Raw genomic sequence first — 54,014 nt, 5'->3', positions numbered from 1 at the left:
GCGGGCGGGAGAGGCCGCCATCAGTCGTTCGCCGCCGCGCGGTCGAGTGGGGATGCGAAGAAGTTCAGGCGGAACTTGCCGACCCGGAGCTCCGAGCCGTCGACGAGGGCGCTGCGGTCGACCCGCTCGCCGTTGACGTACGTGCCGTTGAGCGAGCGCTGATCGATGATCTCGAACGAGGAGCCGCTGCGGGTGATCTCCGCGTGCCGGCGGGACACCGTGACGTCGTCGAAGAAGATGTCGGCCTCGGGGTGACGGCCCACGGTCGTCACGTCCGTGTCGAGGAGATAGCGGGCACCGGCGAGCGCGCCGGAGCGCACCAGCAGCAGCGCCGAGCCGGACGGCAGCGCGGCGATCGCCCCCTGCTCGACATCGGTCAGCTCCACACCGAACGGCACGAAGGAAAGATCCGAATCGTGCCCGAACGTCTGCGTCACATCGTGCTTCTGTTCGCCGGAACGGTGGATCGCGTCTCCAGCCTGTCGGCTCTCGCTGTCTGTCACTGTGCCCTCCTGATCGTCCAGACTAACCGATGCGGCGGGCCGCGCGGGAGGCTCCTTCGCACTCAGCCATCACATACCGGAGATTCATAGGCTGGGTGTCGTGAATGCCGTCGCGAAAACCGCAGCCCGCCGCCTCCCGACCGTCCCGATCGCGCTCGCGGCGGCACTGCTGACGGCCTTCCTCGTCCTGTCGGGCCCGCTTGTCGCATCCGCGCACGACGCCCTGACGGCATCCTCCCCCGCGGCGGACAGCACCGTGGACACCCTCCCCGCGGAGCTCACCCTCACGTTCAGCGCCAAGCTCATCGACGGCGAGGGCTCCACGGAGGTCGTGGTGACGGATGCCGACGGCGACTCGGTCACCGACGGGCCCGCCACGGTGAACGGGGCGATCGTCACCCAGCCGCTCGTCTCCGAGGCCGAGGCCGGCGCCTACCACGTGGTCTGGAAGGTGGTCTCCAGCGACGGGCATCCCACCTCCGGCGAGTTCTCCTTCGTCGTCGCCGAGACGACGGCGGTGGCGCCCGTGGTGGAGCCGACCACCTCCGCCACGGAGGAGGCGCTGCCGTCCACCCCGCCGACGTCCGCGCCGCCGACCACCGACGCCCCCGATGCCGCCGATCCGGCCGCCGACGCCACGGGGATCTGGCTCCTCGCGGCCCTCGGCGCCCTCATCCTCGCGGCGGTCGTCGTGGTGCTTCTCTCACGTCGTGGAAACCGGAAGCCGGGCGATTCCGACGCGATAGGCTGAGACCATGCCACACTACGATGTCGTCGTCCTCGGTGCAGGTCCTGGCGGTTACGTCGCCGCAGTTCGCAGCGCGCAGCTCGGCCTGTCCACCGCCATCATCGAGGAGAAGTACTGGGGCGGTGTGTGCCTCAACGTGGGGTGCATCCCCTCCAAGGCGCTCCTGAAGAACGCGGAGATCGCGCACACCCTGAACCACAAGGCCGACTTCTTCGGCATCTCCGGTGAGTTCACGCTCGACTTCGGCAAGGCCTTCGACCGCAGCCGCGAGGTCGCGGAGGGCCGCGTCAAGGGCATCCACTTCCTGATGAAGAAGAACAAGGTGACCGAGTACAACGGCCGCGGCACCTTCACCGGCCCGAAGGCGATCTCGGTGGCCAAGGCCGACGGCACCACCGAAGAGGTCACCTTCGACAACGTCATCATCGCGACGGGCTCGACGGTCCGCCTGCTCCCCGGCGTCACCCTCAGCCAGAACGTCGTCACCTTCGAGGAGCAGATCCTCACCCGCGACCTCCCCGAGTCGATCGTCATCGTCGGCGCCGGCGCCATCGGCATGGAGTTCGCCTACGTCCTGACGAACTACGGCGTCAAGGTCACGATCATCGAGTTCCTCGACCGCGCGCTCCCCAACGAGGACGCCGACGTCTCGAAGGAGATCGCGAAGCAGTACAAGAACTACGGCGTCGACATCCTCACCTCCACCAAGGTCGAGACCGTCGTCGACAACGGCTCCTCCGTCACCGTCACGTACACCGGCAAGGACGGCCAGCAGGGCTCGATCGAGGCCTCCAAGGTCCTCATGTCGATCGGATTCGCCCCCAACGTCACCGGCTACGGCCTGGAGGCCACGGGCGTGAAGCTCACCGACCGCGGCGCCATCGAGATCGACGACCACATGCGCACCAACGTCGAGGGCATCTACGCCATCGGCGACGTGACCGCCAAGCTGCAGCTCGCCCACGTGGCGGAGGCGCAGGGCGTCGTGGCCGCCGAGACGATCGGCAACGCCGAGACGCAGACCCTGGGCGACTACCGCATGATGCCGCGCGCGACCTTCTGCTCGCCGCAGGTGGCCTCCTTCGGCCTCACCGAGCAGCAGGCGAAGGACGAGGGCCGCGAGATCAAGGTCGCCACCTTCCCGTTCATGGCGAACGGCAAGGCGCACGGCCTCGGCGAGCCCGTCGGCTTCGTCAAGCTCATCGCGGATGCCGAGCACCTCGAGCTCATCGGCGCCCACATGATCGGCCCGGACGTCTCGGAGCTCCTCCCGGAGCTGACCCTGGCGCAGAAGTGGGACCTCACGGCCCTCGAGCTGGCCCGCAACGTGCACACGCACCCGACGCTGTCGGAGGCGCTGCAGGAGGGCTTCCACGGCCTCGCCGGCCACATGATCAACTTCTGATCGAACTCGCCGAAGCCCCCGGATCCGCGGATCCGGGGGCTTCGTCGTTCACAGTCCGCGCATCGTGATCAGCCCGGTCGCCCAGCCGCGCAGCGGCGGCGAGCCCAGGGCGCGGATGAGCAGCTCCCGGGAGTGCAGCGGCACCCCGGATGCCGGCACGCCCATCGACATGTAGAACGCGCTGCGGCGCTGGGCGATGCGCGCCGCCCGGGGTGCGCCCTTCGCGTAGCGGCGGAGGTCGGGCTCCGCTCCGAGGCTCCGGCCGACGTCCTCGGCGAGGCGCATCGCGTGCGACCAGCCGAGGTTCATGCCCTGCCCGCCGATGGGGCTGATCTCGTGCGCCGCGTCGCCGAGGAGCGCGATGCGCCCGCGGCCGAAGCCCGACGCCGCATGCTGGCCGGCACGGAATCCGACCGGGGTCGCGTCGTCGGGGATGTCTGCGCGGATGCCGGTGCGCTCCTCGATCGCCCGGCGGAACCCGGCCGCCGTGCCGAGGTCGGGCTCCCCGACCGCGTCGCGCACCACCCAGCGCCGTCGCCCGCCCGGCATCGGGAACGCCTCGACGAGCCCGCGGGGTTCGCAGTGCAGTGCGGCGCGCGCGCCGGCGGCCTCGTCGCGGACGTCCAGCATCGCGTAGCGCCCGCGCCCCGGTCGCTCGCACCACGGGATCCCGAGCTGTTCGCGCAGGGCGCTGTGCACGCCGTCGGCGATCACCACGAGCTCGCAGGTCATCTCGCGCAGCCCGTGTCCGCCGTCGACGGCGACGCGTGCGAAGTCCTCCTCGTCGCGCACTCCGCGCACGACGTGCCCCGCCAGCAGCCTGCCCGCCGCCAGCCGGTCGAACCGCTCGCGGAGCAGCGCGTCCGTGCGACGCTGCGGGAGTATCAGCACCGGACGCTCCGGCGGGAAGGACAGCGCCGCGAGCACCCGGCCGCGGCTGCGCACCTCTCCTCCCTCCAGCGCGAGCGCCTCGGCGCGCACCTCCGCGCCGATCCCGGCGGCATCCAGCGCGTCGAGTCCCGGACGGTGGATCCCGATCGCGCGGCTGCGGGTGTCGGCATCCGGCCGGCGCTCGCAGACGACGACGTCCACCCGCTGCTGCGCGAGCAGGCAGGCGAGCAGGAGCCCGACCGGCCCCGCGCCGACGATGATGACCTCGTGATCGATCATCGCCCCTGCTCCCGCCGCAGCTCCAGCCGGAACGGGATCCCGCCGCGCACGCTCCACCCGCGCGCCGCGACCGCCCTCAGCTCCCCGACCGTCCAGGAGCGCCGGATGCTCGTCAGTCCGTCCGCGCGGATGAACGAGCCGGCGAGGAGGTTCCGCCGGAAGGGCAGCGTCGCGGCGGCGAACAGCATGTATGCGGCGCGGCTGCGGGCGATGTCCCGATGCACAGCCACCCCGCCGGGAGCGGTGAGGCGCACGGTGTCCTCGAGCAGGCCGGTCCGCTCGTCCTCGCTCAGATGATGCAGGAGATGGTTCGAGAAGACCACGTCGAAGGTCTCGCCGGCGCGCACCAGCTCGGCCGTCGTCCCGCAGAGGCAGCGGATGCCGGCCCCGTCATCGTGGGCCTGCGCCCACTCGATCGCGCGCTCGTCGGGGTCGAGTGCGGTGATCTCGGCTGCGAGGCCGTGCCTGCGCAGCCTCGCCGCGAGGAAGCGGCACAGGTCGCCGCCGCCGGCGCCGACGTCGAGGATGCGGATGCCCCCTCGACGAGCCCGCGGACGGACGTCTCGACGGAAGAGCAGTCCCGGGCGCGAGACGAGGCGGTTCACCACGCCGAAGCGAAGGTACGTGCGCGCCAGCGCGCCGCGGTCCGCGGACGGGTCGTCCATCAGCTCGCGCGCGCCGGTCGCGCGGACCGTGAGGTCAGGTCGCATCGCTTCCCGGCCCCTGGACCGTCATCAGGGCGCTCTCGGCGGTGAGCCCCGGCCCGAACGCCATCGCGGCGACGCGCTCCCCCGCCCGCGCGCCCTCCTCCTCGAGGATCCTCCGGAGCACGAAGAGCACCGTGGCGCTCGACATGTTCCCGTTCACGCGGAGCACCTCCCGCGCCGGGTGCAGCTGCGCGTCGCTGAGGTGCAGCCGCTCCTGCACCCGGTCGAGGATGCTGCGTCCGCCCGGGTGGATCGCCCAGTGCTCGACCCGCTCGCCGACGCTGCCCTGCTCGAAGGCGTCCGCGAGCCCCTGGTCTCCCGCGTACAGGGGCCGCAGCGCCCCGATGATCGTCTCGCCGATGATCTGCGGCACCGCGGTGGAGAGGATCATCTCGAAGCCGGTGTCGCCGATCGTCCACGCCATGTCCTTCTCGCCTTCGGGGGCGATGGCGGTGTGGAACCGGTCGAGCCGGAGGCCCTTCATCGGCGTGGGCAGCTCCCGGGCGGTGACGATCCCCGCGGCCGCTCCGTCGGCGAACAGCGAGGACGCGACGATCGTGTCGGGGTCCTCCGAGGAGCGCAGGTGCAGGGTGCACAGCTCGACGCTGACGACGAGCACCACCGCATCGGGGTCGGCGGCGCAGAACTGGCTTGCCGCTCTCAGCGCCGGCATCGAGGCGTAGCAACCCATGAAGCCGAGGTGATACCGCTGCACGCGGTCGCTCAGACCCAGCGCGCGGACGATCTCGTACTCGGGTCCGGGGGCGTGGAAGCCCGTGCAGGAGACCGTGACGACGTGCGTGATGTCGGACGCCTCGACGTCGGGATCGGCGTCGAGCGAGCGCCGGGCCGCCTCGACGAAGAGCCGGGTCGCCTCCCGCACGTACAGCTCGTTGCGCTCCTTCGTGCCGGGGGCGAGCAGCCGTCCCGTCGCGGCGTCGAAGAACCGCGGCTCCGCGGGGTGCGCCGACAGAGAGAGCTCGTCGATCACCGTGTGCCTGGTGTCGATGCCGGAGCCGTTGAACGAGGCGCCGACGATGCGCTGCGCCAGCCGCCCGATGTCGGGTTGGGCGGCGAACACGTCTCTCACCTCGTCCTGCACGAGGACGGTGTCGGGGACGATCGTCTGGAGGGATCGAAGCACGGCCGTGGGGCGCATGCTGTCACTCAAGCATGCGCCGCCTTCCCGCGGAAGGGGGTTGCGCCGAGGACGCCCCGCTAGAAGCCGAGAGCGCGGGCGAGCTTCGACCCGGAGGACGCGTGCCGTCCGCCGGCGGAGAAGACGGCCTCCTCCACGGCGGCGAACAGCGCCTCGCGCCCCTCGGCATCCGCCGGGGCCGCAGGGCCCAGCTCCAGCTCCCACTCGCGCCACTCTCGCTGCACGCCCTGGCGCAGGTCGGTGGCCCGCACCCGGTCGTCCACGAACTCGGCGACGACCCCGCCCGGGCCGGTGAGCAGATAGGCGGTGCGGCTGTTCTCGATCCTGGCGAGCGGGAGCAGCTCGTCCGTGGTCCAGCGCGCGAGAGTCGCCGCGACGGCATCCGGAACGCCCTCGTCGTCGCCCAGCGGCCAGCCGATCTCCAGCCGTCCGTCACCCTCGCGGGGTCCCTTGATGTGCCAGCCGGCGTCCGGCCCTCCTGTGCGCCGGCGCAGCGCGACCCCGGAACGGGACAGCACGGCGTCGGCGGTGTCGAGGTAGCGTGCGTCGAGCTCCCGGAGCTCGCCGGCGGACACCGCATCGACACCGGGGACGCCGCTCCAGTCGGGCAGCGGCGTCGTGGCGTCGACGTCGTACTTGCGCTCCACCTCGACCGTGCGAGAGGGCTCCGAGCCGGTCAGCGGCTCAGACATCGGCAGGATTGATGTCCTCGAGGGACTCGTCGTACCAGTAGTCGATCTCGGTGGGACCGTCGTTCTGCCCGGTGTTCTGCGGTTCGCCGCGGCGGTTGTACACCACCTGCGTCTCGCTGTAGGGGACGATCAGCTTGTCGTCCGCGTCGCCGAGGGGGATGATCTGCCCGTCCAGCGGGCCGCCGTGGAGTCGCGCGAGTGCCATGTGCTCACCCTAGCGCCGTCCGCGGCCGGAGGGACCTCAGCGCAGCAGGATGCCCAGGAGTGCGCCGAGGATCATCCAGGGACCGAAGGCGATGCGCGTGGTGCGGTCGGCCCTGCGCAGCGCCATCAGGACCAGCGCGTAGAGGGCGCCGAGGACGAAGGCGGATGCCGCTCCCACGGCGAGCGCCTGCCAGCCGTGCCAGCCGAGGACGAAGCCGAGGAGGGCGGCGAGCTTCACGTCTCCCCCGCCCATGCCCGCACGGCTGACGACCCGCAGCAGCGCATAGAAGCCGCCCATGACGAGCAGGCCGAGCACCGCGCCGACCAGCGGGCGGGAGTCTCCGGTGACGACAGCGTCGACGATCGCCAGCGGGATCAGCGCGGCCAGGGCGGACAGCACGATCCGGTTCGGCAGCCGGTGGGTGCGCGCGTCGATGACGAGGAGCCAGGCGCCGACGCCGAGGAGCACGAGGTGCACGAGCACGACGAGCAGGGTGCGGAGGTCCATGAGGGAAGGCTAGGAGAATCTCCGGATGCCGCGCGGCCGGCTGTGGATAACCGCCTCCGCGTCAGAGGTCGATGATGTCGAGGTCGACGGTGATCACGTCGCCCTCCTCGATCCCCTGGGCGGCGCGGACCGCCTTCTTCAGCGGCAGCACGAAGGCCGTGCCGTCGAAGAAGATCGAGGTGCTCCAGATCGTGGCGCCGATGCGCGCCTGCACCCGCAGCGATCCGAAGCCCCGCGGCGGCGAGGGGAGCTCGCGCAGCTCGACGGAGAGCTCGGCCGGCATGGTGGCGAAGAACCAGGAGTCGACGCGCTTCTCCCACCGCGTGACGGCGCTCTCGAACTCGATCTGCATGCGCCCAGCGTAGTCAGCGCCGCCGACATCGGCGCGCTCCGGCGGATGTCCGACGTTCGAACTAGCCTCATCTCCTCCAGTTGATTTGTTCGTATATATGTTCGAGGATGGATGTATGGGGATCGGGCTCGATGCGGTGACCGCGCTCTCTCCGGTCGGCGACTCCCGCGCCGGAGAGGTGCTGCGGCTGCGCCGTGAGATCAGCCGCATGCAGCGGCGGCGCAGCGAGCATCCGCTGCTCCCTCTCGATCCCGCGTTCTCCACCCTCCTCCCGGAGGAGGGACTGCAGACCGGTGCCGCCTACACCGTCTCCCCCTCGCCGAGCCTCGTCCTCGCCCTGCTCGGCGAGGCTTCGCGCAAGGGACTCTGGTGCGCGGTGGTCGGCATGCCCACGCTGGGGATCGAGGCGGCCGCGGCCTTCGGCATCGCCCTGCCGCGGCTGATCCTCGTGCCGGAGCCGGGTGAGCGCTGGCTGGCCGCGACCTCCGCCCTCGCCGAGGTCGTCCCGCTGATCGCCGTGCAGCCCGGCGGCAGGGTGCGCGACTCCGACGTGTCGCGGCTGAGCGCCCGGCTGCGCGATCGCGGCTGCACCCTGCTGGTCGCAGAAGGGCCGGTCGCCGAAGAAGGGCCGGTCGCCGATTCCTCGCGCTTCGGGGAGTGGCCGCAGAGCGAGGGCAGCATCCGCCTGCACGACCAGCACTGGCACGGCATCGGCGAGGGCTGGGGACTGATCGAGGGATCCACGGCGACGGTGACGGCGCGCACCCGGCGGAGCCCCGCACCCTCGAGCGTGCGGGTGCGCCTGCCCGGCAGCCGAGGCGCCGTCGAGGCGGTGCTCCCCGAGCTCGCCGCGCTGCCGCCGCTGCGGGAGGTCGATGCGTCCGCAGACACCCCCGGCACCGGATACTGGGCGGCGGCCGGATGAACGCCCCGCTCCGCGTCCTCGTGCTGTGGTTCCCCGATTGGCCGCTGCGGGCGGCCCTGGGCGCCGCGCCCCCGCATCCGCCCACGGCCCTGGTGCACGCGAACACGGTCGTCGCCTGCACCGCCACGGCCCGCGAGCACGGGGTGCGCACCGGCCAGCGCCGCCGCGTCGCGCAGGGGCACCTCTCCTCCCTGCGGGTGCTCCCCCACGATCCGTCTCGCGACGAGCGCGCCTTCCTCCCGGTGCTGCGGCTCATCGAGAGGCATGCCCCCGGGGTCACCCTGCTGCGTCCGGGGCTCGCCGTGCTCCGCGCCCGCGGCATCTCCCGCTACCACGGCGGGGAGGCGGAGGCCGGGCGGGTGCTGCTCGATATCCTCGCCGACGCGGGCTTCCCGGAGGCGAGGGCGGGGGTCGCCGACGGTCCGTTCACGGCCGAGCTCGCCGCACGCGGCCCCGATGCCTGCACCGTGATCCCCACGGGCGGCTCGGCGGAGTTCCTGGCCCCGCTCCCCGTCCGCGTGCTCAGGGACGATCAGCTCACCGGACTCCTCGTTCGGCTCGGCGTGCGCACCCTCGGCGAGTTCGCGGCTCTCGACGCGCTCGAGGTGCAGAGCCGCTTCGGCGAGCACGGCTCCCGCCTGCGAGCCCTCGCCGCAGGAGGCGACTCCCGCCCCCTGGTGCCGCGTCCGCCCGACCCCGAGCTGGTGCGGGCCGTGGAGTTCGAGCCGGCTCTCGCCGGCGCCGATCAGGTGGCGTTCGCGGTGCGGCAGACGGCGGATGCCGTGCTGCTTGCGCTCGGCGACGCCTCCGTCGTGTGCACCGAGGTGCGCATCGACCTCACCGATGACGACGGGAAGGTGTTCTCCCGCTCCTGGCTGCATCCGACCTGCTTCGACGCCGCCGATCTCGTCGACCGGGTGCGCTGGCAGCTGGAGGCGCTCGCGGCTGAGAACGCCGCGCGCCCGCTGGACGAGGGGCGGGCGCTGGGCGGCATCGCCGCGGTGCGGATCGTGCCGGTCGCCGTCGACGACGCGGCCCACCATCAGCCGGGGCTCTTCGGCTCGGGCACCGACGAGCGGCTGCACCACGCCGTCTCCCGCGTGCAGACGATGCTCGGGCACCAGGGCGTCGTCACCGCCGCGGTGTCGGGCGGCCGCTGGCTCGCCGACCGGCAGGTGCTCACCCCGTGGGGCGAGCGTGCGGTCGCACCGCGCGATCCGGAGCGCCCCTGGCCCGGGAGCCTGCCCGATCCGCTGCCGGCCGAGGTGTTCCAGCCGCCGCGGCCGATCGCCGTGCAGGGTGCCGACGGCGTGGCGGTCGCCGTCGACGAGCGCGGTGCGCTCTCCGCCGAGCCCGCGCTCATCGACGGTGGCGAGGTGCAGGCGTGGGCGGGCCCGTGGCCGATCCACGAGCACCGTTGGGAGCCCGGCGGCGGCAAGCGCGGACATCGGCTGCAGATCGTCGACGGCCGGGATCGCGCCTGGCTGGTCTTCTGCGCGGGCGGACGCTGGTGGGCCGAGGGCAGGTACCGCTGATGGGCTGGCACAACCCTCCGCTCACCTGGCACGAGCTGGAGCGCACCCTCAGCGGCGAGGAGCTGATCCCGCACCCGGTCGGCGCGGAGCCGCGCGGCGACCGGGCCGATCCGGGTCCGGTGTCGAGGCGGCGCAAGCGGACGCCGCTGACCGGCGTGCCGCGTCCCGCGGATGCCGTGCCCTACGCGGAGCTGCACGCGCACTCCTCGTTCTCGTTCCTCGACGGGGCCTCCTCCCCCGAGGAGCTCCTCGCCGAGGCGGAGCGGCTCGGTCTCACCGCACTGGCGCTCACCGATCACGACGGGTTCTACGGCGCCTCCCGCTTCGCCGAGGTCGCCGGGATGATGGAGGCGCAGGTGCAGACGGTGTACGGCGCCGAGCTGTCCCTCGGCCTCGACGCCCCGCAGCGCGGCACCCCAGACCCGATCGGCGACCACCTCCTCGTCCTCGCCGAGGGCCTGGAGGGCTACCACCGCCTCTCCGGTGCCATCACCACGGCGCAGCTGCGCGGCGGCGAGAAGGGGCGCCCTGTGTACGACCTCGAGGAGCTCGCGGCGAGCGCAGGCGGGCACTGGACGATCCTCACCGGATGCCGCAAGGGCGGGGTGCGCCGGGGCCTCGATGCCGGGGACGCGGCGACGCCGCTGCGGCGCCTCGTCGACCTGTTCGGGCAGGACCGGGTCGCCGTCGAGCTCTTCGACCACGGCGATCCGCTGGACACACGCCGCAACGACGCTCTCGCCGACCTCGCCCGGCGGATGCGCCTGCCCGTGGTGGCGACGAACAACGTGCACTACGCCACTCCCGACCGGGCGCCTCTGGCGGAGGCGGTGGCCGCGGTGCGGGCGGTGCGCAGCATGGACGACCTCGACGGCTGGCTGCCGGCGCACGGTGGCGCGCACCTGCGCAGCGGCGCGGAGATGACGGCGCGGTTCCGGCGGTACCCCGGCGCGATCTCGTACGGCCTGGAGCTGGCCGCGGCATCCGCCTTCCCGCTGACGCTCGCCAAGCCCGCGCTGCCGAAGCAGGAGGTGCCGGAGGGGCACACCCCGATGAGCTGGCTGCGGCATCTGGTGTGGGAGGCGGTGCCGTCGAAGTACCCGCAGCTGGACGACGACGGCCGGCGGCGGATCTCCCGGGAGCTCGACGTGATCGAGGAGAAGGACTTCCCCGGCTACTTCCTCATCGTGCACAGCATCGTGAAGGAGGCGAAGGATCGCGGCATCCTCTGCCAGGGCCGGGGCTCGGCCGCGGCGAGCGCGGTCTGCTATCTGCTGGGGATCACCGCCGTCGACCCGATCCTCTACCGGCTGCCGTTCGAGCGGTTCCTCGCGACCACGCGGACGGAAGAGCCAGACATCGACGTGGACTTCGACTCCGACCGCCGTGAGGAGATCATCCAGTGGGTGTACGAGCGGTACGGGCGCACGCGGGCCGCACAGGTGGCCAACGTCATCCAGTACCGCCCGAAGAACGCCGTGCGCGACATGGCCAGGGCGCTCGGCTACTCCCCCGGGCAGCAGGACGCCTGGTCCCGTCAGGTCGACGGCTGGGGTGCGGGCATCGAGCCCGTCGAGGGGCACGACATCCCCGCGAACGTCCTCGAATACGCCGGGGAGCTGCTGAAGGCGCCGAGGCATCTCGGCATCCACTCCGGGGGCATGGTGCTCACCGCCCGCCCGGTGGGCGAGGTCGTGCCGGTGGAGCACGCCCGGATGGAGAACCGCACCGTCATCCAGTGGGACAAGGACGACGCGGCCTCGATGGGTCTGGTCAAGTTCGACCTGCTGGGGCTGGGGATGCTCGCCGCCCTGCAGCACTGCTTCGACCTCGTACGCGACGCCACCGGGGAGCAGTGGAGGCTGGAGACGCTGCCCAAGGAGGAGCCGGCGGTCTACGACATGCTCTGCCGTGCCGACTCCATCGGCGTCTTCCAGGTGGAGTCCCGCGCGCAGATCGGGCTGCTCCCCCGGCTGCAGCCGCGGAGCTTCTACGACCTCGCCATCCAGATCGCCCTCATCCGCCCCGGGCCCATCCAGGGCGGGGCGGTGCACCCGTTCGTCCGGCGCAAGATGGCGAAGGATGCTCTCGACGAGGAGAACCGCGAGCGCGCCGCCCGGGGCGAGGAGCCGATCGCCCTCTCCATCCCGTACCCGCACGACGATCTGAAGCCGATCCTGGAGCGGACGCTGGGCATCCCGATCTTCCAGGAGCAGCTCATCCAGATGGCCACGGCGATCGGCGACTGCACCGCCGACGAGGCCGACCTGCTGCGCCGGGCGATGGGCTCCAAACGGGGACTCGAGAAGATCGAGAAGGTCCGCGACAAGCTCTACGCCGGCATGGACCGCCGGGGCATCGACAGGACGACCGCCGACCGCATCTACGCGCAGATCCAGGCCTTCTCGAACTTCGGGTTCGCCGAGTCGCACTCGCTGTCGTTCGCGCTGCTCGTCTACGCCAGCTCCTGGCTGAAGCTGCACTATCCCGCCGCGTTCCTCGCCGGGCTGCTGCGATCCCAGCCGATGGGGTTCTACTCCGCGTCCACGCTCACCGCGGACGCCCGGCGGCACGGGGTCGAGGTCCGTCGCCCCGACCTGCACGCCTCCGGCGCCACCGAGATCCTGGAGCCGCTCTCCGGGGAGCCGGTGCGGGCGCCGACCGGGCTGGAAGCCTGCCTCGCCGTCCCGCAGCCGAAGGCGCTGCGCTTCGACCGGAACGCTCCCGACGAGTCCGCGGCGCACCGCAGGGACGGCGCCTACGCCGTGCGCCTCGGTCTCAGCGGCGTGCGCGGGATCGGCCTGGCGATGGCGCAGCGGATCGTCGACGAGCGCGAGGCGCACGGTCCCTACCGGGACCTGCACGACCTGGTGCGCCGCACCGATGCGACGACCGCGCAGGTGGAGGCGCTCGCCACAGCCGGCGCCTTCGACTGCCTCGGACTCGAGCGGCGGGAGGCGATCTGGCTCGCCGGGGCGGCGGCCGAGGATCGCGCCCGGTTCCTCCCGGGGACGACGGTGGCCGTGCAGCCGCCGCTGTTCGCCGATCAGACCAGCTATGAGCGGCTCTCCGCCGACCTCTGGGCGACCGGCGTCTCCACCGACGACCATCCGATGGCGCACTTCCGCGACGGGCTGCGGGAGCGCGGGGTGCTCGCGGCCGTCGATCTGCAGGAGCACGAGGTGGGCCGGCGCATCGAGGTCGCCGGGCTCGTCACGCACCGGCAGCGACCGGCGACCGCGGCCGGGGTCACGTTCATCAATCTCGAGGACGAGAGCGGTCTCGTCAACGTCGTCTGCTCGACCGGGGTGTGGAACCGCTACCGCCGGGTCGCCAGAGACTCCCCCGCCCTGATCATCCGCGGCATCCTGGAGCGCTCGGCCGAGGGCGTCGTGAACGTCCTGGCCGACGCCTTCGAGGACCTCCGCACCGGCATCTCGCACCGCTCCAGGGACTTCCGATGAGCACCCCGGTCGCCGCAGGAGGCAGGCTCAGCCGCCGAGGATGCGCGCGATCTCCGTGAAGCCCAGCCGCTGCGCGTTGTCGAGGGCCGTGCACCCCTGTGCATCCCGGATGCTCGGATCGGCGCCCGCATCGAGGAGGATCCGCACGATCTCCTGGTGATCCGCACCGCCGTCGCCGAAGACCACGGCTTCGAGGAGCGCGGTCCAGCCGTTGAGGTTGACCCGATTCAGATCGACGCGGGTCGCGACGGCGGCGGTGTCGAGCACCTCGACCGTGACGATGCGCCGGATGTACTCCACGTGCCCCCGCTCAGCGGCGGGGTGTGCCGGCGTGCCGCCCCGGCGGTTCGGGATGCCGAGGTCCGGCTGCCCAGGGAGCAGCGCCTCGAGCATCGCGACGCTGCCGGTGACGCCCGTCATCACCCACGGCGTGTCCCGGCGGTGGTCGGGGGCATCGGGGTCGGCTCCCATCGCGACGAGCAGCTGCGCGACGGCGACGTGGTCGGCGAGCACCGCCTCCATCAGCGGTGTGCGCTGGAACTCGGGGTCGTGCACCTCGAGGTCGGCACCGGCGCGGATCGCGAGGGCCGCGGCATCCGCGTCACCGGTGCGCGCCGCCTCCAGGAGTGCGGCGCTCGGATCCGCGGGGGCTGACGCCGCGGCCGCCCGGGAGAGGATGCTCTCCAGCCCGGGGAGCCCCTGCTGCGCGGCCATCTCGATCGGGGTGAGCCCCTCGCTGCCCGAGGGCCTGTCGAACTCGACCCCGCCGGCGATCAGCGCGCGCACGGTGAGCGCGTAGGGCGCGGTGTCCTCGCCGAAGATCACGGCCTCGTGGATCGCCTGGTACCCGATGCGGTTCACGTGATCGCGGTCGATCCCGGCCTGCAGCAGCCGGCCGACGACATAGCCGTGGCCGCGTTCGGCGGCGCGGATGAGCCCGGTGCCGTTCCAGCTGTCCTTGTCGTCGACGTCCGCACCGTTCGCGAGGGTCAGACGGAGCAGGTCGAGGTATCCCTCGCTGGTCGCGATGAGATAGGCGGACTGCTGGGTCTGGTCCTTCGCGTCGACGTCAGCACCCTCGGCGACGAGTGCCGCCGCCGCGGCCAGGTCGTTCTGCCAGGCCGCGTCTCGCAGCGCCTCGTCCTTCTCGGCCTGCGCGATCTCCGCGGCGGACGGCTTCCCGGTGGGCTCACCGGTCGGATCGGCCGTCATCGGAGCGCTCGTGCACGCCGTGAGGACGACGGACGCGACGACGCCGGCGAGCAGCAGGGCGAAAGGACGACGCATGAGGGCACCTTCGTGATCGGGTTCCCTCCCAGTGTGCGCGGCGGCCGTGCCGTGGTGCGTCGGCGGAGCGGCTCGGGAATCACAGCCGATCGGATGATGCGGCCGATCACCACTCGCGTTCGGCGGGCGGCTCCGGGATCCGGTCCGCCCCGCCCCAGCGATCGGCCTCAGCCTTCGCTGCCTCGGCGGCGGCGTCGGCACCGCGCAGCGCCACCTTCGCGCCGGCACCGCCCGGTCCTTCCACCGCGACGGCGATCACCGTGTGCGGCCCGTGTCCGCCGATGGTCACAGTGCAGTCCAGAACGCGGCCGAGCCAGCGGCTCGTCTCGCCGGACGGCTCCTCGGCACGGCGGTAGCGGATGCCGGTGTCGAGGTCGACGACCGCGAGCACCACGCTCTCGCCGGAGTCGGCGTCGACGTGCTCCGTCACCTCGAGCCGATGGTCCTGCGCGATGGCGAGCTGCGCGTTCAGCACGAGCCTTCTGTCCATGGACCCACTCTACGAACTGGGACAGGCAAGGCAAGAATGTAACGGAAAGGTCACGGTTCCAGGATTCCTTGTCCCCCAAATGGTGGACAAGAGGATTAAGCGATATTCTCCCCTCAGTAGCGGGGGCTACCGGCTGAGGACTGGGGAATCAGCCGAATCGAGACAGCGAGTTTTCGCCGCCTCCCCTCCCGTCCGGGATGGACGGTGAGCCCTCTCGAGCGTTTCGTCTGGGGCGGAAGACTCGAGAGGGCAACCACCGGGCTCAGGCCGGATCGAGCGGGATCACCTCGAGCGTGTTCGACCGCACCGGCTCCTGTCCCATCTCCGGCGCATAGGGGCTCGGCGCGTACTTGTCGAGGTACGCCTGGTCGATCGCCGCGTTCGTCTCCTCGTCCGTGACAGGCGCGAACCGGACCTCCTTCGTCACCCCGCCGGCCGACACCCTGCCGCGCAGGCTGGCCAGCGCCGGACCGTACCACTTGCCCGTCAGCCCCGTGTAGGAGCGGACGAACAGCCGGCCGTCGACGGCGACGGCCCAGATGCCGACGGTCTTGGGGGCGGTGCCGTCCGGGAGCTCGGCGGACAGGTCGAACATCTCCGGAGCCGAGATGCGTGCGAGTTCATCGGTGTTCCACATCGTCATGGCTCCATCCTCGCGCGCCGTGGCGACGCCGGGGCCGATCCGCACCCCAGGCCGGGCTAGCGGTCGTCTCGGCACCCGTCAACCCCGGTCCCACCCCGCCGCAGCCGACGTAGCGTCGGGAAGACCGCGACAGACGAAGGGATTCGAGATGAGCGACATCCAGAGGGGCAACACGAAGCACGGGCCGGAACTCGACGAGCAGATGGAGCAGGAGTCGCGCGGGATGGTGCAGGGCCACGGCAGCCCGCACGCCGAGCCGTTCCGGGAGACGGAGCCGCTGCCGGACGACACCGACGACCCGGACATCGAGCGCGCGTTCCGCCATGACGGACCGGATCAGGAGAAGCCGGATCGGCACGGCTCCGAGCGAGGCGAGACGGAGGCAGGATCATGATCGGCCGCGAGGAGCTCACCGCGCTGCTGGAGCGGCCGGGCCCGTGGACCTACGCCTACGTCGACGGCCAGGGCGCGGAGCCGCAGGTGGTCGAGGAGAGCCGCCGGGAGTCGGTGCGACGCAGGCTCTCCGAGTCCGGCGCCCCGGAGGCGGATGCCGAAGCGCTCGCCGCCGCCGTCGAGACCGGCACCGGGCTGCCTGCCCCGTCGTCCCGCTATCTCCTTGCCGCTGACGGCGAGGTCGCCGTGAACGAAACCGTCCCCGGACCGCGGCGCGGCCCGGAGCTGATCGGGCACGCGCCGATCCCGCCGGTGCTGCCGCTGCTGCGCGACCGGGAAGGCGGCATCCGGTATCTGGTCGTCGAGGCCGGACGCGGCGATGCCGTCGTCACCGTCGAGCGAGCCGGCCGGAAGCCGGACGTCACGACGAGAGTCGAGGGAAGGACGGACGCGCTCCCCAAGGTGGGAGCCGGCGGACGTTCGCACTCCCAGTATCAGCGGACCTCGGAGGAGATCTGGAAGCACAACCAGGAGGATCTCGCCGCCGTGGTCGAGCGGCTGGCGCGCCGGCACTCTCCCCGCTTCGTCATCGTCGCCGGCGATGTCCGCGCGAGGCAGCTCCTGCTCGACCAGCTCGGCGATGCCGTGCGGGAGCTGGCGATCGAGGTGGACGCGCACACCCACGCTGCCGGCGCCGATCGCACCGCACTCGAGGACGCCGTCGCCGCCGCCCTGGACGAGCATCTCCGGTCCGCCGAAGACGAGATCGCGGACGATGCCGCGACCGACTCAGGACGATCGGGAGCGCGCGGGCTGCACGAGGTCATCGAGGCGCTCCGTCAGGCTCGGGTCGACCGGCTGCTGCTGGACGCACGGATGCTCGGATCGGGGCGCACCCTCGACGCGCTGGACGACTCCCCGTGGGTCGCAGCCGACGCCGAGGGCAGCCTGAACGCCGGCATCGTCGCGCGCATCCCGGAGGCCGAGGCGCTGGCTCGGGCGGCCCTGTTGACCGGCGCGGATGTGGTCGTCGCCGAGGACAGGTACGACGACGAGAGCGAGGCCAGGGACGACCATCCCGCCGAGGACCCGGTGGCGGTGCTGCGGTGGGGTAAGGAGTCGGCCCCGTGAGCTACTCCTCGCGACGATCGTCGTCGAGGGGCACCTCTTCGCGCTGATCGACCACATCCGCGGGATCGGCCTCAGCGCCGTCGAGCGCGGTCGAGGCCGTCACCGGGGATTCCGGGTCGTCAGGCTCATCGAGATCTGGCCGCTCCTGCTCCCGCAGGTCGGCCACGGGCTTCTGCTCTTCGATCGGATCAGCATCGGACATTCCGGATCCCCTTCCCTGACACGGACACCGTGTATGCGAACGGTTCCAGGCTCCGCCTCGGAGCCCGGCGAGGCAAGGGGCTTGACGTCCCGGCGGGAAGGGAGCGGACATGACCTCCTCCGGCATCGTGCGCGTCGGAGTCTCCGGCTGGCGATACCCGCGCTGGCGGGGAGATTTCTACCCGGACGGCCTCCCGCAGCGCCGCGAGCTCGAGTTCATCGGCTCCGCCTTCCCGACGGTCGAGCTCAACGGGTCGTTCTACTCGCTCCAGCATCCGGACAGCTACGCGCGCTGGCGGGCGAGCGTGCCCGACGACTTCGTGTTCGCCGTCAAGGGATCCCGCTACGTGACCCACATGCTGCGACTGCGCAACGTCGAGCAGGCGCTCGCGAACTTCTTCGCCTCCGGTCTGCTCGCGCTGGGCCCGAAGCTCGGGCCGATCCTCTGGCAGCTGCCCGAGCGACAGCGCTTCGATGCGGAGGTCCTCGACGGGTTCCTGCGTGCGCTTCCCTCGACGACCGGCGCCGCGGCCGAGCTGGCGCGCGGGCACGACGAGCGCCTCCGCGGACGAGCCTGGCTCCAGACGGATGCCGACCGCCCTCTGCGCTACGCGCTGGAGCCGCGGTCCCGGACCTTCGATGACCACCGGTGCCTGCGCATCCTCCAGCAGCACGGCGTGGCTCTGGTCGTCGCGGACACCGCGGGACGATGGCCGCGCTTCGACGCGCTCACGGCGGAGTTCGCGTACGTCAGGCTGCACGGCGCGACGAAGCTGTATCACAGCGCGTACACCGCGGAGGAGCTGCAGGAGTGGGCGGACCTCGCCCTCGCCTGGTCCGACGGCAGCGGCGCCGGCGACGGGCGCGGTCGCGACGTGTACGTCTACTTCGACAACGACGCCCGGGGTCACGCTCCGCACGACGCGAAGGCGCTCGCGGAGATCGTCGCTCGTCGCCGCTGAGCAGCACCGGCCGGCTCACGCGCCTCCGGCGATCGCGGCGAGCTCCGCGGCGGCGCGGAGGTCGGCGACGAAGTCGCGGAAGGCGGCGCGGCGGTCGGCGTCCTCGCGCAGCCGGAGCAGGCTCGAGGGATGCACGGTGACGAGCACCCGAGCATCCGCCCACTCTTCGCTCTCGACCTCGGTGCCGCGGATCTCGCCGATGGTGACAGGTCTCCCCAGCACGGCTCGCGCCGCCGTGGCTCCCATCGCCACGATCACCGCCGGCCGCACCGCCGCGACCTCCGCCTCCAGCCAGGGACGACAGGCCACGACGTGTCCCGTGGCCGGCTTCTCGTGGATCCGCCGCTTCCCGCGCAGCTCGAAGCGGAAGTGCTTCACGGCATTCGTGAGGTAGGCCGTCCCGCGCGGGATGCCGGCGGCTTCCAGCGCGTCGTCGAGCATTCGTCCGGCCGGACCGACGAACGGCTCCCCGGCGCGATCCTCGCGATCGCGGGGCTGCTCGCCGACGAGCATCAGCCGCGCTCCGGCCTGCCCCTCCGAGAACACGACCTGCGTCGCCGCCTGCCAGAGCTCGCACCCGCGGCAGGCCGCCGCGGCATGGCGGAGATCGTCGACGTCGTCCGTCACGGGCACCCACTCCTGGGCGCCGGGACGCTCCTCCGGCCTGCGTGATTCCATGCCGCGACGCTACGCGGCGGGCTCCGCATGGCACAGGGCCTTGCGGAGCCCGCGCTCCGTGCTCCGCGACGTCGGGTCAGTCGGAGTCGCCGATGTGCCCGGGGGCGGTCACCGACAGCACCCGGTCGACGAACGCGGCGTATTCGCTCATGTAGTGCGCGAGGAACTTCTCGGTGGGGTCATTCTTCACCTCGCCGTCGGCGCCGAAGACCTCCGGCTTGAAGGTGATGTACGCCTCCGGTGCGTTGAGCTGCGGGGCGTTGAGGAAGCTGAGGACGCTGCGCAGGTTGGACTGCATGACGGCCGTGCCGATGGCGCCCGGCGAGGCGCCGATGATGCCGGTGGGCTTGCGGGCGAAGGAGTTGTGCCCCCACGGCCGGGACCCCCAGTCGATGGCGTTCTTCAGGGCAGCGGGGATCGAGCGGTTGTACTCCGGGGAGATGAGCAGGATGCCGTCTGCTGCGTCCACGGCGTCCTTGAACTCCTTCACTGCGGCGACCGGGTCGTTCTCGTCGTCGCGGTTGTACAGCGGAAGGTCGCGGATCGGGATCTCGACGAGCTCGAGATCGTCGGGCGCCAATCGGACGAGGGCCTTCGACAGGACGCGGTTGATCGAGTCCTGGGAGAGGCTGCCGACGAGGTAACCGATGCGATGGGTCATGATCTGCTCCTTCTGTGGTCGAGGACTGCCTCCGGTCTACCACCGTTCGGAACCCGTAGGGCCTACGATTTCCGAAACAGGAGGCGAACATGAGGCTCATCCAGATCGCACAGCGGGCCGTCGACCTGGAACGCGCGACGGCGTTCTACACCGGCCTGCTCGGCACAGCTCCCACCGCGGCGTTCGACCCGCCCGGTCTCGTGTTCTTCGATCTGGACGGCGTGCGCCTGCTCCTCGAGAAGGGCGCGCCGAGCGCCGTCCTCTACCTCGCGGTCGAGGACATCCACGCCGTCATCGACGGGCAGCGCTCGGCGGGTACGACGATCCTCGGCGAGCCGCACGTGATCTTCACGCATCGGGACGACGCGCTCGGCCCCGCCGGCACCGAGGAGTGGCAGGCCTTCCTCACCGACAGCGAGGGCAACACCGTCGGCCTCGTGGAGCACCGCCGGATCAGCGACGAAGGCCGCCTCAGCTCCTGAAGCGGGTCCGCAGCGAATCGACGAGGAGGCGCGCACCCAGCTCGAAGGTGCGGTCCGATCGCGCGTCTCCGCGTTCCCCGTTCTCGAGGATGCGCCCGAGTGTGCGCGTCTCCTCCCCCGGCTGCCACACCTCCTCCGGCGAGGCGAGGTCCAGGCCGAATCCGATCGCGAACGCATCGAGGATGCCGATGACGGCGAGCACGTCGCCCTCGGGGAACCCGCCCTCGACGAGCACGGTGGCGAGGTCGTCGTACGCGGCGATGACGGCGGGGTGGGTGATGGTCTTGCCCACGAGGAGCGGAACCAGCTGCGGGTGATCGGCGTACATCCGCCGCTGCTCCCGGAGCAGGGCCAGCAGATACTCGTCCCAGGACTCACCCTGCGGCTCGACTCGATAGTCCTCCACGAGCCTGCCGCGCATGAGCTCGACGATCCCGTCCATGCCGTCGACGTGGTTGTAGAGCGAGGACGGACGCACACCGAGGCGCCGGGCGATCGCATTGACGCCGAAGGGCTCTCCCGCCGCCGAGAGGGCGAGCGCCGCCTCGCCGATGATCTCGGGCGACAGCAGCGGGGTGGACGGCCGCGACATGGTGCTCTCCTTCGAGGGCCGGATGCGGATGGGGGTCTTCCGTGCGGAGGCCCTCCTGTGCATAATAGTGAACACCATTCGTTTACGAACACCATTCGTTTACGTTGTGTGCAGCATCCGATGCACCCCAGCTCGACCCGACCCGCGCACATCGCCGTGCGCCCTCCCCCTGGAGTCTCATGACCGCCCCCGACCTCAGCACCAGAGTCCCCCTCCGCCTGCCCACCGCGACCGCGACGTTCGCGATCGGCATCGCCGGATACCTCGGCGTCAACCTCTCGCCGTACATGATCACCGCCGCGCAGACCGGGCTCGGCATCGACATCCTCGCCGCCAGCTGGCTCGTCACCGCGACGCTGCTCCTCACTGCCGTGACCGGCCTTGCGATCGCCCCGCTGTGCGCCGGCGCGCACCGGCGCACGGTCGCCCGGGCAGGGCTCGCGCTCGGCGCACTCGGCTTCGCCACCGCCGCGCTCGTCCCCTCGGCGATCATCCCCGGGCTGCTCGCGGGCGGCATCGGGGCCGGTGGTGCCGTCGCCGCATCCGGCGCCGCGCTCGCCGCCTTCCGCAACCCCGACCGTGTCGCCGGCTTCAACGGCCTCGCGAACCGCGGCGTCATCACCGTCGTCCTCGCGGTCATCCCGCTCATCGGACTCGCCCCGATCGACGTCTTCGGCGCCCTCGCCCTGTTCAGCGTGATCGGCCTCGTGGTCTCGGCGTGGCTGCCGGCCGCCCCGGTGCTCGACCCGCAGGCCGGCGCAGCCGTCGCCGAGGCCATGCCCATCGAGATCCCGCCGACAGGAGCGGTGCGCTTCTCCCCCGCGCGCTCGCGGAACGTCACTCTCGCCGGCTTCGGCCTCCTCGTCGTGTTCGCCCTATGGGCAGCGAGCGAGGACTCGCTCTGGGCCATGGCCGGCGTCATGGGCGCCGAGCAGGCCGCGCTCACTCCCGAGGGTCTCGGCCTCGCGCTGAGCGGGGCGACCGCAGGCGGCCTGGTCGGCTCCCTGCTGCTCATGATCGTCGGCGACCGCCTGGGCCGTGCGGTGCCGCTCGTCACACTGCTCATCGCCGGCGGCATCCTGAAGATCGTCGAGGGATTCACCACCGACGCGACCGCCTTCATCATCGTGTTCGTCGCCTGGAACACCGTGTATGCCCTCGCGTTCATGTACTTCGTCTCGACCTCGGCCGCCCTCGACGCCGACGGGCGCTGGTCGGGTCCGCTGCTGGCCGTCTACCTCGTCGGCTCCGCGCTCACCCCGGTGATCGGGGCGGCGCTGGTCGGCATCCTCGGCTACCAGGGGTTCGTCATCGCCCTCGGCATCGCGAGCTTCGTCCTCGCGATCCCCGCCGGTGCGATCGCCCTCCTGTCCTCGCGCATCGAGCGCACCGCCCGCATCGCCATCCCGGAGACCGTCGCATGAGTCGCACCCTGTACCGCAACGCCCGCTTCTTCACCGCCGAGGGCCAGGCACCCGCCGACGCGGTCGTCGTCGAGGGCGACGTGTTCGTCTTCGTGGGCGCGGAGTCCGACGCGCCGTCCGCCGACGAGGCGGTCGACCTCGGAGGGCGCGCCGTGCTCCCCGGCTTCACCGACGCGCACACGCACCTGCTCATGATGGGCGATGCCCTCGGTCAGGTCGGTCTCACGGATGCCGGCTCGCTGGAGGAGATCCAGGCCCGTCTGCGCGCCGCGCGGAGCTCGGCGTCGGGAGCGCTCCGCGGACGCGGCTGGCTCTTCGACGCCGTTCCCGGCGGGGCTCCGACCGCGGCGATGATCGATGCCGCCGTCGCGGACATCCCGGTGTATCTCGACGCGAACGACTACCACTCCTGCTGGCTGAACACGGCCGCGCTCGCGGAGCTCGGCATCACCCGCGACACCCCCGACCCCATCGGCGGGCGCATCCAGCGCGACGCCGACGGCGAGCCGACGGGGATGCTCTACGAGACGGCCGCGCAGCAGTTCGCCTGGGCGCACCACGACGCGATGACCACGGATGCGCAGCGCGATGCCGGGGTCGACCGCGTCGTCGCCGCGTACCTGGCTTCGGGCGTCACCGGCGCCGTCGACATGGCCTTCGACGACCTCGGCCTGGCGGCGCTCGGCCGCGCCGCCAGGCGGGGCGCCCTCCCCCTGCGGGTCGCCGCGCACTGGTTCGTCGCGAACACCGGTGACGATGAGCAGAACCTCGCCCAGGTCGCGCAGGCCGCCGAGCACGCCGCGGCGGAGACCGCCGGGGTGCAGGTGATCGGCATCAAGCTGGTGCTCGACGGCACGATCGACGCCTGCACCGCCGCGATGGGCGCGCCGTACGCCGACGGCTCGAACGCCGACCCGATCTGGCCCGCCGAGCGCCTGTTCCCGGTCGTGGCGGCGGCGGATGCCGCGGGGCTGCAGATCGCTCTGCACGCGATCGGCGACGGGGCGAGCACCCTGGCGCTCGACGCGATCGAGCACGCCATCGCGGTCAACGGCGACCTGCCCCGCCGTCACCGCATCGAGCACCTCGAGTACGCAGCCCCCGGCACGGCCGAGCGGATGGCGCGGCTCGGCGTGACGGCATCCATGCAGCCGGTGCATGCCGACCCGGCGATCTTCGCGAACTGGGCCGCCCAGCTCGGCGACGAGCGCGCGGACCGCGGTTTCGCCTGGCCCGAGTACGAGGATGCCGGCGCACTGCTGGCCTTCTCGACGGATGCTCCGACGGCGCCGCACGAGGCGCTCGCGAACATGTACGTCGCGTCGACGCGCGCCTCCGCTCTGGACCCGTCGGTCCCCGCCGTGCACCCGCAGTACGCGCTGCCGCTGGAGCGCGCGATCGTGCACGCGACGAAGGATGCGGCTGCGTCGATCGGCGAGGGCGACCGGCGCGGCAGCATCGCCGTCGGCCGGCTCGCCGACTTCGCGGTGCTCGATGCGGATCCGTTCACCGAGGGCCCGGAGTCGCTGTTGTCGGCGCGGGTCGTGCGCACGGTGATCGGCGGGCGGACGGTGTACGAGATCTGACCGCTCCGCCCGGGGACGCTCGTGCCCGCGTGGGTACGATGGCCGTGTGCAGACCGAATCGCGCACGATCCGAACGCTCGGCATCCTCGGCGCAGGTCGGCTCGGCACCGTGCTCACCCGGCTCGCGGTGTCCGCCGGCTATCGCGTGGTCGTCGCGGCATCCGGGGACTCCGCGCACATCGCCCCCGCGATGAAGGCGATCGGCGCGATCGCTGCTTCCGCCGCGACGGTCGCGGCGGAAGCAGATGCGGTCATCCTCGCGCTGCCGCTCGCCCGGTATCGGACGCTGGACGCCGAGGCGCTGCGCGGGATGCTCGTCATCGACGCGATGAACTACTGGTGGGGCTCAGACGGCGTCCGAGACGATCTGAGCGATCCGCGCACCTCGACCAGCGAGCTCGTGCAGCAGCATCTGACCGGGGCGCGGGTCGTCAAGGCGCTGAGCCACATGGGGTACCAGGATCTGGAAGACGAGACGCGCCCCCAGGGCGCCGCCGAGCGCAAGGCGATCGCGGTCGCCGGGGACGACCCGGCGGATGTCGCCGTCGTCTGCGCGCTCGTCGACGATCTCGGGTTCGATCCGGTCGTCGCCGGCCCCCTCTCGGCCGGGATCATGCTGGAGCCGGGAGCGGAGGCGTTCGGTGCCGATGTGGACGCGACCGAGCTTCGGGAGATGCTCGCGCGCTTCCCGACCTCGCAGCGCGGCATCGTCGTCGCGCGGGCGCGCGGCGAAGCATCCTCGTAGGGCTCGCTGGGCCGGCCGGTCGCCAGGTTCTGCTCAGTGATGCGGATAGGCGGCGAGGAAGACGTCGAGCGCACGCGCCACCTGCGTGCGGACGTCAGTGCCGGGGAGCGCTTGGTCGTCGCCGAGCAGCATCGCCCGGTTCACGGGCTCCCCCATGACGAGCCAGTTGAGCTGCGCCGCGGCGGCCTGGGGAGCCGTCACCCGGATGGCGCCAGCTTCTTCGAGCCTCCGGAGTACTTCGGCGAGCGAGTCGATCGCGCGCTGCGGCCCGTGCTCGTGGAGGGCGCGGGCGAGCTCGGGGAACTGCGGCAGCAGACCGATCACGAGCCGGCGCAGCGCGAGAAGGTTCGGTGCCAGCACGGTGGCGAGCTGCTGCTCGAGGATCGGCGCGAGCACGGAGCGGGCATCCGCTCCCGGGGGGACGACGGGAGGTTCGGCGAGCACCCGTTCGCTCGCCGCGCTCGTCTGCGAGCCGACGAGCGCCAGGAAGAGCCCTTCCTTGCTTCCGAAGTGCGTGTAGAGCGTCTGCTTGGCGACGCCGGATGCTGCCGCGATCGAGTCCATGGTCACGGCGTCGTAGCCGTGGGCGAGGAACTGCTCCTGCGCGGCCGCGAGCATCGCCTCGCGTTTGCGCATCGAGCTCGGACGCAGATCCGCATCTCCCCTTGACGACTTCATACCGGCGAGTCTAGTTTATAGAAATCAGACCGACCAGTCTTGAAAGTGGGCGATTCCTCATGGACAGCAGGACCCTCGAGTTCGATGCCGAGCTCATCCACCCCGCGGAAGCCGGATCGTGGACCGTCTTCGACGTGCCTGGTTCGATCGAGCACTTCGGCACCGGCAATCCGGTGCGCGTCACCGGGACGATCGACGAGACCCCGGTGGAGATCACGCTGATGCCGACGGGCCGCGGGCTGCACTTCGGCCCGGTGAAGGCGGCGACGCGGAAGGCACTGGGCAAGGCCGCAGGCGACCGCGTGCGCGTGCGGATCGAGGCGGCGTCATGAGCGACGTGCGCACGGTCGTCACGGCCCGCGGCGACCGGATCGTCTACGACGACCTCGGCTCCCCCGGCGCGGTCACGGCGGTGTTCCTCGCCGGTGCCGGCCCGACGCGCGCGGAGGACCCGGTCACGCTCGCCACGGGCGAGGCATTCGCAGCGCGCGGCGGTCGCGCGTTCGTCCCCGACCGGCTCGGCCGCGGGGAATCGACATCGGCGGGTCCGATCGGCCTGGAGGCGCAGTTGGACGCGATCGATGCGCTTGCAGCCGAGGCGCATGCCCCTGTGATCCTGATCGGTCACTCATCCGGATGCGCGCTGGCGATGCTCGCGGCATCCCGGGTGGCGGACCTCGCCGGCGTGGTGCTGTGGGAGGCTCCGCTCGGGCTCTTCGACGGAGGCGCCCCGGCCTGGTGGGCGGGCGTCCGCGAGGCGATCGATGACGGGGACCTCGAGGAGGCCGTGGCGCGCTACATGGTCGGGATGCCGCCGGAGTGGCTCGAGGAGCTGAAGAAGTCTCCCGCGTACCCGCAGGTCGTGCTCGGCTGGGTGCCCGACGGCGAGGCACTGACCGAGGTCGAGGAGCGCGGGTACTCGGACGTGCTCGCCTCGGCCACGGCACCTGTGGTCGCGGTCTACGGAACCGAGACATTCGCGGGCATGGCCGAGACCGCCGCGGCGATCGCGGATGCCGCCGCGGACGGGCACGCGGAGGAACTCGCCGGCGCATGGCACTCGTGGGAGCCGGAGGCGATGGCAGAGCGGCTGGAGAGGCTGGTCTGAGGAGCCGGAGGCTCTCCTCCCAGGTGGCCTCCAGCGCCGGGACCTAGCCTCGCGACATGAACAGTCGCGCAGCGGCGATCCCGCTTCTTCCGGTACTGCTGCTCGTCGCGAGCGGATGCAGCGCGCCCGCTCCACCGCGATCCGATGCTCTCGCGGTGTACCCGCAACCCGATCATGGGATGGATGCGCTGCTCGAGGGCACACTCCGGGAAGTCGACGGCTGCGTCGTAATCGAGCTGGCAGACGAATCGCTCGTCGTGCCCGTCTTCCCCGAGGGCGATGCCGCCTGGGGTGTCGAAGGCCTCACCTGGAAGGGAGACGTCTTCGACGACGGCGCGACCGTCCACCTTGGCGGTGGGTTCGCTGAGAGTGACGACGCCGACGTGCCGGACGGATGCGGTGCGCGCACGACTTTCCTTGTGTCGCCGTAGGGGTTCCGGGACTGAATCGGTCTGGCTGCGTCCCCACAGCGCCCTCCACGCGCCGCGAGTTGCAGAGGCAAGGGATGGCACGCAGGACGGCGGCGCGCGGAGCCTCCTGCGCTGCGGGGCCCCTCTTTACAGGTACGAGTAACGAGGAGAGGCTCGGTCCTCGCGGACCGAGCCTCTCCTCGTTACGTCGGGCTGACAGGATTTGAACCTGCGACCCCTTGACCCCCAGTCAAGTGCGCTACCAAGCTGCGCCACAGCCCGTTGTCCTTCGCTCTCGCGCAGGCAACTCCCCTATCTTAGCCTGACCTGGCGGCCGTCCGCGAACCGGCGGCGTTGCGTGTGTCGGATGCCCCGCGTAGCGTCGCGTGCATGGTGACGATCACGACCGAGGTGGCGACCATCGCCCGTTGGGACGACGTGCAGCACGCTCTGACGGGCGGCGGCGACGGCGCCAGCTGCCAGTGCATCTGGCCGGTGCTGAGCAACAAGGACTGGAACGCGACGACGACGCCGCAGCGCAAGGAGATGCTCCGCGAGGAGATCCAAACGGGTCCGCCACCGGGGATCATCGCCTACGTCGACGGCGAGGCCGCCGGCTGGATCCGCATCGGACCGCGCACCCGGCAGGCCCGGGTGCCGCGCACGCGCATCATCGCCGCGTCCAGCACGGAGCCGTTCGATGACGACTCGGTCTGGGCGGTGACGTGCTTCGTCGTGCGGAGAGAGCACCGCGGCACCGGGCTCAACACCGAACTGCTCCGCGCCGCCGTCGAGTACGCGAGGGAATCCGGCGCCCGCCTGATCGAGGGGTACCCCGTCGACACCCGCGGGCAGCAGAAGCGCAGCAACGACCTCTTCCACGGCACCCTCAGCACGTTCCTCGCCGCCGGCTTCGAGGAGAAGACCGAGATGAAACCCGGCCGCGCACTGGTGACGCTCGACCTTGCGGGCTGAGGCCGACGCGCGAAGCCGGGCACAAGCTAGCGTGGAGCCATGAGCGACGAGCATCCGATCATCGACGACCCTGTTCTCGGCACCCTCACCCGCGCGACGACCGAGCTGGCCGACGGCTCCGTCCTCACGCACGAGTGGTTCGCCGGCACCGTGGCCGTCGGCGACTCCGAGCTCGAGCTCATGGTCGAGGGCACGACCGTCGACGAGGCGCGCGCCCTGCTCCCCCGGCTCCGCGAGGTCGTCTCCGCTCTCGTCACGCTGCGCCGCACGGCGACGGATGCCGTGGTGACGACGTTCAGCACGGGCGAGCCCGAGCCGCACGAGCTCGAGGAGGCGGCATCCGACCTCACTCTCGAGACGCTGGAGGCCTCTGCCGACGGCACCGTCGTCCTGCATTTCATCGACGGCTGCGGGGAGCACTTCCCCGAGGGCTACTGGCCTGCGGTCCACTTCGGCGCCGACGGGACGATCACGAACGTCGCCGTCGAATCCTGAGAGGCACCGAACACCCCGATGAGCGAGTCCGCCCGTGTCGACAGCTGGCTGTGGGCGATCCGCGTCTACAAGACGCGCTCAGCCGCGACCACCGCATGCCGCGCGGGGCATGTGCGGGTGAACGGCGACAAGGCCAAGGCCGCGCAGGCCGTCAAGATCGGCGATGAGCTGCGGATCCGGATCGCCGGCTTCGACCGCATCCTCATCGTCCGGCAGATCCTCGTCAAGCGCGTCGGTGCACCGCTCGCCGCCCTCGCCTACGAAGACCGCACGCCAGCGCGCGAGCCGCAGGCGATGCTCGGAGTACGCGACCGCGGCGCCGGCAGACCTACGAAGCGCGAGCGCCGCGAGATCGACCGGCTCCGCGGCCGGGATGAGGGTTGACCCCTCCTACTCGCCCTTCCAGCCGAGGAACTCACCGGTGTACGGGCACAGGTAGGCCACGGTATCGGTCATGCGCACGGTGAAGTCGGTGCCGCCGGGCACCTCGAACTGCTCGCCCTCCCGATAGGTCTTCCACTCACCCTGGCCCGCCGGCTGCTGCACGTCCCACGAGCCGCGGACCAGGAGCATCCACTCCGTCACCGGCGCCTCGAACGTCCACTCGCCGGGCTCCATGACCCCGACGGTGAAGTTCCCCTGCTCGTTCTGGAACTCGAGGCTGCGCACCTGACCGTCGTAGTACTCGTTCTGGCCGATCATGGCTCGTCTCCTTTGTGTCCGATGTCGACGCGGATCGCGTCCGCCTCAGTCAAGAAGAAGACGACGGCCCCGACAATCGCCGCCGCGTACAATCAGTGCCACCCGATACCGCCCCCACGTCGATGCACAGATCCAGGAGAGCCATGCCCACGCTGAAGTCGCCGGCCCCCGCCCCGTCAGCGCCGGAACGCGCCCTCACGCTGCAGATGGAGCTCACGGCGATCCTCGCGCGAGGCAAGGGGGTCGACCGGCTCCTCCGCGGCTGGCACCAGCACACCGGGGAGGGCGTGGCGGTCTTCGATCGCCTCGGCACACCGCTCGGCCGGAGCGACGGATTCACCGATCCCGATCTCGACGTGGCGAAGTCCGCTCTGGGGACCCACCCGCCGAAGCTGGGCGAGTCGCTCGCGATCGACATCGAAGGCGAACCGCAAGCGATCCTCCTCACGCCTTTCGCGGGGAACGCCACGGTGCGCGGGTTCCTCGCCCGCCGCATCACCGGCGAGCCGGTCGCCGACCTGGCCGCTCCCGCTCTGCGCGCCCTGCTGGCCCTGGAGTACGAACGCCATTGGCTCATGGATGAGCCTGCGCGGCGCCACCGCGATCAGCAGTTCACCCGCCTTCTCGAACTCGACGACGATGCCGATGCCACAGCGCTGCTGCGGGCCGCGGGAGCGCCGGAGCGCACTCTGCGCGGGCTCGTGGTGGAAGCGCGCGACGAGACGCATGCCGAGGTGCTCATCGACGACCTGGCCGCGATGTTCTCCACCGCGTTCGTGCGTCACCGCGGCCGGATCGTGGAGTGCCTCGTCGCGGGCGATCCCCTGGCGACGCTCGCGGATTACGGTCTCCACGTGCCGATCGGAATGGGCACCGCGATGGCTCCGCAGCACGCCGCTCGCAGCATCCGTCAGGCCCGCCTGGCCCTCGACACGAGCCGCCGTCTCGGGACGCCGATGGAGTACCGCGACGGCGCGGCCCATGATCTCCTCCTGCAGATCGCCTCCCCCGAATACCTCGAGGCCTTCGCCGCCGCCGCTCTCGGCCCCATCGAGCGCACCAAGGGTGGTGACGCGCTGCTGGAGACGCTGCATCTGTGGTTTCTCGAGCGGCGCTCGATCGAGGCGACGGCCGACCGCATGCAGGTTCACCGCCACACGATCCGCAATCGGATCCAGCGCATCGCCCAGCTCACCGGCCATGATCTCGACAGCATCGACACGCAGACCGAGCTCTGGCTCGCGTTGAAGGCACGGGGCTTCGAACCCGTCGCCACAGCTTCGCCCTGACGTACAGGATGCAGACGGGAGATTCGCCTTGACGGCCATACCCGTACGTCGTCGCCGCTGACAGCATGTGCTTCAGCGTTCACCCGAACGCCCTACCCGAACTGATTCTCGCCGAGGAGCATCACATGACTCCCCCACCGTCCACCACCGCAGAGGACCGCACCGTCCTCCGCCGCGTCCTCGTCGCCAGCGGACTGGGCACGCTGCTCGAGTACTTCGACTACGCGAGCTACAGCTATCTCGCCACCACGATCGCCGTCGTCTTCTTCCCCTCTGAAGATCGCACCGTCGCACTCCTGAGCACGTTCGCCGTCTTCGCGCTCTCGTTCCTCGTACGACCGATCGGAGCCATCGTCTGGGGCAGCCTCGGCGATCGCGTCGGTCGGAAGACGATCCTCGCCAGCACGATCCTCATCATGTCGGGCGCGACCTTCCTCATCGGATTCCTTCCGGGGTACGCGGTCATCGGCGCTGCGGCCCCGCTCCTGCTCCTTCTCCTCCGCATGACGCAGAGCTTCTCGGCCTCCGGCGAGTACGCGGGCGCAGGGACGTTCATCGCGGAGTACGCCCCGGCGCGCCGCCGCGGGCTGCTCACGAGCGTCGTGCCGATGGCGGCCGCCGCAGGCTTCCTGCTCGCGTCCCTGATGGCCACGGTGTTCTACGCGACGATGTCTCCCGAGTTCATGCAGGAATGGGGCTGGCGCATCCCGTTCTTCGTCGCCGGCCCGCTGGGAATCCTCGGACTGTGGCTGCGCACCCGGCTGGAGGACACCCCGCAGTTCCGCCGTGTGCAGGAGCTCGAGGAGGAGCAGCGCCGCCTGGCGGCCGGCACGCACCGCGATCGCAGCCGTGCTGAGCGCTGGGGCGAGATCGCACGCAGCATCCCGTCGATGCTCAAGGTGCTCCTCGTGATGTCACTCAACGCCGGCGCCTACTACCTGCTGCTCAGCTACATCCCGACATTCCTCATCGAGGAGGCCGGCATGAGCGAGGCGGACTCCACACTGGTCGTGACGATCGCCCTTGTCGTCTACCTCGCCCTGATCCCGCTGGCGGCGCAGTTCTCCGATCGGATCGGCCGCAAGCGCACGCTCGTCATCTCGAGCATCGCCTTCATCGTGCTCTCGTACCCGATCATGTCGCTGTTCTCAGTCGGCGGGATCTTCCTCGCGACCTCGGTCCTCATCGTCTCACTCGTCTTCTTCGCCATGAACGACGCGGTGTTCCCGTCGTACTTCACCGAGATGTTCGGCACCCGCTCGCGCTACCTCGGATTCGCAGTGCCATTCAACGTCGGCGCGCTCCTGTTCGGCGGCGTCGCCCCGCTGATCGGCACCTGGCTCATCCAGCAGACCGGCAACCCCAGCTCGCCGGCATTCTTCCTCATCTTCGTCGGCGCGCTCTCACTGGTCGGACTGCTGCTGAGCGCGGAGACGACGCGGACGGACCTGGTCGACGACCAGATCGACGTCGGCACCCGGCCGGTTCCCACGGTCTGAGAACGGATGCCGTCGGGCAGGGGTGCGCTCCGCCCGACGGCATCCGCGCTGCGTGCCGCCAGTCAGCCGTCTTCCAGGAGCTCCCGCAGCCATCCCGCCGATCGCACCGCTCCCCCGGCCCGAACCACCCGCTGCTGAAGCTCCCTGTCGCTCGTCACCGCGACGACGATCTCACCCGCGGCGACCCGGCGCTCCACCTCGGCGACGAGCGCATCGTCGCCCGACGCCTCGGCACTCACGATCACCACGTCCCCGGGCACGGAACCGATCCCGCGGGCCCGTCCCTCGACGATCAGCGCGACCTCGGGATGCCAGGCCGTCCCGCCCAGATCGAAGTCCGACGCCGGCACGATCAGCCCGTCGAGGCGGTCGCGCAGACGCGATGCCGCCCCGGCGCGGTCCTTCCACCAGCCGTCCGGCACGGACCCGACGACGTTCGCGGCGTCCACCACGACGGACGCGCGCTCAGACAGCAGCCCCCGCAGCATCGGCCAGGCGGCCTCGAAGCCGGGATGCAGCGGGCGCGCATCGACCTCGTCGAGGGGAACCCACTCCAGCGCCACGCTCTCCGGGTCGCTGATGACCGGCTCGAACGGGGTGACCACATCGGCGACGACGGTCGTGTACGACCAGATGCCGAGGTCGAGCACGCTGGTGAACCGGCAGCGGACGGCGCCGTCGGGGACGCCCGCCTCCTCCTGCGCCTCACGCACGGCTCCGACGATGGCGCTCTCGCCCTCGTGCAGCGCTCCGCCGGGAAGGCCCCAGGTGCCGCCGAAATGGCTCCACGATACCCGGTGCTGCAGCAGTACGCCTCGCGCCGCGTCGAACGCGAGCAGCCCGGCGGCGCCGAAGCGCCCCCAGTACTTCTCGCCCGACGGGGCGACGACCCACGCGTCGCCGGGGTTCCGCGGTCCCTCGGGACGACGCGGCTCACCGGGGGAAGGAGGTACGACGGTCACCCCTTCAGCCTTTCACAGCATCCGGGGTTCGGCACCGACGACGACACGCGACGGAATGCGATCAGCGCTGACGCTTCTCCCGCACACGCATGTTGATGACGATCGGGGTTCCCTCGAAGTCGTACAGCTCGCGCAGGCGGCGCTGGATGAACCGGCGGTAGCCGGGGTCGAGGAAGCCGGTCGTGAACAGCACGAACGTCGGCGGGCGCGTCGACGCCTGGGTGCCGAACAGGATGCGCGGCTGCTTGCCGCCGCGCAGCGGGTGCGGGTGCTCCGCGACGAGCTCGGCGAGGAAGGCGTTGAACTTGCCGGTCGGGATGCGCCGGTCCCAGTTCTCCAGGGCGGTCTCCAGCGCGGGCACGAGCTTGTCGAGGTGACGGCCCGTCTTCGCGGAGATGTTCACGCGCGGAGCCCAGGCGACGTGCGCGAGGTCCTGCTCGATCTCGCGCTCGAGGTAGCGGCGGCGATCCTGGTTCTCCAGGTCGTCGTCGTTCAGGCGGTCCCACTTGTTGAAGGCGAGCACCAGCGCGCGTCCGGATTCGAGCACGAGATCGATGATGCGCACGTCCTGCTCGCTGATCGACTCGGAGACGTCGAGCACGACGACGGCGACCTCCGCCTTCTCCAGCGCGGCCGAGGTGCGCAGCGAGGCGTAGAAGTCCGCGCCCTGCGCCATGTGCACGCGGCGGCGGATGCCGGCGGTGTCGACGAAGCGCCACATCTTGCCGCCGAGCTCGACGATCTCATCGACGGGGTCGCGAGTGGTGCCGGCGAGGTCGTTCACGACGACCCGCTCCTCACCCGCGGCCTTGTTCAGCAGCGAGGACTTGCCGACGTTCGGGCGCCCGAGGATGGCGACGCGGCGGGGACCGCCGATCTCCTGCTTCGCCACCGCCGAGATCTCGGGGAGCTTCTTCATCACGGCGTCCAGCAGGTCGGCGACGCCGCGCCCGTGGATCGCGGAGACCGGGTGCGGCTCGCCGAGCCCCAGGTTCCAGAGCGCCGCGGCCTCCGGCTCCTGCCGGGTGTCGTCGATCTTGTTCGCGACGAGGAACACCGGCTTGCCGCTCTTGCGCAGCAGCTTCACGACGTGCTCATCGGTGGAGGTCGCGCCGACCATCGCGTCGACGACGAACAGCACGACGTCGCAGAGCTCGATGGCGACCTCGGCCTGGGCGGCGACCGAGCGGTCGATGCCGCGCGCGTCGGGCTCCCAGCCGCCGGTGTCGACGAGCGTGAAGCGACGGTCGGCCCACTCGGCCTTGTACGTGACGCGGTCGCGGGTGACGCCGGGGGTGTCCTCGACGACGGCCTCGCGGCGTCCGAGGATGCGGTTCACCAGCGCCGACTTGCCGACGTTCGGCCGTCCGACGATGGCGACGACGGGCAGGGCCGGCATGAACTGGATGCCGTCCTCGCCCATCGTGATACCGGCGAGGAGCGCGGCGTCCTCGTCATCCAGCTCGTAGTCGGCGAGGCCCGCTCGCAGGGTCTCGGCGCGCTGCTCTGCGAGTTGCTCGTCGAGCGCGTCCATCTTCTCTGCGAGGTGGTCTGGGCCGCCTTCGTAGTCGTCGTCAGCCACTGTGTGCTCCTCGGAGTCGTTCGATCACCGTGAGCACGGCATCGATGGTCTGGGGGAAATCGAGTTCCGTCGAATCGACGACCTCGACGCCTTCTGCGGCGTTGAGGAAGTCGACGACGGCGCTGTCGGAGGCGTCGCGCTTGTGCAGCGCGGCCGCGACCGCCTCGGCGTTCTCGCCGGCGAGCTCGCCGGCGCGGCGTGCGGCGCGCACCTCGGGCGCGGCCGTCAGCAGGATGCGGACGGGCGCGTCGGGCGCCACGACCGTGGTGATGTCGCGGCCCTCGACGACGACAGCCGGGTACGGCGCCTCCGCCACGAGCGTGCGGAACAGCTCGTTGACCTGCGCGCGCACTTCGGGGACGCGCGCGACGCCACTGACCGCTCCGGAGACCCGGGGCTCGCGGATCGCCTCGGTGACTTCGACGTCGCCGACGCGCACGGCTCGGTCGTCGGGGTCGAGCCCGAGGCGCACGGGGAAGTCGGATGCCGCGGCCAGCACGGCGCTGGCATCCGCAGTGTCCGCGCCGCGGTCGAGAACGTGCCAGGCGAGCGCCCGGTACGCGGAGCCGGTGTCGAGATACCCGAAGCCGAGCCGCCTCGCCACCGCCTTGGAGACGCTGGACTTGCCGGAGCCGGCCGGTCCGTCGATCGCGATGAACTTCGTGGCCTCAGTCATTGGTGTTCCCTGCAATCCGCCATCCGCGTTCGGTGAGTCCGGTGATCGCCCCGTGCAGCGCGGCCGGGTCGACGCTGATCTCGGCGAGGCCGAACTGCGCACCCGGCGAGTGCTCGAGGCGGAGGTCCTCGACGTTGACGCCGAGCTCGCCCAGTTCGCCGAACAGGCGGCCGAGCTGGCCGGCGGTGTCGTCGACCATGACGACCAGCGTCTCGAAGCGCCGGTTCTGCCCGTGCTTGCCCGGCAGGCGCTCGACGCCCTCATTTCCGTGGCGGATGCTCTCCGCGACGATGCGCCGGGCACCGGGCGCCTCCGGCGCGCGCAGGGCGTCGGAGACCTCACGGAGGTCGGCGGCCAGCGCGTCGAGGATCTCGACGACCGGAGTCGCGTTGGCGCCGAGGATCTGCACCCACAGCTCGGGGGCGGATGCCGCGATGCGCGTCGTGTCGCGAACGCCCTGGCCGGCGAGGCGCAGCGCGCCCTCCTCGGCCTCGGCGAGACGGCCGGCGAGCAGGCTCGCCACCACCTGGGGGACGTGCGAGGTGAGGGCGACCGAGCGGTCGTGCTCCTCCGGGGTCATCTCCAGGGGCATCGCGCCGACGTCCAGCGCGAGCCCCTCAACGAGGGCGAGGTCGGCGGCCCTGGTCTCCTCGTCTCGGCAGACGACCCACGGGCGCCCGATGAAGAGGTCGGCGCGGGCGGAGATCGCTCCCCCGCGTTCACGGCCGGCGAGCGGGTGCGAGCCGATGTAGCGGGTGAGGTCGACGCCGCGGTCCTTCAGAGTCCGGAACGGCTCGAGCTTGACGCTGGCGACATCGGTGACCACCGCGTCGGGGTAGCGCTCCAGCTCGGCCTGGATGACGTCCGCGGTGACGTCCGGCGGCACCGCGACGACGATCAGCGAGGGACGGTCGTCCGCGGCCTCGACCCGGCCCGCACCGTAGTCGACGGCCAGGCGCAGCTGTGCGGGTGACGCGTCTGTGAGCACGACGTCGACGCCCTTGGCCCGGAGTGCGTGCCCGACGCTCGCGCCGAGCAGGCCGGCGCCGACGATGCGGACGGTGCCGGATACCCGCGCGGCGACGGCAGCGGCCGTCCGCCCGGTGGGCGCACTGGTCGTATCGGTCACTCGTTCTCCTGCTGCTCGCCTGGCGCCTCGGCGACACCGGAATCACGGCGCGCGAGAGTCAGCAGCGCGCCCAGTTCGATTTTAGTCAGGTCGCGGGTCCTCCCCGCCGGGAGCGTTCCCAGGTGGAGCGGGCCGAACTGGCGCCGCACGAGCTCGGTGACCGGATGCCCGACGGCCGCCATCATGCGGCGCACGATGCGGTTGCGCCCGGAGTGCAGGGTCAGCTCGACCAGGCTCGAGCCGCGCGAGGTGTCCAGGAGCCGAGCCTTGTCGGCGGCGATCGGGCCGTCCTCGAGCTCGATCCCCTTGGTGAGCTTCGAGATCGTCTGCGCCGTGACGGCGCCCTCGACCTTCGCGATGTACACCTTGGTGACGCCAAACGACGGGTGTGCGAGCACGTGCGCGAGCTCGCCGTCGTTCGTGAGGATGAGCAGCCCGCTGGTCTCGGCATCCAGTCGCCCGACGTTGTAGAGGCGCTCCTCGTAGTCCTTCGTGAAGCGGCGCAGGTCCGGGCGGCCGCTCTCGTCGCGCATGCTGCTCACGACGCCCGTCGGCTTGTTGAGCATGACGTAGCGCTTGGACACGTCCAGCTGCACGGCGGTGCCGTCCACGTCGACGAGGTCCTTCTCCGGGTCGATGCGCGTGCCGAGCTCGGTGACGACCTCACCGTTCACCCGGATGCGCCCCTCGACGATGTAGTTCTCGACGACGCGGCGGGATGCCACGCCGGCGGCGGCGAGCACCTTCTGCAGGCGGACGCCCTCTGCGGATGCTCCCTCGGTGGAGAAGCTCATCGGATGGTCCCTTCGTCGAATCCGTCAGCGCCGTCGTCGAGCAGCGGGGAGATCGGGGGCAGCTCGTCGAGCGAGTTGATGCCCAGATGCTGCAGCAGCGCATCAGTGGTGCCGTAGTTGATCGCGCCGGTCTCGGAGTCGGCGAACAGCTCGGTGATGAGGCCGCGCGCGAGGAGCGTGCGCACGACCGAGTCCACGTTGACCGCGCGGATGGAGGCGACCTGACTGCGGGTCACCGGCTGCTTGTACGCGATCACCGCGAGGGTCTCGAGGGCCGCCTGCGACAGCCGCGCGGGCGCCTGTCCGCCGACGAACTCGGCGACCAGGTCGTCGTGATCCTCGCGCACGTACAGCCGCCAGCCGCCGCCGACCTCGCGGAGCTCGAACCCCCGCCGGGGTCCGTGCCCTCGGCCGTCGTAGTCGTCGACGAGCGTCTCGATCGCCTGCCGGACGGCGGGCACCGGCGAGCCCACGGCGGCGGCGAGGGCGACGAGACCGATCGGCTCGTCGATGATCAGCAGGATCGCCTCGATGCGCTCGGTGAGCGGCGTCTCCCGCACGACCTCCTCGGAGGAGCTCGCCGTGTCGGTCGCTGAGCCTGTCGAAGTGTCATCGGTCATAGTCGGCCCCCAGGGTCGCCAGCGTCTCATCCGACCAGTGGTCGGCGGCCCAGCGGAGCGTCAGCTCGCCGAGCGGTTCCAGTTGTTCGAAGGACAGTGCCGCGTGACGGTAGAGCTCTAGCACCGAGATGAACCGGGCCACGACGATCCCGGGCTCCGTCACCCCTGCGACGAGCTCGCGGAAGCTGAGCGACTCGGCTCCCCGCAGCAGGGTGACGACGATGGCGGCCTGCTCGCGGATGCTCACCAGCGGCGCATGCAGATGGTCGAGCCCGACGTGCGGGATCTCCTTGGGCGCGAAGGCGAGCAGCGCCAGCGCCGCGAAATCGGCGGCGCTCAGGGACCAGACCAGTTCGGGCGTCTTCTTCCGGTGCTTCTCGTCCAGTCTCACGGCGCGCACGTGCCGGCGGTCCTCGCGCTGCAGGCAGCGGGCGAACCAGGCGGAGACCTCCTTGAAGGCGCGGTACTGCAGCAGGCGCGCGAACAGCAGGTCGCGCGCCTCGAGGAGTGCGACGGCCTCGGCATCCACCAGCTCTCCCTGCGGCAGGAGACCGGCGACCTTCATGTCGAGAAGGGTGGCCGCGACGACGAGGAACTCCGATGCCTGCTCGAGCTCCTCGCTGTCGTCGAGCTCTCTGAGGTAGGAGATGAACTCGTTGGTGACGGCGCTGAGCGACACCTCGGTGATGTCCATCTCATGCTTCGAGATGAGGTTCAGCAGCAGGTCGAACGGCCCGTCGAAGTTCGACAGGGAGACCCGGAAACCGGACTCTGCGGGCGGGGAGGAGTCGAGCGGTCCGACGTCAGGCGACGGTCGGGCACCGGCTCCGCCGTCGCCCTCCCACGGCGCGGTGCTGTCAGCCGCCTCCGGCGGGGTGCCGCCGCTACGCGACGGCACCGCGAGCGACCAGCTCCCGCGCCAGGCGCAGGTAGGCCTGGGCGGCCGCATGCTCCGGCGCGAACTCGGTGATGGGAACCCCGGAGACCGAGGCGTCGGGGAACTTCACGGTGCGGCCGATCACGGTCTCCAGCACGTCGTCGCCGAAGGCCTCCACGACACGCTCCAGCACCTCGCGGGAGTGCAGCGTGCGCGGATCGTACATGGTCGCGAGGAGGCCGTCCATCGTGATCGAGGGGTTCAGCCGGTCCCGCACCTTGTCGATCGTCTCGATGAGGAGCGCCACACCGCGAAGGGCGAAGAACTCGCACTCGAGCGGGATGATCACGCCGTGCGCGGCGGTGAGCGCGTTGACCGTGAGCAGGCCCAGCGACGGCTGGCAGTCGATGAGGATGACGTCGTACTCCCCCGCCACCTGGCGCAGCACCCGGGCGAGGATGGTCTCCCTGGCGACCTCGTTGACGAGGTGCACCTCCGCCGCTGACAGGTCGATGTTCGCCGGCAGCACGTCGAGGTTGTCGACGCTCGAGTGGACGATGGCGTCATGCGCATCGCGCTTGGTGTCAAGGAGCAGGTCGTAGACGGTCGGCACATCGTGCGTCTGGATGCCGAGGCCCGCCGACAGCGCGCCCTGAGGGTCGAAGTCGACCGCGAGGACCTTGCGGCCGTACTCGGCGAGAGCAGCGGCGAGGTTGATCGACGTGGTCGTCTTGCCGACGCCGCCCTTCTGGTTGCACAGCGCGATGATGCGCGCGGGACCGTGCGACTTCAGCGGACCCGGAATCGGGAACCCCTGGTACGGGCGGCCGGTGGGTCCGATGGGTGTGTCGTCGGCCTTCTTCGCCTTCGCCCTGGACGTTGCCGCTTTCTCAGCCACCGGTTCTCCTGCTCCTTCGTGCTTGCTCGATTGTAGCGGCAGGCCCGTGAGCAGTCGTCCCGGCACGCGGCGCGAGCGGAAGGGTCAGGCGCCGCGGAGGGCAGCCACAGGCTCGATGCGCGCCGCCCGCCGCGCCGGGTACCACCCCGAGCCCCATCCGACGATCGCCCCGAGCACCGCGCCGGCGAGGGCCACGAGCGGATCGGTGATCGGCGTCCACCCCTGGACCACGGCCACGACGATCACCGCGATCACTCCCAGCGCCGAGCCGATGAGCCCGCCGATGAAGCCGATCACGATCGACTCGACCATGAACTGGGCGCCGATCTGGCGCCGGGTGGCACCGAGCGCCCGGCGGAGTCCGATCTCGCCGATCCGCTCCATGACGGAGAGCAGCGTGACGTTGGCGATGCCGAGACCGCCCGCCAGGAGGGCGATGACGCCCAGGATCAGGAACACCACGTTCACGTCGGCCTGCACGCTCTGGCTGAGGTCGGAGGCGCCCGAGGGCGCGCGCGCCTCCAGGGTGTCCGGCTCATCCGGCTGCAGCGCCAGCACCGACTGCTCGGCGACCTGGGGACCCGCTCCCACGACGATGCGGATCGCGAGCTCGGTGGGTGCGAGGAGCCCGAAGTCGGCCCGCGCGGAGCCGAGCGGGATGATCACGGCATCCTGCAGCTCGCTGCGCCGCTCCATGCCGTCCACGATCCCGATCACAGCGTAGGCGACGCCGCCGATGAACACCGACGGCTGGGAGTCGACGCGATTGATCCCCATCCGCTCAGCGGCGCGCTGGCCGAGCACGGCGACGCGATCCGCCCGCCCGTCGTGACCGCTGTCGAAGAAGCGCCCGGTGACGAGATCCCCCTCGGCGGTGTCGAGGAGGTCGGGGGACGCCGCGAACAGCCGCGGCGAGGCGACCGCGGGCGCGGAGGGGTCGTTCACCGGCACCGCCGTGATCGACTCCCCCTCGGTGAGCTCGAGCTCGCCGAGCAGCGACGCGCTCTCCACGCCCGCCAGCCGCTCGACCCGCTCCGGGGAGTCCCAGGGCAGCCGTCCTGCCGCGACCTTCGTGTTCTGCGCGCCCGACTGCGCCTGGGCAGCGGTCACGACGACCTGGGTCGCTGCGGCGCCGTCGAACTGCGCGGCGATCTGCGCGGCGGCCGTCTGCGCGAAGCCGATCGTCGCGACGAGCGAGGCGATGCCGAGGACGGTGCCGAGGATCGTCATCACGAGCCGCGCCGGCCGCGAGCCGATGTCGGCCGTGGCCTCGGCGACCAGATCCTGGAACGTGAACCTGTCGGCGTGACGCACCGCGGGGACGAGCCCGGCCGCCCCGGCATCCGTCCGGTCGGCGCTCTCCGCGCCCTTGCTGCGCCGCCGGAACGGCCACACCCTCACAGCTCGCTCAATCTGCCGTCGGCGATGCGGATGCTGCGCCGTGCACGCCGCGCCACCGCATCGTCGTGCGTGATCACGATGAGCGTGAGGCCGTCGTCGTTGAGTTCCTCGAACAGCGACATCACCTCACCGGATGTCCGCTGGTCGAGGTTGCCCGTGGGCTCGTCGGCGAGGAGCAGCCGCGGGCCGCTCACGACCGCGCGCGCGACCGCCACCCGCTGGCGCTCACCACCGGACAGCGAACCGGGGAAGAAGTCGACGCGATGCGAGAGCCCGACCCTGTCGAGCGCCTCCCGCGCCCGGCTCTCGCGCTCCCGCCGGGGCACCCCGCTGTACAGCATCGGCATCAGCACGTTGTCGAGCACGCTGCGCCGCGACAGCAGATGGAACGACTGGAAGACGAAGCCAATGAACCGGGCGCGCACGGCGGCGCGCTCGTCGTCGGACAGCGCGCCGGTGAGCGAGCCGGCCAGGCGGTACTCCCCCACGCTCGGCCGGTCGAGCAGACCGAGGATGTTCAGCATCGTCGACTTGCCGGAGCCGCTGGGACCGACGATCGAGATGTAGTCCCCCGGCGCCACCGTCAGCGTCGCGCCCTTCAGGGCCTGCACCTCCGGCGGACCGGGGAACGACCGCGTCACGTCGCGGAGCTCGACCAGCGGCGCTCCGGCGCCGTCGTCGGCTTCGTCGGCGAGCGGCTGCGGGACGGCGACCGTGTCGGTCACCGTCCCACCACCACCAGGTCGCCCTCTTCGAGCTCCCCGTCGACCGGCGTCACCTCCACGGCGCCCTCGGCGGCCAGCCCCGTCTCGACGACCACCATGCGCGTCTCCGCGTCCTCCCCCTCGCGCGGATCGGAGTCGACGACCTCGACACGGGACTCGCCGCCGGGTCCGGCGGTGAGCGCGGCGAGGGGCACGGACAGCACATCCCCGTCGGTGGCTCCGACGGCGATCCGCACCCGTACGTTGCTGCCCTGGAGCTGCGTGATCTGCTCCGGTGTCAGCGGGTCGGGCTCGAAGAGCACCTCCCAGCGGGCCTTGCTGTCCTTGCCCGGCTTGAGTTCGGCGATCACGGCACGGTGCTCGGTGCCGTCGGGGAGCTCGAAGGTCGCCTCGTCCCCCGCTTCGAGCAGACGCGCGTCCGCCTCGGCCGCCGCACCGGTGAGACGCACGGTCGCCCCGGAGACGGTCATCACGGCGCCCTGGATCGAGCTGCCGCGCTTCACGTTGACGGCATCCACCCGACGAGGGAGCTCGGTGAGGAAGAGCACTTCCCCGGCCGGCAGGTACGGCTGGACGCTCTGCCGGGCATCCGCCAGCGCCTCGTTCGCCGCATCCACCTGGGCGCGCGCGGCGTCGAGCGCCGCCTTCTCCGGACCCGTGTTCTTCGCCGACCACAGTTGGTCGCGCTCGAGGCGCGCGGTCTTCAGGTCCCACTCCGCCTGCTGCACGTTCGGGCAGGGCTCCGCCTCCGCGTCACCCGGCACGCAGGCCTTCGCCGCGGCGAGGGCCTGCTCCGCCTGGGCGACCTTCACGTCCGCCTGCCAGCTCTCCAGCTTCGACGGCCCTGCACCGGCAGCGGCGAGGGCCTGCTGCGCCTGCGTGACGCCGCTCTGCGCCGAGCGGAGGCTCTCCTCCGCGCCGCGCACCGCCTCATCCGCGCCCTCCTCCGGGGTCGGCAGCGGATATCCCGCCTGCGCGTAGAGTGCACCGACCGCGTTCGCCGTCGCCTGGTCGAAGAGGTTCGAGGAGACGTCGCCGGCGTCGATGCCGACGCTGACCAGCGCCTGCTTGAGCTGGAGGACGTCCGGGCCGGAGACGCCCATGCGGAGCGTGCGGTACGCCGGGAGCTCGCCGGGGAGCACGATCACCGGCCGCCCTTCCACCTCCAGCGCGATCGAGAGCGGGCTCAGCGTGGCGCCGACCTCCGGCACGGCTCCCGTCACGATGCTGCCGCCACCGGTCGTGTCGATGGTCACCTCGACGGCATCCGCGTAGCCGACGTCGGCGCGCAGCGTGACGTCGTTGCTCAGCGCGCCGAACTCGACCGGCACGGTCACGAGGCCGGGTTCCGGGGCCTCGCTCGCCGCGGCGGGGGCGATGAGGAACCGCCCCACGAGGAGTCCGGCGATCAGGCTGACGATCGCGCACAGCGCCACGATCCACAGCGTGCGATTCCCCCGGAGGATCCGCCGCCAGCCGCGCACGCGCGACATGTCCGCATCGGCGGCGCCGTCAGCGGCGGCTTCTGCGTCTTCAGCATCTTCCAGGAGGTCTGCGGGCAGCTCCGTCGTCGGAGTCGCGTCTTCCTTCACGTCAGCTGCTCTGCTCGGCTGCGGCCTTGAACGCGTCGAGGTCGGCCTTGTTCTCCGCGATGAACTTCTCCTCGAGCGCGAACTGGATCTTCATCATCTCCTGGGTGTACGACAGCTTCGTGCGGCATTCCAGGTCTGCCAGGGCGAGCTCGATCTCCCGTTCGCCGAGCGCCTTCATCTCCGGGCTCTCCATCGGGTCGACGAAGTCCGGCGACTCCGGGTCCACAGGCGTGCTGCCGTCACCGTAGGCGGCTTCCTGGATCTTCATCTGCTCGTCGTAGATGGACTGCTGCGCCTCCGACGGGGAGGCGAAGCCGGGCTCGCCGCCGTCCTCCATGCAGGCGGCCCAGTCGGCGTTGAGCTCCTTCATCTCCTCCGACTCCTGGGTGTTCATCCAGAACTCGTCCATCTTGGCGCGGAGATCGGCGAACTCGTCCGACTGCCAGGGGTCCTCGCCCTGCATCTCGTGGTCGGCCCAGCCCTGGCAGCCGGCGTCCTCCCACTTGTACTCGTAGCTGCCGTCCTCGCCGATCTCCTCGTCGGTCGGCGGGACGCCGTACGCGGTCTCCCAGTACGCCTGCTGCTCGGACTCGGAGAGCGACTCGACATACTCCTGGTTCGGGTCGACGTACTCCTCCTCCGGCATGGGCTGCGCGCCCTCCTCGTTGAACGGGTTGTTCACCGCGCCGTAGCCGTACTTCTCAACCCATTCCTTCTTGTCCGGTTCCCACGGAGTGTCGTCGCTCGACATGACGACGCCGCCGTTCTGCAGGTTCGGCTTGTACTCGAACCCCTCCTCTGCCATGCACTGGGCCATGAGCTCCTCGCGTTCGCGGTTCTGCTCGTCCATCTGCTTCTGCTGCTCTTCGGGCGACAGGTCGCCGCCGTACGCGGCGCTCAGGTACTCGTTCAGCGGCGAGTCCTCGTAGGTCAGCTCGCCTCCGCCTGCGCCGGAGCATCCGGCGAGGGTCAGGGCCAGGGCGGTCGCGGCGAGGGCCGCCAGAGGTCCGGTCGAACGCATGTCGATGCTCCTTCTTCAGCCCGCCGGGGACAACGGCGGGCGGGTTCCGGGTAAGCATAAACAGGGTTTACGAACTCGCGCGTCCGCCGTTCGGGGGACATCAGGAGATTCATAACATCCGTGGAAGAACCCGCGACGGGTCGCCGGCTCACCGAGCCCGCGGATGCGAGGTGGCGTAGATGTCGCGCAGGGCGTCGACCGACACGTGCGTGTAGATCTGCGTCGTCGCGACCGAGGCGTGCCCGAGCAGCTCCTGGACGACGCGCACGTCCGCGCCGCCCTGGAGCAGGTGCGTCGCGAAGGAGTGGCGCAGCGTGTGCGGAGACACCTCCGCGGTGATCTGCGCGCGCTCGGCCGCCGCGCGGATGACGAGCCAGGCGCTCTGCCGGGACAGCGGAGCGCCCCGTGCGCCGAGGAACAGCCTCGCGGACGCCCTGCCGTGGGCGGCGAGGCCCGGGCGCACCCGGGTCAGATAGGCGTCGACGGCGGCGCGGGCGTAGGACCCGATCGGCACGATGCGCTCCTTCGAGCCCTTGCCGCGCAGGCGCAGCACGTCCCCGTGGGCGAGGTCGTCGACATCGAGCCCGACCGCCTCGGAGACGCGCGCCCCCGTCGCATAGAGGAGCTCCAGCAGAGCCCGATCGCGGATGCCGATCGGCTCGTCGGCCGAGGGCGCAGCCAGCAGCCTCTCGACCTGATCGATCGTGAGGGCCTTGGGCAGGCGGCGCGGCGCCTTCGGCGGGCGCAGGCGGCCGCTGGGGTCGTCCTGCTCGATGCCCTCGCGTGCGAGGAACCGGTGCCATCCGCGCACGGAGGACTGCAGGCGCGCGAGACTCGTCGCCGCGGGGGCGGGCTCGGCACCCGAGCGCTCCGCGATGAAGCGGCCGACGATCGCCGGCGTCACCTCCGCCGTGTCGCCGATCCCGGCTGACCTGAGCCACTCGAGATAGCCGCCGAGGTCACGGCGGTAGGCCGCGATCGTGTGCGCGCTGAGGCCGCGCTCGATCGTGACGTGGCGCAGGTACGCGTCCAGGGCACGATCGAGCTGCACGGCTCAGCTCCGGTCGCGGAGCCTCTGCGCCGCTGCGAGGACGCCGATGCTCAGGATGCCGTTGCGCATCCGTCCCTCCATGACGGCGTCGACTGCGGCGTCCAGCGGCACCCACTCGGTGCGGATGTCGGCCTCCTCGTCTTCCCTGGCGTGCGCCGACGGCGCCACGGAGACCCCCGTGGCGAGGAAGACGTGGATGATCTCGTCATTCCCGCCCGGGGTCGTCCAGGAGGAGACCAGAGGCTCCCAGTGGGCGGCGACGAGGTCGGCCTCCTCGGCGAGCTCGCGCTTCGCCGCTTCGAGAGGCTCCTCCCCCGCGACGTCGAGCAGGCCGGCGGGGAGCTCCCAGTCACGGTGGCGGATGGGATGGCGGTACTGCTGGATCAGCAGGACGCGCCGGTCGTCGTCGAGGGCGAGGACGGCCACGGCGCCCGTGTGCGCGACGTACTGGCGGCGGATCTCGCCGTCACCGTACCGCACCCGGTCGTCGCGCACGTTCCACACCGCTCCCTCGAACGCGAGGTCGCTGTGCACGACCTCGGGCTCGAACGGCTCGTCGCGCAGCACTCCCCGATCAGGCATCGGCTTCGACGTCGAACAGCTCGCTCGCGCGGTGCCGCTCGATCGCCGCGCCCACCAGACCACGGAAGAGCGGGTGCGGGTCGGTCGGGCGCGAGCGCAGCTCCGGGTGGGCCTGCGTCGCGATGTAGTACGGGTGCACGTCGCGCGGCAGCTCCACGTACTCGACGAGGTCGAGCTCCGGGTTCAGGCCGGAGAACACCAGGCCCGCCTCCGCGAGACGAGCGCGGTAGGCGTTGTTGACCTCGTAGCGGTGACGGTGACGCTCGGAGGCGACCGGGGCGCCGTACAGCTCCCGGGCCAGCGAGCCCTCCGCGAGCGCCGCCTGGTAGAGGCCGAGGCGCATGGTCCCGCCCAGGTCTCCGCCGTCGAGGATCTCGACCTGCTCGGCCATCGTCGCGATGACCGGCTCGGTGGTCTCCGGGTCGAACTCGCTCGACGAGGCGCCGGCGATGCCGGCCACGTCCCTGGCGTACTCGATGACCATGCACTGCAGGCCCAGGCACAGACCCAGCGTGGGGATGCCCTGCTCGCGCGCGAACTTCAGAGCACCGAGCTTGCCCTCGATGCCGCGGATGCCGAAGCCGCCGGGGACGCAGATGCCGTCGAGTTCGGACAGCTGCTCCTGCGCGCCCTCCGGCGTCTCGCAGAGGTCGGACGGGATCCAGCGGATGTTGACCTTGGTCTCATGTGCGAAGCCGCCGGCCTTGAGCGCCTCCGTGACGGAGAGGTAGGCGTCGGGCAGGTCGATGTACTTGCCCACCAGGCCGATCGTGACCTCGTGCTTGGGGTTGTGGACCGCGTGCAGGACCTTGCTCCAGCGGCTCCAGTCGACGTCCTTCGCCTTGTCCGCCAGGCCGAGCCGGCGGACGATGTACGAGTCGAGGCCCTGGTCGTTCAGCGTGGAGGGGATGTCGTAGATGCTCGGCAGGTCGACGGTGTTGATGACGCCCTCGGCGTCCACGTCGCACATGAGGGCGATCTTGTTGCGGTTGCTCTCGCTCACCGGGCGGTCGCTGCGCAGCACGAGCGCGTCGGGCTGGATGCCGACCTGGCGGAGCGCGGCGACGGAGTGCTGGGTGGGCTTGGTCTTCTGCTCGCCCGAGGCGCCCATGAACGGCACCAGGGAGACATGCACGAAGAAGACGTTGTCGCGACCGAGCTCGTGACGCAGCTGGCGCGCGGACTCCAGGAAGGGCTGCGACTCGATGTCGCCGACCGTGCCGCCGACCTCGGTGATGATGACGTCGGGGCGGGGCTCCTCGGTCGCCTGCAGGCGCATGCGGCGCTTGATCTCGTCCGTGATGTGCGGGATCACCTGCACGGTGTCGCCGAGGTACTCGCCGCGGCGCTCGCGGGCGATGACCTGCGAGTAGATCTGGCCGGTGGTGACGTTGGCGGCCTGCGACAGGTTGATGTCGAGGAAGCGCTCGTAGTGGCCGATGTCGAGGTCGGTCTCCGCGCCGTCGTCGGTGACGAACACCTCGCCGTGCTGGAACGGGTTCATCGTGCCCGGATCGACGTTCAGGTACGGGTCGAGCTTCTGCATCACCACGCGCAGTCCGCGGGCCGTGAGGAGGTTGCCGAGGCTCGCAGCCGTCAGGCCCTTACCCAAAGACGAAACGACACCACCTGTCACGAAGATGTGCTTGGTCGTGTCGTTCTTGGGTCCCGCAGAAGAAGAGTTCATCACGGGCTTCTATCCTAACAGTCGGTTCAGGCCCCGAGGCTGAGAAGTTCTCGGGCATGGGTGAGAGCGGCGTCGGAATCGGCGAGCCCCGAGAGCAGACGGGCCATCTCCGCCTCGCGCTCGTCGCCGTGAAGGCGCCGCACACTCGAGGCGGTCACTGCGCCGTCATTGGCCTTGACGACGGAGAGATGGTTGTTCGCGAAGGCGGCGACCTGGGCGAGGTGGGTGACGGCGATGACCTGCGACTTCTCTGCGAGCCGGGCGAGTCGCCGGCCGACCTCGATCGCCGCGGCGCCGCCGATCCCGGCGTCCACCTCGTCGAAGACGAAGGTGGGCACAGGGTCGGTCCCGGCGATGACGACCTCGATCGCGAGCATCACGCGTGAGAGCTCTCCGCCGGACGCCCCCTTGCCGACGGGTCGCGGCTCGGCTCCCGGATGCGGGGCGAGGAGGATCGCGACGTCATCGCGGCCGTGCGCGGTCTCCGGGCCGGCGGTCACCGAGACCTCGAGGCGGGCGTCGGGCATCGCCAGCGCGTGCAGCTCATCGCTTACCGCGGCGCCGAGCCGGGATGCCGCGGCGGTGCGCGCCGCGGTCAGGGCGGTCGCTCGCTCATCGAGCTCCTCGCGCACGGCGGCGCGCTCGGCCTCGAGCCGTTCGATCCGCTCGCCGTCGTCGTCGAGCTCGGCCAGCCTGTTCGACCCCGTCCGCCACAACTCGAGCGCCTCGTCCAGCGAGCCGTGCGCGCGGATCAGCGCCCCGAGCGCGGCGCGGCGCTCCTCGACGGCGGCGAGCTCGTGCGGCCCCGACTCGTCGAGGTCGGCGAGGTAGACCGACAGCTGGCCGGCGGCATCCGAGATCCGGTAGCCGATGTCGGCGAGCACCTCGGCGATGCCGGTGAGCGCGGGATCGGCGGCCCGCTCGAGCACGCGCTTCGCCTCGGCGACGAGAGCGGATGCGTCGGGCTCGCCCTCCTCGTTCGACAGCGCGCCGTGCGCGAGCGAGGCGGCGAGTCGCAGCTCCTCCGCGTTCGCGAGCCGCTCGGCACGGGCGGCGAGCTCCTCGTCCTCTCCCGGTTCGGGGGCCGTGGCCTCGATCAGGGCGAGCGCCTCACGGAGGCGCGACGCCTCCTCGGCGCGGCGATCGCGGTTCTCCGTGATGTCGGCGATCTCGGCGTCCAGCGCGCGCCAGCGCGTGAACGAGTCCGCATAGGCCTCGAGCGCGGTCGCGATCGCCGCACCGCCGAAACGGTCCAGGGCGTCGCGCTGTGCGGCAGCGGAACGCAGCCGCAGCTGCTCCGACTGGCCGTGGACGACGACGAGCTCCTCGGCGAGGGCGGAGAGCACGCCGGCCGGTGCGGCGCGTCCGCCGACGCTCGCGCGGCTGCGCCCCTCGGCGTTCAGCGTGCGTGAGACGTAGAGCTCGGCGGCGCCGGCGCCGACCGGCTCCAGCTCTCCCCCGGCATCCGCGACGATGTCCGCCACCTCGCCGGTCTCGGGCACGATCCACACGCCGGCGACCGATGCCTGGGCGGCGCCGGCGCGGACGGCGCCGGAGTCGGCGCGCTGACCGAGCAGCAGCCCGAGGCCGGTGACCACCATGGTCTTGCCCGCGCCGGTCTCGCCGGTGATGGCCGTGAAGCCGGGGCCGAGGGGCAGCACGGCGTCGGCGATGACCCCGAGGCCCTGCATCCGCATCTCCTCGATCATGCAGCACCTCCCTGTCCGCGCCACCCGGCGACCGGGAGCTGGAACTTGCGGACGAGACGGTTCGTGAAGGCGGTGGGATGCAGGCGGGCGAGGCGCACCGGCCGCGACGAGCGCCGGACCACGACGCGGGCGCCCGGCGGGAGCTCGTGCGAGCGCCGGCCGTCGCACCAGAGGATGCCGGCCCCGGAAGTGCCCTCCAGCATCTCGATCGCCACCGACGCGTCGGGGCTGACCACGAGGGGCTTGGCGAAGAGCGCGTGTGCCGACAGCGGCACCACGGCGATGGCCTCCACGCTCGGCCAGATCACCGGCCCCCCGGCGGAGAAGTTGTAGGCGGTCGAGCCGGTCGGCGTGGAGACGACCATCCCGTCGCAGCCGAAGCTCGACAGCGGACGGCCGTCGATCTCGAGGACGATCTCGATCATCCGCTCGCGACTGGCCTTCTCCACTGTGGCCTCGTTGAGTGCCCAGGTCTCGTAGACGACCGCGCCGTCGACATCCTTCACCCGCACCGAGAGCGCGAGGCGCTCCTCGACCTCGTAGTCCCGGTCGATGACGCGGTGGACGGCGGCTTCCATGTTGTCGCGGTCGATCTCGGCGAGGAACCCGACGTGGCCCATGTTGATGCCGAGGACGGGCGCGGCCGAGCCGCGGACGAGTTCGGCGGCACGGAGGATGGTGCCGTCACCGCCGAGGACGATGGCGAGCTCCAGGTCGGACTGGCCGACCTCCGGGCCGAGCGCGTCGACGCCGGAGAAGTACCGGTCGACGGATGCGAGATCGCGGCGGTCGTCCTCTGCGAGGACGGGCCTGGCGCCGGCGCCGCGGAGCAGCTCGATGACCCGGCGCGCAGCGGCGACGGTGTCCTCGCGGCCTGCATGGGCGACGACCAGGATGTTGCGCTCGTTCATCGACTCCCTGCCAGTGCGTTGATGCGGTCTGACCATTCTGACGGATCGCTGCCGCGCCCCGGCGCGAGGTGCACGAGATACTCCGTGTTCCCGTGCGTGCCGAGGATCGGCGACGGCAGGATGCCGAGCATCCCGAGTCCCGCGTCCCAGGCGCTCCAGACGGTGCGGGCGACGGCGTCGGCGCGCGTCGCGGGATCGGTGACCAGCCCGCCGCGGACGGCCGTGCGGCCGACCTCGAACTGCGGCTTGACGAGCAGGACGATGTCGGCATCCGGTGCCGCCACGCCGGCGACCGCCGGCAGCACCAGCTCGAGGGAGATGAAGGAGAGATCCCCGACGATGAGGTCGGGAGCGTCCTGCTCCCCGGTGACGGCGGACAGGTTCTCCCTGGTCATGTGACGGACGTTGTACCCCTCGACAAGCACGACCCCGGGGTCGGCCGCGATGACCGGGGCGAGCTGGCCGTGCCCGACGTCGACCGCGAGCACCCGGCGGGCGCCGCGCTCCCGCAGCACCTGGGTGAAGCCGCCGGTGGATGCGCCCATGTCGAGGGCGAGGCGCCCGTCGGCCGGGATGCCGAAGCCGTCGAGGGCCGCGATGAGCTTGTGAGCGGCGCGTCCGACGTAGTGATCGGCGCCGGCGACCGTGATCACGGCGTCGTCGCCGACCGGGGTCGAGGCCTTCACGACCGGGCGGCCGTCGATGCTGACGAGCCCCTCGGAGATCAGTGTGGCGGCGTGAGAACGTGAACGGGCGAGTCCTCGCGCGGCGAGGGCGGCGTCGAGTCGCGTCATCGGGGTCCCGGGGTCTCCCGCTGGTCGAGACGCGCACCGCTGTCGAGGCGGCGAGACAGCTCGTCGTGAAGGGCTGCGTACGCGTCCGCACGGGAGGCGAGAGGCTGCCCCTCGATCAGGCGCAGGCGACTCCACAGGCCGTCGGTCGGCGTGGTCGTCGTCTCTTCGCTCACGCCTCTACTGTACGCGGCGGCGACGACACCGCGGAGGTGCCACGGCGCGCCGCTCAGGGACGGTGGAAAGGATCGTCGTAGAGACGCTCCGGCACGCGAAGCACGAACACCGGGGTGCCCGAGGCCCAGATCGCGGCGGCGCCGGCGCGGAGCAGATCGATCTGCGCCTCGCCCTCCGCGACGATCTCGACGTCTCCCCCGGTGACCCTGACACCGGCGCCGTTCACCCAGTGCACGCCGTCCTTCTCCGTCGTCTGCGGGTACGGCTGGTGCAGTTCGCGCAGGTCGCTGAGGATGTAGGTCGGCCGGGAGCCCTCCGGGGCTGCCAGCACGTGCTTGGGACGGTCGATGCCGGTGAGCACGAGCGCGGAGTCGATGCCGGAGCGGACGGCGCCGAGGATGTCGGTGTCCAGCCGGTCGCCGATGAAGAGCGGCTTCTTCGCGTCGAAGCGCGCCTTGGCCTCCTCGAAGATCGGGACCTCCGGCTTGCCGGCGACGGTCGCGAGACGCCCGATCGCGGTGTGCACCGCGGAGACGAGCGTGCCGTTCCCAGGGGCGACGCCGCGCTCGCGAGGAATCGTCCAGTCGGTGTTGGTGGCGATCCAGGGGATGCCGCCCTCCTCCTCGGGCACCTTGAGCGCGAAGGCGGCCTCGGCGAGATCGGTCCAGGCGACCTCGGGGGCGAAGCCCTGCACCACCGCCGCCGGGGAGTCCTCGGCACTGCGGGTCACCGAGTATCCGGCCTTCTCCGCCTCGTCCACGAGTCCGTCGCCGCCGACGATGAGGATCGTCGCCGGGGCGGGCACGATGTCAGCGAGCAGACGCATCGCCGCCTGCGGGCTGGTGATCACGTCGGCAGGCGCGACGTCGAGGCCCAGGCCGGTGAGATGCGCGGCGACGGAGGCGTCGGTGCGCGAGGCGTTGTTCGTGATGTAGCCGAGGCGGGCCTTCTGCGCAGCGGCGTTCAGGCTGTCCACTGCGTAGGGCAGGGCCCCGGGCCCCGCGTAGACGACCCCGTCGAGGTCCGCGAGAACGGTGTCGACGTCGTCGAGCGGGGTGCGCGGCGACGGCTTGCGGGAGAAGAGACCCACTACTTCTCCTCGGAGGGGGTGTCGGCCTCGTCCGCCTCGAGATCGTCCTCGCCGAGCAGCTCGCGGACCTCGTCCTCGATCGACGGCTCTGCGGGCGCGTCTTCTGCGGATTCGGCGTCCGTCTCGGCGTCTGCTTCAGCACTCTCGGGTGCGGTCCCGGCATCCGCGTCGAGCACAGCTTCGTCGGCGGTGCCGGCTTCGTCTTCGGTTTCGTCGCCGGTGCCCGCAGCCTCGTCGTCGAACTCGCCCTCGATGAGTCCGTCCTCGATGAAGATCTCCTCGTCGCCGGCCTCGTCGATGCCGAGCGCTTCTGCGGCGACCTCGGCGCGCTGCGCCCAGAAGGCGGCCTCATCGGTTCGCCCCAGGTCCTCGAGCACCGCCGCGCGGGCGGCGAAGAGCGCGGGGCTCCACTCGAACGCACGATCCGGGTCGAGTTCGGGGATCTCGAGCTCGCCGAGTGCCAGTTCGAGATCGCCCCGGTCGAGTCGTGCGCCCGACATCGCGATCGCGAGCGCCACGCGCACGGAGGTGCTCAGCGTCGAGCGGTCGACGGCACGGCCGGTCTCGAGAGCGCGGTCGGGGCGCCCGATCCCGCGCTCGCTGTCGACCATGAGGGCGATCTGGTCGTCCTTGCCGGAGATGCGCCGGTAGGTCCGCAGCTCACGGAGAGCGAGTGCGAAGTCCCCGGTCGCGTAAGCGGTGATGCCCAGGGTCTCGCGGACGATCGCGATGCGGCCCGCGCGGCGCGAGGCGGCAAGAGCGTGCTCGTGCGCGAGCGCAGGATCCTCATCGATCAGCCGGGAGGCCATCGCAAGGTGGCGGGCCACCTGGTCGGCATTCTCCTTGCTGAGGGTCTTCAGCTCGTTGCGCGCAGACGGATGCAGGTCGCGGGCGGTAACCTCATCGGGAATCAGCGGGTCGTTGCTGCGCGGGCGATCCCCGGTCGCCTGGGCCGGCCGCTCGCGACCGGCGCCCCCGCGCTGCGGGTACGACTTGCCGCCCTCACGACGCGGGGCGCCGCCATCGCGGGAGTACTCGCCCTCACGGCGCTGACCGCCATCGCGGGAGTACCCGCCCTCACGGCGCTGACCGCCATCGCGGGAGTACCCGCCCTCGCGACGCGGCGCACCACCGTCGCGACGCGGGCCGCCACCATCGCGCGAATAACCACCCTCACGACGCGGCGCACCACCATCACGCGAGTAACCACCCTCACGACGCTGACCGCCATCGCGGGAGTAACCGCCCTCGCGACGCGGCGCACCACCCTCACGACGCGGGGCACCACCATCACGGGAGTAACCACCCTCACGACGCTGACCGCCATCGCGGGAACCACCTTCGCGTCGCGGCGCACCACCCTCACGACGCGGCGCACCGCCATCGCGGGAGTAACCACCCTCACGACGCGGGGCACCACCATCGCGGGAGTATCCACCTTCGCGGCGCTGACCGCCATCGCGGGAGAAACCGCCCTCACGACGCGGGGCACCGCCCTCACGACGCGGGGCACCACCATCACGGGAGTAACCACCCTCACGACGCGGGGCACCGCCCTCACGACGGGGCGCACCACCGTCGCGGGAGTAACCACCTTCGCGGCGTTGACCGCCATCGCGGGAGTATCCACCCTCACGACGCGGAGCGCCACCATCACGGCGCGGCGCACCATCACGGGAGTGACCGCCCTCGCGACGCTCGCCGCCGCGGCCCTGATTCGGGCGTCCGCCGGAGGGACGATCTCCGCGCGATCCATTGTCGTCATTGCGACGCGGACGGCGCTGTTCCTCTTCCGGCATGATGCTCCTCGAATCTCTGATGCTGTTGTAAACGCAAAATGGCCACCCAACATTGGGTGGCCATTTTGTCTAAAAGGAGTCCGGCGGTGTCCTACTCTCCCACAGGGTCCCCCCTGCAGTACCATCGGCGCTGTGAG

General features: G+C 71.3%; 60 protein-coding genes and 1 tRNA gene (1 of these 61 running past the window's edge). 21 read left to right on the top strand and 40 right to left on the bottom strand.

Going from position 1 to position 54,014, the window contains the following annotated elements; genetic code table 11:
• Positions 1 to 21, bottom strand: partial view of a transcriptional regulator FtsR gene (ftsR, locus tag G6G98_RS00305; protein ID WP_067353039.1) — the 5' portion only. It extends 669 nt beyond the left edge of the window; the window shows 21 of its 690 coding nt (coding positions 1-21); its start codon is at positions 19 to 21; its stop codon lies off the left edge, out of view.
• Positions 21 to 503: an FHA domain-containing protein gene (locus tag G6G98_RS00300; protein WP_164233887.1), complete on the bottom strand. Its 483-nt coding sequence runs from the start codon at positions 501 to 503 to the stop codon at positions 21 to 23. Before G6G98_RS00300 ends, ftsR begins: the two co-directional genes overlap by 1 nt.
• Positions 504 to 603: 100 nt before the next feature.
• On the opposite strand from G6G98_RS00300, the gene G6G98_RS00295 reads away from it, so the two are divergent.
• Both G6G98_RS00295 and lpdA read left to right on the top strand, forming a co-directional pair.
• Positions 604 to 1,254 (top strand): copper resistance CopC family protein, encoded by a 651-nt coding sequence (locus tag G6G98_RS00295; RefSeq protein WP_164233888.1) that lies wholly within the window; start codon positions 604 to 606, stop codon positions 1,252 to 1,254.
• A 4-nt stretch (positions 1,255 to 1,258) separates the two neighbouring features.
• Positions 1,259 to 2,656, top strand: coding sequence for a dihydrolipoyl dehydrogenase (lpdA, locus tag G6G98_RS00290; protein ID WP_164233889.1), 1,398 nt, complete (start codon positions 1,259 to 1,261; stop codon positions 2,654 to 2,656).
• A 48-nt stretch (positions 2,657 to 2,704) separates the two neighbouring features.
• Here the strand turns inward: lpdA and G6G98_RS00285 are convergent, their stop codons facing one another.
• The 7 genes from G6G98_RS00285 to G6G98_RS00255 form a co-directional block, all read right to left on the bottom strand.
• Positions 2,705 to 3,826 (bottom strand): FAD-dependent oxidoreductase, encoded by a 1,122-nt coding sequence (locus G6G98_RS00285; protein ID WP_067353049.1) that lies wholly within the window; start codon positions 3,824 to 3,826, stop codon positions 2,705 to 2,707.
• Positions 3,823 to 4,536 (bottom strand): methyltransferase domain-containing protein, encoded by a 714-nt coding sequence (locus G6G98_RS00280; RefSeq protein WP_067353052.1) that lies wholly within the window; start codon positions 4,534 to 4,536, stop codon positions 3,823 to 3,825. Before G6G98_RS00280 ends, G6G98_RS00285 begins: the two co-directional genes overlap by 4 nt.
• Positions 4,526 to 5,677, bottom strand: a complete 1,152-nt coding sequence (locus G6G98_RS00275) for a type III polyketide synthase (protein ID WP_243841962.1) — start codon at positions 5,675 to 5,677, stop codon at positions 4,526 to 4,528. The genes G6G98_RS00280 and G6G98_RS00275 overlap by 11 nt, the downstream gene beginning before the upstream one ends.
• A 74-nt stretch (positions 5,678 to 5,751) precedes the next feature.
• Positions 5,752 to 6,384, bottom strand: coding sequence for a CYTH domain-containing protein (locus G6G98_RS00270; protein ID WP_067353061.1), 633 nt, complete (start codon positions 6,382 to 6,384; stop codon positions 5,752 to 5,754).
• On the bottom strand, positions 6,377 to 6,589 hold the full coding sequence (locus G6G98_RS00265) for a response regulator (RefSeq protein WP_067353064.1): 213 nt from the start codon (positions 6,587 to 6,589) through the stop codon (positions 6,377 to 6,379). Before G6G98_RS00265 ends, G6G98_RS00270 begins: the two co-directional genes overlap by 8 nt.
• 36 nt (positions 6,590 to 6,625) lie before the next feature.
• A complete protein-coding gene (locus G6G98_RS00260) occupies positions 6,626 to 7,096 on the bottom strand; it encodes a prepilin peptidase (RefSeq protein WP_067353069.1) in 471 nt (156 codons plus the stop codon).
• A 61-nt stretch (positions 7,097 to 7,157) separates the two neighbouring features.
• The gene (locus G6G98_RS00255; RefSeq protein WP_067353072.1) at positions 7,158 to 7,448 is read right to left on the bottom strand and encodes a DUF1905 domain-containing protein; all 291 of its coding nucleotides are present in this window, start codon (positions 7,446 to 7,448) and stop codon (positions 7,158 to 7,160) included.
• Positions 7,449 to 7,563: 115 nt separating this feature from the next.
• Between G6G98_RS00255 and G6G98_RS00250 the strand changes: the two genes are divergently transcribed.
• Genes G6G98_RS00250 through G6G98_RS00240 form a run of 3 tightly spaced genes read left to right on the top strand, consistent with a single transcriptional unit; the run spans position 7,564 to position 13,372 of the window.
• On the top strand, positions 7,564 to 8,373 hold the full coding sequence (locus tag G6G98_RS00250) for a hypothetical protein (RefSeq protein ID WP_067353075.1): 810 nt from the start codon (positions 7,564 to 7,566) through the stop codon (positions 8,371 to 8,373).
• Positions 8,370 to 9,908: a DNA polymerase Y family protein gene (locus G6G98_RS00245; protein WP_164233890.1), complete on the top strand. Its 1,539-nt coding sequence runs from the start codon at positions 8,370 to 8,372 to the stop codon at positions 9,906 to 9,908. Before G6G98_RS00250 ends, G6G98_RS00245 begins: the two co-directional genes overlap by 4 nt.
• Positions 9,908 to 13,372: an error-prone DNA polymerase gene (locus G6G98_RS00240; protein ID WP_164233891.1), complete on the top strand. Its 3,465-nt coding sequence runs from the start codon at positions 9,908 to 9,910 to the stop codon at positions 13,370 to 13,372. The genes G6G98_RS00245 and G6G98_RS00240 overlap by 1 nt, the downstream gene beginning before the upstream one ends.
• Before the next feature lie 27 nt (positions 13,373 to 13,399).
• Here the strand turns inward: G6G98_RS00240 and G6G98_RS00235 are convergent, their stop codons facing one another.
• The 3 genes from G6G98_RS00235 to G6G98_RS00225 form a co-directional block, all read right to left on the bottom strand.
• On the bottom strand, positions 13,400 to 14,659 hold the full coding sequence (locus G6G98_RS00235; RefSeq protein ID WP_243841961.1) for an ankyrin repeat domain-containing protein: 1,260 nt from the start codon (positions 14,657 to 14,659) through the stop codon (positions 13,400 to 13,402).
• A 106-nt stretch (positions 14,660 to 14,765) separates the two neighbouring features.
• A complete protein-coding gene (locus G6G98_RS00230) occupies positions 14,766 to 15,149 on the bottom strand; it encodes a hypothetical protein (protein ID WP_067353087.1) in 384 nt (127 codons plus the stop codon).
• A 262-nt stretch (positions 15,150 to 15,411) separates the two neighbouring features.
• Positions 15,412 to 15,792, bottom strand: a complete 381-nt coding sequence (locus tag G6G98_RS00225) for a DUF2255 family protein (RefSeq protein WP_067353091.1) — start codon at positions 15,790 to 15,792, stop codon at positions 15,412 to 15,414.
• A gap of 148 nt (positions 15,793 to 15,940) precedes the next feature.
• Between G6G98_RS00225 and G6G98_RS00220 the strand changes: the two genes are divergently transcribed.
• Together G6G98_RS00220 and G6G98_RS00215 are read left to right on the top strand one after the other, a co-directional pair.
• Positions 15,941 to 16,186, top strand: coding sequence for a hypothetical protein (locus tag G6G98_RS00220; RefSeq protein ID WP_164233183.1), 246 nt, complete (start codon positions 15,941 to 15,943; stop codon positions 16,184 to 16,186).
• Positions 16,183 to 17,316, top strand: a complete 1,134-nt coding sequence (locus tag G6G98_RS00215) for a Vms1/Ankzf1 family peptidyl-tRNA hydrolase (RefSeq protein WP_164233892.1) — start codon at positions 16,183 to 16,185, stop codon at positions 17,314 to 17,316. Before G6G98_RS00220 ends, G6G98_RS00215 begins: the two co-directional genes overlap by 4 nt.
• Before the next feature lies 1 nt (position 17,317).
• On the opposite strand, the gene G6G98_RS00210 is transcribed toward G6G98_RS00215, so the two are convergent.
• Entirely contained in the window at positions 17,318 to 17,518 is a 201-nt protein-coding gene (locus tag G6G98_RS00210; protein WP_067353102.1) for a hypothetical protein, read from the bottom strand.
• A 109-nt stretch (positions 17,519 to 17,627) separates the two neighbouring features.
• On the opposite strand from G6G98_RS00210, the gene G6G98_RS00205 reads away from it, so the two are divergent.
• The gene (locus G6G98_RS00205) at positions 17,628 to 18,479 is read left to right on the top strand and encodes a DUF72 domain-containing protein (RefSeq protein ID WP_067353106.1); all 852 of its coding nucleotides are present in this window, start codon (positions 17,628 to 17,630) and stop codon (positions 18,477 to 18,479) included.
• Between the two features lie 15 nt (positions 18,480 to 18,494).
• On the opposite strand, the gene G6G98_RS00200 is transcribed toward G6G98_RS00205, so the two are convergent.
• Together G6G98_RS00200 and G6G98_RS00195 are read right to left on the bottom strand one after the other, a co-directional pair.
• On the bottom strand, positions 18,495 to 19,157 hold the full coding sequence (locus G6G98_RS00200) for a UdgX family uracil-DNA binding protein (RefSeq protein WP_164233893.1): 663 nt from the start codon (positions 19,155 to 19,157) through the stop codon (positions 18,495 to 18,497).
• Between the two features lie 76 nt (positions 19,158 to 19,233).
• A complete protein-coding gene (locus G6G98_RS00195; protein ID WP_432207055.1) occupies positions 19,234 to 19,818 on the bottom strand; it encodes an NADPH-dependent FMN reductase in 585 nt (194 codons plus the stop codon).
• Positions 19,819 to 19,907: 89 nt separating this feature from the next.
• Between G6G98_RS00195 and G6G98_RS00190 the strand changes: the two genes are divergently transcribed.
• On the top strand, positions 19,908 to 20,300 hold the full coding sequence (locus G6G98_RS00190; RefSeq protein WP_067353117.1) for a VOC family protein: 393 nt from the start codon (positions 19,908 to 19,910) through the stop codon (positions 20,298 to 20,300).
• Here G6G98_RS00190 and G6G98_RS00185 read toward each other — a convergent pair.
• Entirely contained in the window at positions 20,290 to 20,892 is a 603-nt protein-coding gene (locus G6G98_RS00185) for a TetR/AcrR family transcriptional regulator (RefSeq protein ID WP_067353121.1), read from the bottom strand. The two genes, G6G98_RS00190 and G6G98_RS00185, sit on opposite strands and share 11 nt — an antisense overlap.
• A 179-nt stretch (positions 20,893 to 21,071) precedes the next feature.
• Between G6G98_RS00185 and G6G98_RS00180 the strand changes: the two genes are divergently transcribed.
• The 3 genes from G6G98_RS00180 to G6G98_RS00170 are packed head-to-tail and all read left to right on the top strand — an operon-like array spanning position 21,072 to position 24,647.
• Positions 21,072 to 22,316 carry an MFS transporter gene (locus G6G98_RS00180; RefSeq protein WP_067353124.1) on the top strand — a complete coding sequence of 415 codons (1,245 nt, stop codon included), beginning with the start codon at positions 21,072 to 21,074 and terminating at the stop codon, positions 22,314 to 22,316.
• A complete protein-coding gene (locus G6G98_RS00175) occupies positions 22,313 to 23,902 on the top strand; it encodes an amidohydrolase (RefSeq protein ID WP_164233894.1) in 1,590 nt (529 codons plus the stop codon). The genes G6G98_RS00180 and G6G98_RS00175 overlap by 4 nt, the downstream gene beginning before the upstream one ends.
• Before the next feature lie 46 nt (positions 23,903 to 23,948).
• Positions 23,949 to 24,647 carry an NADPH-dependent F420 reductase gene (locus G6G98_RS00170; protein ID WP_243841960.1) on the top strand — a complete coding sequence of 233 codons (699 nt, stop codon included), beginning with the start codon at positions 23,949 to 23,951 and terminating at the stop codon, positions 24,645 to 24,647.
• 33 nt (positions 24,648 to 24,680) lie between these two features.
• Here G6G98_RS00170 and G6G98_RS00165 read toward each other — a convergent pair whose 3' ends face one another.
• The gene (locus tag G6G98_RS00165) at positions 24,681 to 25,325 is read right to left on the bottom strand and encodes a TetR/AcrR family transcriptional regulator (protein ID WP_067353131.1); all 645 of its coding nucleotides are present in this window, start codon (positions 25,323 to 25,325) and stop codon (positions 24,681 to 24,683) included.
• A 59-nt stretch (positions 25,326 to 25,384) separates the two neighbouring features.
• On the opposite strand from G6G98_RS00165, the gene G6G98_RS00160 reads away from it, so the two are divergent.
• The 3 genes from G6G98_RS00160 to G6G98_RS00150 all read left to right on the top strand — a co-directional run bounded on the left by G6G98_RS00160 (position 25,385) and on the right by G6G98_RS00150 (position 26,864).
• Positions 25,385 to 25,657 (top strand): DUF1905 domain-containing protein, encoded by a 273-nt coding sequence (locus tag G6G98_RS00160; protein ID WP_164233895.1) that lies wholly within the window; start codon positions 25,385 to 25,387, stop codon positions 25,655 to 25,657.
• Positions 25,654 to 26,433: an alpha/beta fold hydrolase gene (locus G6G98_RS00155; RefSeq protein ID WP_164233896.1), complete on the top strand. Its 780-nt coding sequence runs from the start codon at positions 25,654 to 25,656 to the stop codon at positions 26,431 to 26,433. The genes G6G98_RS00160 and G6G98_RS00155 overlap by 4 nt, the downstream gene beginning before the upstream one ends.
• A 179-nt stretch (positions 26,434 to 26,612) precedes the next feature.
• The gene (locus G6G98_RS00150) at positions 26,613 to 26,864 is read left to right on the top strand and encodes a hypothetical protein (RefSeq protein ID WP_067353142.1); all 252 of its coding nucleotides are present in this window, start codon (positions 26,613 to 26,615) and stop codon (positions 26,862 to 26,864) included.
• A gap of 187 nt (positions 26,865 to 27,051) precedes the next feature.
• Here the strand turns inward: G6G98_RS00150 and G6G98_RS00145 are convergent.
• Positions 27,052 to 27,125: transfer RNA gene (locus tag G6G98_RS00145), tRNA-Pro, on the bottom strand.
• Between the two features lie 108 nt (positions 27,126 to 27,233).
• On the opposite strand from G6G98_RS00145, the gene G6G98_RS00140 reads away from it, so the two are divergent.
• The 3 genes from G6G98_RS00140 to G6G98_RS00130 are packed head-to-tail and all read left to right on the top strand — an operon-like array spanning position 27,234 to position 28,697.
• Positions 27,234 to 27,818, top strand: a complete 585-nt coding sequence (locus G6G98_RS00140) for a GNAT family N-acetyltransferase (RefSeq protein ID WP_164233897.1) — start codon at positions 27,234 to 27,236, stop codon at positions 27,816 to 27,818.
• A 39-nt stretch (positions 27,819 to 27,857) separates the two neighbouring features.
• The gene (locus G6G98_RS00135; protein ID WP_164233898.1) at positions 27,858 to 28,313 is read left to right on the top strand and encodes a hypothetical protein; all 456 of its coding nucleotides are present in this window, start codon (positions 27,858 to 27,860) and stop codon (positions 28,311 to 28,313) included.
• 18 nt (positions 28,314 to 28,331) lie between these two features.
• On the top strand, positions 28,332 to 28,697 hold the full coding sequence (locus tag G6G98_RS00130) for an RNA-binding S4 domain-containing protein (RefSeq protein ID WP_164233899.1): 366 nt from the start codon (positions 28,332 to 28,334) through the stop codon (positions 28,695 to 28,697).
• A 6-nt stretch (positions 28,698 to 28,703) separates the two neighbouring features.
• Here the strand turns inward: G6G98_RS00130 and G6G98_RS00125 are convergent, their stop codons facing one another.
• A complete protein-coding gene (locus tag G6G98_RS00125; protein ID WP_164233900.1) occupies positions 28,704 to 29,015 on the bottom strand; it encodes a pyrimidine/purine nucleoside phosphorylase in 312 nt (103 codons plus the stop codon).
• A 143-nt stretch (positions 29,016 to 29,158) separates the two neighbouring features.
• Here G6G98_RS00125 and G6G98_RS00120 point away from each other — a divergent pair, with 143 nt between their 5' ends.
• Together G6G98_RS00120 and G6G98_RS00115 are read left to right on the top strand one after the other, a co-directional pair.
• Positions 29,159 to 30,304: a PucR family transcriptional regulator gene (locus tag G6G98_RS00120; RefSeq protein WP_164233901.1), complete on the top strand. Its 1,146-nt coding sequence runs from the start codon at positions 29,159 to 29,161 to the stop codon at positions 30,302 to 30,304.
• A gap of 125 nt (positions 30,305 to 30,429) precedes the next feature.
• On the top strand, positions 30,430 to 31,803 hold the full coding sequence (locus tag G6G98_RS00115) for an MFS transporter (protein WP_164233902.1): 1,374 nt from the start codon (positions 30,430 to 30,432) through the stop codon (positions 31,801 to 31,803).
• A gap of 62 nt (positions 31,804 to 31,865) precedes the next feature.
• Here G6G98_RS00115 and G6G98_RS00110 read toward each other — a convergent pair whose 3' ends face one another.
• From G6G98_RS00110 to G6G98_RS00010, 21 genes are all read right to left on the bottom strand, one after another.
• Positions 31,866 to 32,765: an NUDIX domain-containing protein gene (locus tag G6G98_RS00110; RefSeq protein ID WP_164233903.1), complete on the bottom strand. Its 900-nt coding sequence runs from the start codon at positions 32,763 to 32,765 to the stop codon at positions 31,866 to 31,868.
• A gap of 61 nt (positions 32,766 to 32,826) precedes the next feature.
• Entirely contained in the window at positions 32,827 to 34,299 is a 1,473-nt protein-coding gene (gene der / locus G6G98_RS00105; protein WP_208321439.1) for a ribosome biogenesis GTPase Der, read from the bottom strand.
• 40 nt (positions 34,300 to 34,339) lie between these two features.
• The gene (gene cmk / locus G6G98_RS00100) at positions 34,340 to 35,023 is read right to left on the bottom strand and encodes a (d)CMP kinase (RefSeq protein ID WP_164233904.1); all 684 of its coding nucleotides are present in this window, start codon (positions 35,021 to 35,023) and stop codon (positions 34,340 to 34,342) included.
• Positions 35,016 to 36,152 carry a prephenate dehydrogenase gene (locus G6G98_RS00095; protein WP_067353275.1) on the bottom strand — a complete coding sequence of 379 codons (1,137 nt, stop codon included), beginning with the start codon at positions 36,150 to 36,152 and terminating at the stop codon, positions 35,016 to 35,018. Before G6G98_RS00095 ends, cmk begins: the two co-directional genes overlap by 8 nt.
• On the bottom strand, positions 36,149 to 36,946 hold the full coding sequence (locus G6G98_RS00090) for a pseudouridine synthase (RefSeq protein ID WP_067353279.1): 798 nt from the start codon (positions 36,944 to 36,946) through the stop codon (positions 36,149 to 36,151). Before G6G98_RS00090 ends, G6G98_RS00095 begins: the two co-directional genes overlap by 4 nt.
• A complete protein-coding gene (gene scpB / locus G6G98_RS00085; protein WP_067353282.1) occupies positions 36,943 to 37,566 on the bottom strand; it encodes an SMC-Scp complex subunit ScpB in 624 nt (207 codons plus the stop codon). The genes G6G98_RS00090 and scpB overlap by 4 nt, the downstream gene beginning before the upstream one ends.
• The gene (locus G6G98_RS00080; RefSeq protein WP_067353829.1) at positions 37,556 to 38,317 is read right to left on the bottom strand and encodes a segregation and condensation protein A; all 762 of its coding nucleotides are present in this window, start codon (positions 38,315 to 38,317) and stop codon (positions 37,556 to 37,558) included. The genes scpB and G6G98_RS00080 overlap by 11 nt, the downstream gene beginning before the upstream one ends.
• Positions 38,318 to 38,450: 133 nt before the next feature.
• Positions 38,451 to 39,341, bottom strand: coding sequence for a ParA family protein (locus G6G98_RS00075; RefSeq protein WP_067353285.1), 891 nt, complete (start codon positions 39,339 to 39,341; stop codon positions 38,451 to 38,453).
• Positions 39,342 to 39,425: 84 nt separating this feature from the next.
• Positions 39,426 to 40,655 carry an ABC transporter permease gene (locus G6G98_RS00070; protein WP_243842045.1) on the bottom strand — a complete coding sequence of 410 codons (1,230 nt, stop codon included), beginning with the start codon at positions 40,653 to 40,655 and terminating at the stop codon, positions 39,426 to 39,428.
• Positions 40,656 to 40,738: 83 nt separating this feature from the next.
• Positions 40,739 to 41,467 (bottom strand): ABC transporter ATP-binding protein, encoded by a 729-nt coding sequence (locus tag G6G98_RS00065; protein ID WP_164233906.1) that lies wholly within the window; start codon positions 41,465 to 41,467, stop codon positions 40,739 to 40,741.
• Complete coding sequence (locus G6G98_RS00060) at positions 41,464 to 43,059, bottom strand: efflux RND transporter periplasmic adaptor subunit (protein WP_243841959.1); 1,596 nt, start codon at positions 43,057 to 43,059, stop codon at positions 41,464 to 41,466. Before G6G98_RS00060 ends, G6G98_RS00065 begins: the two co-directional genes overlap by 4 nt.
• Position 43,060: 1 nt before the next feature.
• On the bottom strand, positions 43,061 to 44,080 hold the full coding sequence (locus tag G6G98_RS00055) for a hypothetical protein (RefSeq protein ID WP_067353288.1): 1,020 nt from the start codon (positions 44,078 to 44,080) through the stop codon (positions 43,061 to 43,063).
• A gap of 148 nt (positions 44,081 to 44,228) precedes the next feature.
• Positions 44,229 to 45,131 carry a site-specific tyrosine recombinase XerD gene (gene xerD, locus G6G98_RS00050; RefSeq protein ID WP_164233907.1) on the bottom strand — a complete coding sequence of 301 codons (903 nt, stop codon included), beginning with the start codon at positions 45,129 to 45,131 and terminating at the stop codon, positions 44,229 to 44,231.
• 3 nt (positions 45,132 to 45,134) lie between these two features.
• Complete coding sequence (locus G6G98_RS00045; RefSeq protein WP_067353295.1) at positions 45,135 to 45,713, bottom strand: NUDIX domain-containing protein; 579 nt, start codon at positions 45,711 to 45,713, stop codon at positions 45,135 to 45,137.
• The gene (locus G6G98_RS00040; protein WP_164233908.1) at positions 45,706 to 47,400 is read right to left on the bottom strand and encodes a CTP synthase; all 1,695 of its coding nucleotides are present in this window, start codon (positions 47,398 to 47,400) and stop codon (positions 45,706 to 45,708) included. Before G6G98_RS00040 ends, G6G98_RS00045 begins: the two co-directional genes overlap by 8 nt.
• A 26-nt stretch (positions 47,401 to 47,426) precedes the next feature.
• Positions 47,427 to 49,109, bottom strand: a complete 1,683-nt coding sequence (gene recN / locus G6G98_RS00035) for a DNA repair protein RecN (RefSeq protein ID WP_164233909.1) — start codon at positions 49,107 to 49,109, stop codon at positions 47,427 to 47,429.
• Positions 49,106 to 50,020 carry an NAD kinase gene (locus G6G98_RS00030; protein ID WP_067353301.1) on the bottom strand — a complete coding sequence of 305 codons (915 nt, stop codon included), beginning with the start codon at positions 50,018 to 50,020 and terminating at the stop codon, positions 49,106 to 49,108. Before G6G98_RS00030 ends, recN begins: the two co-directional genes overlap by 4 nt.
• Positions 50,017 to 50,814, bottom strand: a complete 798-nt coding sequence (locus tag G6G98_RS00025) for a TlyA family RNA methyltransferase (protein WP_067353303.1) — start codon at positions 50,812 to 50,814, stop codon at positions 50,017 to 50,019. The genes G6G98_RS00030 and G6G98_RS00025 overlap by 4 nt, the downstream gene beginning before the upstream one ends.
• Positions 50,811 to 50,987, bottom strand: a complete 177-nt coding sequence (locus G6G98_RS00020) for a hypothetical protein (RefSeq protein WP_166706045.1) — start codon at positions 50,985 to 50,987, stop codon at positions 50,811 to 50,813. The genes G6G98_RS00025 and G6G98_RS00020 overlap by 4 nt, the downstream gene beginning before the upstream one ends.
• A 53-nt stretch (positions 50,988 to 51,040) precedes the next feature.
• Entirely contained in the window at positions 51,041 to 52,078 is a 1,038-nt protein-coding gene (locus tag G6G98_RS00015; RefSeq protein WP_164233910.1) for an HAD-IIA family hydrolase, read from the bottom strand.
• Positions 52,078 to 52,905: a DNA polymerase V family protein gene (locus G6G98_RS00010; RefSeq protein ID WP_243841958.1), complete on the bottom strand. Its 828-nt coding sequence runs from the start codon at positions 52,903 to 52,905 to the stop codon at positions 52,078 to 52,080. Before G6G98_RS00010 ends, G6G98_RS00015 begins: the two co-directional genes overlap by 1 nt.
• A 51-nt stretch (positions 52,906 to 52,956) precedes the next feature.
• Between G6G98_RS00010 and G6G98_RS00005 the strand changes: the two genes are divergently transcribed.
• On the top strand, positions 52,957 to 54,014 hold a 1,058-nt coding region (locus G6G98_RS00005; RefSeq protein ID WP_166706042.1), incomplete at its 3' end, for a hypothetical protein.

It is taken from the genome of Microbacterium hydrocarbonoxydans (assembly GCF_011752045.1).
In the GTDB taxonomy this organism is placed as follows: Bacteria; Actinomycetota; Actinomycetes; order Actinomycetales; family Microbacteriaceae; genus Microbacterium.
The sequence above is the reverse complement of the archived record's forward strand: the minus strand, read 5'-3'. Positions and strand labels throughout refer to the sequence as shown.

Excerpts from the sequence above, each read along its gene's own strand:
- G6G98_RS00045 (WP_067353295.1), bottom strand. The coding sequence starts at position 45,713 with ATGCCTGATCGGGGAGTGCTGCGCGACGAGCCGTTCGAGCCCGAGGTC.
- der (WP_208321439.1), bottom strand. The coding sequence starts at position 34,299 with ATGGACGCGCTCGACGAGCAACTCGCAGAGCAGCGCGCCGAGACCCTG.
- G6G98_RS00185 (WP_067353121.1), bottom strand. The coding sequence starts at position 20,892 with ATGTCGCGGCCGTCCACCCCGCTGCTGTCGCCCGAGATCATCGGCGAG.
- G6G98_RS00115 (WP_164233902.1), top strand. The coding sequence starts at position 30,430 with ATGACTCCCCCACCGTCCACCACCGCAGAGGACCGCACCGTCCTCCGC.
- G6G98_RS00250 (WP_067353075.1), top strand. The coding sequence starts at position 7,564 with ATGGGGATCGGGCTCGATGCGGTGACCGCGCTCTCTCCGGTCGGCGAC.
- G6G98_RS00140 (WP_164233897.1), top strand. The coding sequence starts at position 27,234 with ATGGTGACGATCACGACCGAGGTGGCGACCATCGCCCGTTGGGACGAC.
- G6G98_RS00055 (WP_067353288.1), bottom strand. The coding sequence starts at position 44,080 with ATGCGTTCGACCGGACCTCTGGCGGCCCTCGCCGCGACCGCCCTGGCC.
- G6G98_RS00285 (WP_067353049.1), bottom strand. The coding sequence starts at position 3,826 with ATGATCGATCACGAGGTCATCATCGTCGGCGCGGGGCCGGTCGGGCTC.
- G6G98_RS00265 (WP_067353064.1), bottom strand. The coding sequence starts at position 6,589 with ATGGCACTCGCGCGACTCCACGGCGGCCCGCTGGACGGGCAGATCATC.
- G6G98_RS00150 (WP_067353142.1), top strand. The coding sequence starts at position 26,613 with ATGGATGCGCTGCTCGAGGGCACACTCCGGGAAGTCGACGGCTGCGTC.
- G6G98_RS00175 (WP_164233894.1), top strand. The coding sequence starts at position 22,313 with ATGAGTCGCACCCTGTACCGCAACGCCCGCTTCTTCACCGCCGAGGGC.
- G6G98_RS00280 (WP_067353052.1), bottom strand. The coding sequence starts at position 4,536 with ATGCGACCTGACCTCACGGTCCGCGCGACCGGCGCGCGCGAGCTGATG.
- G6G98_RS00200 (WP_164233893.1), bottom strand. The coding sequence starts at position 19,157 with ATGGAATCACGCAGGCCGGAGGAGCGTCCCGGCGCCCAGGAGTGGGTG.
- G6G98_RS00135 (WP_164233898.1), top strand. The coding sequence starts at position 27,858 with ATGAGCGACGAGCATCCGATCATCGACGACCCTGTTCTCGGCACCCTC.
- G6G98_RS00025 (WP_067353303.1), bottom strand. The coding sequence starts at position 50,814 with ATGACGCGACTCGACGCCGCCCTCGCCGCGCGAGGACTCGCCCGTTCA.
- G6G98_RS00255 (WP_067353072.1), bottom strand. The coding sequence starts at position 7,448 with ATGCAGATCGAGTTCGAGAGCGCCGTCACGCGGTGGGAGAAGCGCGTC.
- G6G98_RS00210 (WP_067353102.1), bottom strand. The coding sequence starts at position 17,518 with ATGTCCGATGCTGATCCGATCGAAGAGCAGAAGCCCGTGGCCGACCTG.
- G6G98_RS00190 (WP_067353117.1), top strand. The coding sequence starts at position 19,908 with ATGAGGCTCATCCAGATCGCACAGCGGGCCGTCGACCTGGAACGCGCG.
- G6G98_RS00260 (WP_067353069.1), bottom strand. The coding sequence starts at position 7,096 with ATGGACCTCCGCACCCTGCTCGTCGTGCTCGTGCACCTCGTGCTCCTC.
- G6G98_RS00245 (WP_164233890.1), top strand. The coding sequence starts at position 8,370 with ATGAACGCCCCGCTCCGCGTCCTCGTGCTGTGGTTCCCCGATTGGCCG.
- G6G98_RS00205 (WP_067353106.1), top strand. The coding sequence starts at position 17,628 with ATGACCTCCTCCGGCATCGTGCGCGTCGGAGTCTCCGGCTGGCGATAC.
- G6G98_RS00180 (WP_067353124.1), top strand. The coding sequence starts at position 21,072 with ATGACCGCCCCCGACCTCAGCACCAGAGTCCCCCTCCGCCTGCCCACC.
- recN (WP_164233909.1), bottom strand. The coding sequence starts at position 49,109 with ATGATCGAGGAGATGCGGATGCAGGGCCTCGGGGTCATCGCCGACGCC.
- G6G98_RS00040 (WP_164233908.1), bottom strand. The coding sequence starts at position 47,400 with ATGAACTCTTCTTCTGCGGGACCCAAGAACGACACGACCAAGCACATC.
- G6G98_RS00120 (WP_164233901.1), top strand. The coding sequence starts at position 29,159 with ATGCCCACGCTGAAGTCGCCGGCCCCCGCCCCGTCAGCGCCGGAACGC.
- G6G98_RS00090 (WP_067353279.1), bottom strand. The coding sequence starts at position 36,946 with ATGAGCTTCTCCACCGAGGGAGCATCCGCAGAGGGCGTCCGCCTGCAG.
- G6G98_RS00215 (WP_164233892.1), top strand. The coding sequence starts at position 16,183 with ATGATCGGCCGCGAGGAGCTCACCGCGCTGCTGGAGCGGCCGGGCCCG.
- G6G98_RS00270 (WP_067353061.1), bottom strand. The coding sequence starts at position 6,384 with ATGTCTGAGCCGCTGACCGGCTCGGAGCCCTCTCGCACGGTCGAGGTG.
- G6G98_RS00155 (WP_164233896.1), top strand. The coding sequence starts at position 25,654 with ATGAGCGACGTGCGCACGGTCGTCACGGCCCGCGGCGACCGGATCGTC.
- G6G98_RS00125 (WP_164233900.1), bottom strand. The coding sequence starts at position 29,015 with ATGATCGGCCAGAACGAGTACTACGACGGTCAGGTGCGCAGCCTCGAG.
- G6G98_RS00240 (WP_164233891.1), top strand. The coding sequence starts at position 9,908 with ATGGGCTGGCACAACCCTCCGCTCACCTGGCACGAGCTGGAGCGCACC.
- G6G98_RS00225 (WP_067353091.1), bottom strand. The coding sequence starts at position 15,792 with ATGACGATGTGGAACACCGATGAACTCGCACGCATCTCGGCTCCGGAG.
- G6G98_RS00220 (WP_164233183.1), top strand. The coding sequence starts at position 15,941 with ATGAGCGACATCCAGAGGGGCAACACGAAGCACGGGCCGGAACTCGAC.
- lpdA (WP_164233889.1), top strand. The coding sequence starts at position 1,259 with ATGCCACACTACGATGTCGTCGTCCTCGGTGCAGGTCCTGGCGGTTAC.
- G6G98_RS00195 (WP_432207055.1), bottom strand. The coding sequence starts at position 19,818 with ATGACCCATCGCATCGGTTACCTCGTCGGCAGCCTCTCCCAGGACTCG.
- cmk (WP_164233904.1), bottom strand. The coding sequence starts at position 35,023 with ATGACTGAGGCCACGAAGTTCATCGCGATCGACGGACCGGCCGGCTCC.
- G6G98_RS00165 (WP_067353131.1), bottom strand. The coding sequence starts at position 25,325 with ATGAAGTCGTCAAGGGGAGATGCGGATCTGCGTCCGAGCTCGATGCGC.
- G6G98_RS00030 (WP_067353301.1), bottom strand. The coding sequence starts at position 50,020 with ATGAACGAGCGCAACATCCTGGTCGTCGCCCATGCAGGCCGCGAGGAC.
- G6G98_RS00235 (WP_243841961.1), bottom strand. The coding sequence starts at position 14,659 with ATGCGTCGTCCTTTCGCCCTGCTGCTCGCCGGCGTCGTCGCGTCCGTC.
- G6G98_RS00130 (WP_164233899.1), top strand. The coding sequence starts at position 28,332 with ATGAGCGAGTCCGCCCGTGTCGACAGCTGGCTGTGGGCGATCCGCGTC.
- G6G98_RS00160 (WP_164233895.1), top strand. The coding sequence starts at position 25,385 with ATGGACAGCAGGACCCTCGAGTTCGATGCCGAGCTCATCCACCCCGCG.
- G6G98_RS00230 (WP_067353087.1), bottom strand. The coding sequence starts at position 15,149 with ATGGACAGAAGGCTCGTGCTGAACGCGCAGCTCGCCATCGCGCAGGAC.
- scpB (WP_067353282.1), bottom strand. The coding sequence starts at position 37,566 with ATGACCGATGACACTTCGACAGGCTCAGCGACCGACACGGCGAGCTCC.